The sequence below is a fragment of the Pseudomonas sp. Irchel s3b2 genome (genome assembly GCF_900187445.1).
Taxonomy (GTDB): Bacteria; Pseudomonadota; Gammaproteobacteria; order Pseudomonadales; family Pseudomonadaceae; genus Aquipseudomonas.
In genome coordinates this window covers 1-56,521 of sequence record NZ_FYEB01000017.1, presented here as the reverse complement: position 1 = coordinate 56,521, position 56,521 = coordinate 1, and the positions used below count along the sequence as shown (strand labels likewise).

Annotated in this window: 57 protein-coding genes and 1 pseudogene (1 of these 58 cut by a window edge); 10 read left to right on the top strand and 48 right to left on the bottom strand. The window is 59.5% G+C overall.

Translation table 11 applies throughout. The features are described from left to right. From CKW20_RS25355 to CKW20_RS25335, 5 genes are all read right to left on the bottom strand, one after another. On the bottom strand, positions 1–297 hold the 5' end (the start) of the coding sequence (locus tag CKW20_RS25355) for an MFS transporter (RefSeq protein WP_095055329.1). The gene continues 1,014 nt to the left of window position 1, outside the view; only the first 297 of its 1,311 coding nucleotides appear in the window; it begins with the start codon at positions 295–297; its stop codon lies off the left edge, out of view. Between the two features lie 167 nt (positions 298–464). Continuing rightward, positions 465–1,613, bottom strand: coding sequence for a galactonate dehydratase (gene dgoD, locus CKW20_RS25350; protein ID WP_007903915.1), 1,149 nt, complete (start codon positions 1,611–1,613; stop codon positions 465–467). A gap of 47 nt (positions 1,614–1,660) precedes the next feature. Next, on the bottom strand, positions 1,661–2,281 hold the full coding sequence (locus CKW20_RS25345) for a 2-dehydro-3-deoxy-6-phosphogalactonate aldolase (protein WP_018926189.1): 621 nt from the start codon (positions 2,279–2,281) through the stop codon (positions 1,661–1,663). Positions 2,282–2,300: 19 nt separating this feature from the next. Continuing rightward, positions 2,301–3,293, bottom strand: a complete 993-nt coding sequence (locus tag CKW20_RS25340; RefSeq protein WP_095055328.1) for a 2-dehydro-3-deoxygalactonokinase — start codon at positions 3,291–3,293, stop codon at positions 2,301–2,303. A 216-nt stretch (positions 3,294–3,509) separates the two neighbouring features. Next, entirely contained in the window at positions 3,510–3,992 is a 483-nt protein-coding gene (locus tag CKW20_RS25335; RefSeq protein ID WP_095055327.1) for a GNAT family N-acetyltransferase, read from the bottom strand. Between the two features lie 230 nt (positions 3,993–4,222). Between CKW20_RS25335 and CKW20_RS25330 the strand changes: the two genes are divergently transcribed. The 5 genes and pseudogenes from CKW20_RS25330 to CKW20_RS25305 all read left to right on the top strand — a co-directional run bounded on the left by CKW20_RS25330 (position 4,223) and on the right by CKW20_RS25305 (position 7,413). Continuing rightward, positions 4,223–4,900 carry an HD domain-containing protein gene (locus CKW20_RS25330; protein ID WP_095055326.1) on the top strand — a complete coding sequence of 226 codons (678 nt, stop codon included), beginning with the start codon at positions 4,223–4,225 and terminating at the stop codon, positions 4,898–4,900. Between the two features lie 88 nt (positions 4,901–4,988). Then, positions 4,989–6,001 (top strand): annotated as a pseudogene (locus CKW20_RS25325) (MFS transporter). Positions 6,002–6,350: 349 nt separating this feature from the next. After that, positions 6,351–6,662, top strand: a complete 312-nt coding sequence (locus CKW20_RS25315) for a hypothetical protein (RefSeq protein ID WP_095055370.1) — start codon at positions 6,351–6,353, stop codon at positions 6,660–6,662. A 58-nt stretch (positions 6,663–6,720) separates the two neighbouring features. Next, positions 6,721–6,975 carry a hypothetical protein gene (locus CKW20_RS25310; RefSeq protein ID WP_095055325.1) on the top strand — a complete coding sequence of 85 codons (255 nt, stop codon included), beginning with the start codon at positions 6,721–6,723 and terminating at the stop codon, positions 6,973–6,975. A 57-nt stretch (positions 6,976–7,032) separates the two neighbouring features. Further along, positions 7,033–7,413 (top strand): Rho termination factor N-terminal domain-containing protein, encoded by a 381-nt coding sequence (locus tag CKW20_RS25305; RefSeq protein ID WP_095055324.1) that lies wholly within the window; start codon positions 7,033–7,035, stop codon positions 7,411–7,413. A 149-nt stretch (positions 7,414–7,562) separates the two neighbouring features. Here the strand turns inward: CKW20_RS25305 and CKW20_RS25300 are convergent, their stop codons facing one another. From CKW20_RS25300 to CKW20_RS25255, 10 genes are all read right to left on the bottom strand, one after another. After that, positions 7,563–8,492 (bottom strand): PfkB family carbohydrate kinase, encoded by a 930-nt coding sequence (locus tag CKW20_RS25300; RefSeq protein ID WP_095055323.1) that lies wholly within the window; start codon positions 8,490–8,492, stop codon positions 7,563–7,565. Beyond that, on the bottom strand, positions 8,485–9,951 hold the full coding sequence (locus CKW20_RS25295) for a cytosine permease (protein WP_095055369.1): 1,467 nt from the start codon (positions 9,949–9,951) through the stop codon (positions 8,485–8,487). The genes CKW20_RS25300 and CKW20_RS25295 overlap by 8 nt, the downstream gene beginning before the upstream one ends. Positions 9,952–10,203: 252 nt before the next feature. Continuing rightward, positions 10,204–11,220 carry an ADP-ribosylglycohydrolase family protein gene (locus tag CKW20_RS25290; protein WP_095055322.1) on the bottom strand — a complete coding sequence of 339 codons (1,017 nt, stop codon included), beginning with the start codon at positions 11,218–11,220 and terminating at the stop codon, positions 10,204–10,206. Beyond that, positions 11,217–11,933 (bottom strand): GntR family transcriptional regulator, encoded by a 717-nt coding sequence (locus CKW20_RS25285; RefSeq protein WP_095055321.1) that lies wholly within the window; start codon positions 11,931–11,933, stop codon positions 11,217–11,219. The genes CKW20_RS25290 and CKW20_RS25285 overlap by 4 nt, the downstream gene beginning before the upstream one ends. Positions 11,934–12,153: 220 nt before the next feature. Continuing rightward, a complete protein-coding gene (araH, locus tag CKW20_RS25280; protein WP_095055320.1) occupies positions 12,154–13,122 on the bottom strand; it encodes an L-arabinose ABC transporter permease AraH in 969 nt (322 codons plus the stop codon). Positions 13,123–13,131: 9 nt separating this feature from the next. Beyond that, entirely contained in the window at positions 13,132–14,676 is a 1,545-nt protein-coding gene (gene araG, locus CKW20_RS25275; protein ID WP_095055319.1) for an L-arabinose ABC transporter ATP-binding protein AraG, read from the bottom strand. A gap of 66 nt (positions 14,677–14,742) precedes the next feature. Next, positions 14,743–15,747, bottom strand: coding sequence for a substrate-binding domain-containing protein (locus tag CKW20_RS25270; RefSeq protein ID WP_095055318.1), 1,005 nt, complete (start codon positions 15,745–15,747; stop codon positions 14,743–14,745). 121 nt (positions 15,748–15,868) lie between these two features. Beyond that, complete coding sequence (locus CKW20_RS25265) at positions 15,869–16,687, bottom strand: SDR family oxidoreductase (RefSeq protein WP_095055317.1); 819 nt, start codon at positions 16,685–16,687, stop codon at positions 15,869–15,871. 273 nt (positions 16,688–16,960) lie between these two features. Next, positions 16,961–17,836 (bottom strand): SMP-30/gluconolactonase/LRE family protein, encoded by an 876-nt coding sequence (locus CKW20_RS25260; RefSeq protein ID WP_095055316.1) that lies wholly within the window; start codon positions 17,834–17,836, stop codon positions 16,961–16,963. Between the two features lie 135 nt (positions 17,837–17,971). Beyond that, positions 17,972–18,688 (bottom strand): FadR/GntR family transcriptional regulator, encoded by a 717-nt coding sequence (locus CKW20_RS25255; RefSeq protein WP_095055315.1) that lies wholly within the window; start codon positions 18,686–18,688, stop codon positions 17,972–17,974. 250 nt (positions 18,689–18,938) lie between these two features. Between CKW20_RS25255 and CKW20_RS25250 the strand changes: the two genes are divergently transcribed. Further along, complete coding sequence (locus tag CKW20_RS25250; RefSeq protein WP_095055368.1) at positions 18,939–19,811, top strand: triacylglycerol lipase; 873 nt, start codon at positions 18,939–18,941, stop codon at positions 19,809–19,811. Between the two features lie 57 nt (positions 19,812–19,868). On the opposite strand, the gene CKW20_RS25245 is transcribed toward CKW20_RS25250, so the two are convergent. From CKW20_RS25245 to CKW20_RS25165, 17 genes are all read right to left on the bottom strand, one after another. Continuing rightward, a complete protein-coding gene (locus tag CKW20_RS25245) occupies positions 19,869–20,429 on the bottom strand; it encodes a DUF1285 domain-containing protein (protein WP_095055314.1) in 561 nt (186 codons plus the stop codon). A 16-nt stretch (positions 20,430–20,445) separates the two neighbouring features. Further along, the gene (locus CKW20_RS25240; protein ID WP_095055313.1) at positions 20,446–21,051 is read right to left on the bottom strand and encodes a DUF4823 domain-containing protein; all 606 of its coding nucleotides are present in this window, start codon (positions 21,049–21,051) and stop codon (positions 20,446–20,448) included. 191 nt (positions 21,052–21,242) lie between these two features. Further along, on the bottom strand, positions 21,243–22,211 hold the full coding sequence (locus CKW20_RS25235; protein ID WP_095055312.1) for a GTP 3',8-cyclase MoaA: 969 nt from the start codon (positions 22,209–22,211) through the stop codon (positions 21,243–21,245). Between the two features lie 138 nt (positions 22,212–22,349). Then, positions 22,350–22,988 carry a TetR/AcrR family transcriptional regulator gene (locus CKW20_RS25230; RefSeq protein WP_007903981.1) on the bottom strand — a complete coding sequence of 213 codons (639 nt, stop codon included), beginning with the start codon at positions 22,986–22,988 and terminating at the stop codon, positions 22,350–22,352. Between the two features lie 383 nt (positions 22,989–23,371). Then, a complete protein-coding gene (locus CKW20_RS25225; protein ID WP_095055311.1) occupies positions 23,372–24,163 on the bottom strand; it encodes a TatD family hydrolase in 792 nt (263 codons plus the stop codon). 14 nt (positions 24,164–24,177) lie between these two features. Then, on the bottom strand, positions 24,178–24,534 hold the full coding sequence (locus CKW20_RS25220; protein ID WP_008014345.1) for a PilZ domain-containing protein: 357 nt from the start codon (positions 24,532–24,534) through the stop codon (positions 24,178–24,180). A gap of 43 nt (positions 24,535–24,577) precedes the next feature. Next, the gene (locus CKW20_RS25215; protein WP_095055310.1) at positions 24,578–25,564 is read right to left on the bottom strand and encodes a DNA polymerase III subunit delta'; all 987 of its coding nucleotides are present in this window, start codon (positions 25,562–25,564) and stop codon (positions 24,578–24,580) included. Then, positions 25,557–26,189 carry a dTMP kinase gene (tmk, locus tag CKW20_RS25210; protein WP_095055309.1) on the bottom strand — a complete coding sequence of 211 codons (633 nt, stop codon included), beginning with the start codon at positions 26,187–26,189 and terminating at the stop codon, positions 25,557–25,559. The genes CKW20_RS25215 and tmk overlap by 8 nt, the downstream gene beginning before the upstream one ends. Positions 26,190–26,208: 19 nt before the next feature. Then, positions 26,209–27,429: an endolytic transglycosylase MltG gene (mltG, locus tag CKW20_RS25205; protein ID WP_095055308.1), complete on the bottom strand. Its 1,221-nt coding sequence runs from the start codon at positions 27,427–27,429 to the stop codon at positions 26,209–26,211. A 3-nt stretch (positions 27,430–27,432) separates the two neighbouring features. Next, the gene (gene pabC, locus CKW20_RS25200) at positions 27,433–28,248 is read right to left on the bottom strand and encodes an aminodeoxychorismate lyase (RefSeq protein ID WP_095055307.1); all 816 of its coding nucleotides are present in this window, start codon (positions 28,246–28,248) and stop codon (positions 27,433–27,435) included. Continuing rightward, positions 28,248–29,492 (bottom strand): beta-ketoacyl-ACP synthase II, encoded by a 1,245-nt coding sequence (gene fabF, locus CKW20_RS25195; protein ID WP_052964851.1) that lies wholly within the window; start codon positions 29,490–29,492, stop codon positions 28,248–28,250. Before fabF ends, pabC begins: the two co-directional genes overlap by 1 nt. 108 nt (positions 29,493–29,600) lie before the next feature. After that, complete coding sequence (gene acpP / locus CKW20_RS25190; RefSeq protein ID WP_003175607.1) at positions 29,601–29,837, bottom strand: acyl carrier protein; 237 nt, start codon at positions 29,835–29,837, stop codon at positions 29,601–29,603. 191 nt (positions 29,838–30,028) lie between these two features. After that, on the bottom strand, positions 30,029–30,772 hold the full coding sequence (fabG, locus tag CKW20_RS25185) for a 3-oxoacyl-ACP reductase FabG (protein ID WP_007942004.1): 744 nt from the start codon (positions 30,770–30,772) through the stop codon (positions 30,029–30,031). A gap of 16 nt (positions 30,773–30,788) precedes the next feature. After that, complete coding sequence (gene fabD / locus CKW20_RS25180) at positions 30,789–31,727, bottom strand: ACP S-malonyltransferase (protein ID WP_095055306.1); 939 nt, start codon at positions 31,725–31,727, stop codon at positions 30,789–30,791. A gap of 125 nt (positions 31,728–31,852) precedes the next feature. Beyond that, positions 31,853–32,863 carry a phosphate acyltransferase PlsX gene (plsX, locus tag CKW20_RS25175; protein ID WP_095055305.1) on the bottom strand — a complete coding sequence of 337 codons (1,011 nt, stop codon included), beginning with the start codon at positions 32,861–32,863 and terminating at the stop codon, positions 31,853–31,855. 3 nt (positions 32,864–32,866) lie between these two features. Then, positions 32,867–33,049, bottom strand: a complete 183-nt coding sequence (gene rpmF / locus CKW20_RS25170; RefSeq protein ID WP_003179396.1) for a 50S ribosomal protein L32 — start codon at positions 33,047–33,049, stop codon at positions 32,867–32,869. A gap of 13 nt (positions 33,050–33,062) precedes the next feature. Next, entirely contained in the window at positions 33,063–33,590 is a 528-nt protein-coding gene (locus CKW20_RS25165) for a YceD family protein (protein WP_004371317.1), read from the bottom strand. A 104-nt stretch (positions 33,591–33,694) separates the two neighbouring features. Between CKW20_RS25165 and CKW20_RS25160 the strand changes: the two genes are divergently transcribed. Then, positions 33,695–34,273, top strand: a complete 579-nt coding sequence (locus CKW20_RS25160) for a nucleoside triphosphate pyrophosphatase (RefSeq protein ID WP_095055304.1) — start codon at positions 33,695–33,697, stop codon at positions 34,271–34,273. A gap of 138 nt (positions 34,274–34,411) precedes the next feature. Here the strand turns inward: CKW20_RS25160 and sppA are convergent, their stop codons facing one another. The 3 genes from sppA to rluC are packed head-to-tail and all read right to left on the bottom strand — an operon-like array spanning position 34,412 to position 37,037. Continuing rightward, positions 34,412–35,401, bottom strand: a complete 990-nt coding sequence (sppA, locus tag CKW20_RS25155) for a signal peptide peptidase SppA (RefSeq protein WP_095055303.1) — start codon at positions 35,399–35,401, stop codon at positions 34,412–34,414. 24 nt (positions 35,402–35,425) lie between these two features. Beyond that, positions 35,426–36,088 carry an HAD-IA family hydrolase gene (locus tag CKW20_RS25150; RefSeq protein ID WP_095055302.1) on the bottom strand — a complete coding sequence of 221 codons (663 nt, stop codon included), beginning with the start codon at positions 36,086–36,088 and terminating at the stop codon, positions 35,426–35,428. After that, a complete protein-coding gene (gene rluC, locus CKW20_RS25145) occupies positions 36,075–37,037 on the bottom strand; it encodes a 23S rRNA pseudouridine(955/2504/2580) synthase RluC (RefSeq protein WP_095055301.1) in 963 nt (320 codons plus the stop codon). Before rluC ends, CKW20_RS25150 begins: the two co-directional genes overlap by 14 nt. Before the next feature lie 701 nt (positions 37,038–37,738). Here rluC and rne point away from each other — a divergent pair. Both rne and CKW20_RS25135 read left to right on the top strand, forming a co-directional pair. Further along, positions 37,739–40,945, top strand: coding sequence for a ribonuclease E (gene rne / locus CKW20_RS25140; RefSeq protein WP_095055300.1), 3,207 nt, complete (start codon positions 37,739–37,741; stop codon positions 40,943–40,945). 74 nt (positions 40,946–41,019) lie between these two features. Continuing rightward, positions 41,020–42,093, top strand: coding sequence for a LysR family transcriptional regulator (locus CKW20_RS25135; protein WP_256585135.1), 1,074 nt, complete (start codon positions 41,020–41,022; stop codon positions 42,091–42,093). 149 nt (positions 42,094–42,242) lie between these two features. Here the strand turns inward: CKW20_RS25135 and CKW20_RS25125 are convergent, their stop codons facing one another. From CKW20_RS25125 to CKW20_RS25065, 13 genes are all read right to left on the bottom strand, one after another. Continuing rightward, positions 42,243–43,160 (bottom strand): DMT family transporter, encoded by a 918-nt coding sequence (locus CKW20_RS25125; RefSeq protein ID WP_095055297.1) that lies wholly within the window; start codon positions 43,158–43,160, stop codon positions 42,243–42,245. Positions 43,161–43,609: 449 nt separating this feature from the next. Continuing rightward, entirely contained in the window at positions 43,610–44,203 is a 594-nt protein-coding gene (locus tag CKW20_RS25120; RefSeq protein ID WP_095055296.1) for an NTP transferase domain-containing protein, read from the bottom strand. Continuing rightward, complete coding sequence (locus tag CKW20_RS25115) at positions 44,200–45,183, bottom strand: XdhC family protein (protein WP_095055295.1); 984 nt, start codon at positions 45,181–45,183, stop codon at positions 44,200–44,202. The genes CKW20_RS25120 and CKW20_RS25115 overlap by 4 nt, the downstream gene beginning before the upstream one ends. Continuing rightward, entirely contained in the window at positions 45,183–47,513 is a 2,331-nt protein-coding gene (locus CKW20_RS25110) for a xanthine dehydrogenase family protein molybdopterin-binding subunit (protein ID WP_095055294.1), read from the bottom strand. Before CKW20_RS25110 ends, CKW20_RS25115 begins: the two co-directional genes overlap by 1 nt. Beyond that, positions 47,510–47,980, bottom strand: coding sequence for a (2Fe-2S)-binding protein (locus CKW20_RS25105; RefSeq protein WP_095055293.1), 471 nt, complete (start codon positions 47,978–47,980; stop codon positions 47,510–47,512). Before CKW20_RS25105 ends, CKW20_RS25110 begins: the two co-directional genes overlap by 4 nt. A gap of 235 nt (positions 47,981–48,215) precedes the next feature. Beyond that, positions 48,216–49,235, bottom strand: a complete 1,020-nt coding sequence (gene murB, locus CKW20_RS25100) for a UDP-N-acetylmuramate dehydrogenase (RefSeq protein WP_095055292.1) — start codon at positions 49,233–49,235, stop codon at positions 48,216–48,218. Beyond that, on the bottom strand, positions 49,232–49,696 hold the full coding sequence (locus CKW20_RS25095) for a low molecular weight protein-tyrosine-phosphatase (RefSeq protein WP_095055291.1): 465 nt from the start codon (positions 49,694–49,696) through the stop codon (positions 49,232–49,234). The genes murB and CKW20_RS25095 overlap by 4 nt, the downstream gene beginning before the upstream one ends. After that, on the bottom strand, positions 49,696–50,460 hold the full coding sequence (gene kdsB, locus CKW20_RS25090) for a 3-deoxy-manno-octulosonate cytidylyltransferase (RefSeq protein ID WP_095055290.1): 765 nt from the start codon (positions 50,458–50,460) through the stop codon (positions 49,696–49,698). Before kdsB ends, CKW20_RS25095 begins: the two co-directional genes overlap by 1 nt. Then, positions 50,457–50,642 carry a Trm112 family protein gene (locus CKW20_RS25085; RefSeq protein WP_003179363.1) on the bottom strand — a complete coding sequence of 62 codons (186 nt, stop codon included), beginning with the start codon at positions 50,640–50,642 and terminating at the stop codon, positions 50,457–50,459. The genes kdsB and CKW20_RS25085 overlap by 4 nt, the downstream gene beginning before the upstream one ends. A 25-nt stretch (positions 50,643–50,667) precedes the next feature. Beyond that, on the bottom strand, positions 50,668–51,678 hold the full coding sequence (gene lpxK / locus CKW20_RS25080) for a tetraacyldisaccharide 4'-kinase (RefSeq protein ID WP_095055289.1): 1,011 nt from the start codon (positions 51,676–51,678) through the stop codon (positions 50,668–50,670). Then, positions 51,678–52,106 carry a biopolymer transporter ExbD gene (locus CKW20_RS25075; RefSeq protein ID WP_007904055.1) on the bottom strand — a complete coding sequence of 143 codons (429 nt, stop codon included), beginning with the start codon at positions 52,104–52,106 and terminating at the stop codon, positions 51,678–51,680. The genes lpxK and CKW20_RS25075 overlap by 1 nt, the downstream gene beginning before the upstream one ends. Then, positions 52,103–52,738, bottom strand: a complete 636-nt coding sequence (locus CKW20_RS25070) for a MotA/TolQ/ExbB proton channel family protein (RefSeq protein ID WP_008067747.1) — start codon at positions 52,736–52,738, stop codon at positions 52,103–52,105. The genes CKW20_RS25075 and CKW20_RS25070 overlap by 4 nt, the downstream gene beginning before the upstream one ends. A 96-nt stretch (positions 52,739–52,834) precedes the next feature. Continuing rightward, on the bottom strand, positions 52,835–55,069 hold the full coding sequence (locus tag CKW20_RS25065) for a DNA internalization-related competence protein ComEC/Rec2 (RefSeq protein WP_095055288.1): 2,235 nt from the start codon (positions 55,067–55,069) through the stop codon (positions 52,835–52,837). A gap of 135 nt (positions 55,070–55,204) precedes the next feature. On the opposite strand from CKW20_RS25065, the gene CKW20_RS25060 reads away from it, so the two are divergent. Then, positions 55,205–55,720 (top strand): DUF2062 domain-containing protein, encoded by a 516-nt coding sequence (locus CKW20_RS25060; RefSeq protein ID WP_095055287.1) that lies wholly within the window; start codon positions 55,205–55,207, stop codon positions 55,718–55,720. The last annotated feature ends 801 nt before the right edge of the window (positions 55,721–56,521 follow it).

Genomic DNA, 56,521 nt, shown 5'->3' with positions numbered 1-56,521 from the left:
GGCCACCGACCACAGCAGCAATGCGACGCTATAGAGGATGCGCGGCGGCACCCGGTCCACCAGCCAGCCGCCAGGGATCTGCATGGCGGCGTAGGTCCAGCCGAAGGCTGAGAAGATCAGCCCGACATGGATCGGATCGATACCCAGATCGCTGGTCAGCGCCGGGGCGGCAATCGACAGGTTGCTGCGGTCCAGATAGTTGATCACCACGGTGATGAACAACAGGACCATGATGAAAAAACGCTTGCGACTGGGCGTCACCAACGACGCCTGCCCGGTAAGGGTTTGCGGTTGCATGGGGGGTGCCTCTTCTTATGTTTATTGAGGTCAATGGACGAAACGCAACAAAATCTGTAGGAGCGAGGCTTGCCCGCGAAGGCGTCAGTGGGAACGCCGATGAGAATCAGGCAGACCGAGGCGTGACCTTCGCGGGCAAGCCTCGCTCCTACAAGGACGGTGTCAAATCACCACTCGGCAAAGCTGCCATCGGCATGGCGCCAGATCGGATTGCGCCAGCGGTGGCCGACGGCGGCGCGCTCGATCACGTATTCCTCGTTGATCTCGATGCCCAGGCCCGGGCCGTTGGGGATTTTCACGAAGCCTTTGTCGTAGTCGAATACCCGCGGATCTTTCACATAATCGAGCAGGTCATTGCTCTCGTTGTAATGGATGCCCAGGCTCTGCTCCTGGATGAACGCGTTGTAGCAAACCGCGTCCAGTTGCAGGCACGCCGCCAGGGCAATCGGGCCCAACGGGCAATGCAGCGCCAGCGCCACATCGTAGGCTTCGGCCATGTTGGCGATCTTGCGGGTTTCGGTGATGCCGCCCGCGTGGGAGGCATCCGGCTGGATGATGTCGACGTAGCCTTCGCTGAGCACCCGTTTGAAATCCCAGCGCGAGAACAACCGCTCGCCGAGGGCAATCGGTGTACTGGTCAGCGGCGCCAGTTCTTTCAGCGCTTCGTAGTTTTCGCTGAGCACCGGCTCTTCGATGAACATCAGTTTGTATGGGTCGAGTTCCTTCATCAGCACCTTGGCCATAGGCTTGTGCACCCGGCCATGGAAGTCCACGCCGATGCCGACATTCGGGCCGACCGCATCGCGCACGGCGGCGACGTTGGCCAGCGCCAAGTCGACCTTCTCGAAGGAGTCAAGGAATTGCAGCTCTTCGGTGCCGTTCATTTTCACCGCGGTGAAACCACGGCTGACCGCTTCTTTCGCGGCACGCGCGGTGTCCGCCGGGCGATCACCCCCGATCCACGAATAAACGCGAATCTTGTCCCGCACCTGACCACCCAACAGATCGCTGACCGACACACCCAGAGCCTTGCCCTTGATGTCCCACAACGCCTGGTCAATGCCGGCCAGGGCGCTCATGTGGATCGCGCCGCCTCGGTAGAAGCCACCGCGGTAGAGCACGGTCCAGATGTCTTCGATGTTGCGTGGGTCTTTGCCGATCAGGTAGTCGGACAATTCCTCAACAGCAGCGGCCACGGTGTGCGCGCGGCCTTCGACCACGGGCTCACCCCAACCGGTCACGCCTTCGTCGGTTTCGACTTTGAGGAAGCACCAGCGCGGCGGAACGATGAAGGTCGTGAGTTTGGTGATTTTCATCTTTTGTCTCTCTTATTAAGATGCAGCGCTCACAGCGCCAAAAAGTCTTAACGCAAAGCATTCCAGGCAGCGACATACGCCTTGGCGCGCACTGCTACTTCATCAGCCGTCATGCCCGGTTTGAACAACCCGGACCCGAGGCCGAAACCTTTGACGCCGGCCTCGACAAACACCTGCATGTTGTCCGGCGTAATCCCGCCCACCGGCACCAGCACCGTCCCTGCCGGCAACACCGCCAACCAGGCTTTCACAACGGCGGGACCCATTTGTTCGGCCGGGAACATCTTCAGCACATCCGCCCCTTCGGCCAATGCGGCAAAGGCTTCGGTCGGGGTCGCGACACCCGGCGACAGGAACAGCCCCGCTGCCTTCGCCGCACGCAACACCTTGGCATCGCTATGAGGCATGACGATCACCTGGCCGCCCGCCGCTTTCACTTGCTCGACCTGTTCCGGCGTCAACACCGTGCCCGCACCGATCAGGCAATCGGCGGGTAAGGTACTGCGCAGGATGCGGATACTTTCGTACGGTTCGGGGGAATTAAGCGGCACTTCGATGACGCGAAATCCAGCCGAGTACAGGACTTCGCCAACAGCTGCCGCTTCTTGCGGACGCAGGCCACGCAGGATCGCGATCAGACCGTTTTGTGCCAGAGCTTGCTTGAGCATGTCAGACCTCCAGTCAGGTTTAACGTGATGAGGGTGTCGTGATCAGCCCGGCGGCGACCGCCAACTGCCACAACCCGCGTTCGGTGGCCTGCTCGGCCATGGTCACCCGGGCAAAACCGCAGGCGTCGAGCGCCCGGCTGTAGCGGGCGCAGAGTTGCGCATTGCCGATGAGGATGATCGAAGGCAGATGCACGCTGTTGCGTCGGCGCCGCTGAACGTTGGCCAGGGCCGACAGTTCATGGCCGATCAACAGGCCGGACAGATAGTCCGGTTGCGCGCTGGCGCTTAGTTCGCCGGTCAGCCCCAGACTGCGGGCACTGAACAATGTCGACAGCGGCCCGATCTCGCCGTCCGCCGACAGAGCCACTCGCACGCCACGATCGAACGCTTCGCCATCGAAAGACGCGCCGCGTTGCTGAGTCCGCCCGAGAATGCTGTGTTCGCTGAGCACGGCGAAGACTTCGCCGGTCATGAAAGTATCGAAATGCACGATGCAGCCGTCGGCCACTTCCACCCATTTCGAATGGCTGCCCGGCAGGCCGATCAACAGATCGTTGCCCGCCCCGCTCGGCAGTTTCTGCAACACGCCGAGAACTTGGGTTTCCTCGCCGCGCATCACGTTCGGCAAGCGCGAACGCTGAATCACCCCCGGCACGATGTGCACATCGACACCGCGAAGACTGCGAACGGTTTGTAGGGAAGTTCCGAGATTGGCGACGTTCGCCGGCGTGTCGCAGTAGGCCACTTCGCACCAGCCCTGAGCACTGCCGACCATGCCACACGCAATCACCGGCAAATCGGGCTGCGCATCGAGCCAGTCACCACAGGCCTCATCGAAGGCCAGTTCAAAGCCGTCGGCGCATGCCTGGCCGGCGATGATTCGCGGCGTCTTGGGCAGCTGCATGATCCCGGATGACAGCGAGCGCTGTTCCTGCACCTGGCCACCGAAACCGAGTTTGTAAGCACGTAATGAGGTCGTCCCCCAATCGAGCGCGATCAATTGCGCCAGCATCGCTTCACCTGTTTTGTTTTTTGGCAGTGAGTGAGCTGGACTATAAACCTGGATGAAGGCAAATCTCAATATATAAATATCAATCCCATATATTGGGAGTAGGCACAAAAAAGATCGCAGCCCTCGGCAGTCCCTACAGATTCGATGTACGACGCAATAGCGCGGTCGAACACAATCCCGTGTAGAAGCTGCCGAGGGCTGCGATCTTTTAGGGGGTCAATTGCCCGCGGCAAAATCCCTCAACACCGCCCCATCCATCCGATACCGTACCCACTCTTCCTGCGGTTGTGCACCGAGGGATTTGTAGAATTCGATCGCCGGTTTGTTCCAGTCCAGCACGCTCCATTCGAAACGGCCGCAGTCATTGGCGCAGGCGATTTTCGCCAGGTGGCGCAGCAAGGTTTTACCAGCGCCGCCACCCCGTTGTTCGGGAGTGATGTAGAGGTCTTCGAGGTACAGGCAGTTGCTACCCAACCAGGTGGAATAGCTGAAGAAGAACACCGCAAAGCCGATCGGCGAGCCGTCGCGCAGGCAGATCAGGCCATGGGCGGTGGCGCCTTCGCTGAACAGGCTACGCTCGATGTCAGCGACGCTGGCGATGACTTCGTGACGGGCACGTTCGAAGTCGGCCAGTTCAGTGATGAACGCGAGGATTTGCGGAGCATCGCTGGGGGTTGCCGGGCGGATTTCGATCGTCATGGACGTGCCTTGTCAAAAGTTGAAAACGCCATACTAAGTCCGCGCGCGGCGCTCGTCACATTTGAAAGCAATGTGGCGAGGGAGCTTGCTCCCGGTCGGCTGCAAAGCAGTCGCAAAGCTGGCGATGCTGATCTAACTGAAATATCGTGCCATCCGGGATTGGGACTGCTGCGCAGCCCAGCGGGAGCAAGCTCCCTCGCCACAGAAGCGTTTCCCACAAAAGGACTTTTATGACCACTGCCGCTTTCGCACCGCTGCACAATCTGGCTTCTGAACTGCTTCCTCATGCACTGGAACCTGGCGAGGATGGTGCCCATGATCTGTCGCACTTACAGCGGGTGTGGCACAACGTGCGCACGCTTCATGCCCAAGAAGGCGGCGATCTAGCGGTGCTGCTGGCAGCCGTGCTGTTGCACGATTGCGTGGCGGTGGAGAAAAACTCGCCGTTGCGCTCACAGGCATCACGACTGGCGGCGCAGAAAGCTTCGACTGTACTGATAGCCATGGATTGGCCTGACGCAAAAATCACTGCGGTCGCCCACGCCATCGAAGCCCACAGCTTCAGCACCAACATCACGCCCACCACCCTCGAAGCGAAAATCATCCAGGACGCCGACCGCCTGGACTCCCTTGGCATGCTTGGCGTGGCGCGTACCTTCTACATTGCCGGGCGCATGGGCAGTGCGTTGTACGACCCGTTGGACCCAGAGGCAAAAGAACGGGACTACGACGACAAGCGCTTTTGCCTCGATCATTTCCAGACCAAGCTGCTGCACCTGGCGGACGGTTTCCAAACGACTACCGGTCAACGTCTGGCACAGATTCGCCACGAACGCCTGAAGGGTTTCATGGAGCTGTTCAAGGAAGAAATCGGCGTCTGCCCAGAGCATTACTCCGGCCTCCACTAACCCTGAAATCGGTAACCACAGACCTATCATCGGTACCTTGCGTGATAGATAGATGACATTCGCTTCTATCGGGTCAAGGAACCGCCTCATGTCCACCGCCGCCCCACCCGTCTCAAGCAGGTTGTTCAGCCTGTTCTGCCTCGCCAGCTATTTGTTGTCGCTGTCCTATGGCTCGACTTTTTTACTGTCGCTGCTGATCGGCTCTCGCGGCGGTAATGAACACGATGCCGGCAACGTGATTTCGGCGGCGATGCTCAGCACCTTTGCGGCAGTCTGGTGACGCCTGCGCAACGGGCGAAATACTTTGCGCTGCTGTCGGGCAGCATGATGACCGGGATCGGCAGCGGTCCATTGTTGGGCCGTGCTGCCAGTGCTCTCGGGTATCCGGTGACGGCAGCGTTTTACCTCGCGGCGCTGGCCAGCCTGATCGGTGCTTTGCTGTTCTGGCGGCTGGATGTCCAGCTCAAAAAAACGCCCTCGGCTTCAGCGTCAGCGGCACGAATATCCTGGCGCGCAGTGGCTCGGGTGTTGTCCTCCAGAGCCGTGTTCCCGATCATCATGGTCGGCCTCGGCGGGTGTGTATTCGGTGGCCTGTCGAGTTTTCAAACCAGTTACGCGGCGTCCCGTTCACTTGATTATTCACTGTTCTTTTTCGGCTTCATGGGCGCGGCGATCAGCAGCCGAATGTTGATTGCCGGGTTCGTGGTCAAACGCGATCCATTGCGTGCCTCCTGCCTGTTGTCGGGCCTGATGATGGTTTCGATCCTGATGTTCGGTTTTGTCGTCGACGACGGGTTCAGCTATGTGCTGGCGGCAATGGTGCTCGGGGTGGGCTATGGGCTGACGTATTCGGTGATCAATGGTTTGGCGGCGAATGAAGCGCCGTCCGGCACCACCTCGCAGTCCTTGCTGTTGTTCAGCCTGTCCTACTTCGTCGGCGTGTTTGGCTTTCCGTTGCTGGCCGGGAGAATCATCGTCGAACACGGGATGGTGACACTGTTGCTCACGGTAGTGGCGGTGGCCCTGCTGAACTGGCTGATTACCGTAGGTCGGTTGATCTGGCGTCACGTGAGCGGGATCAAAACGTTGCAGCAGGCCTAGGGGGCGTTCTCAATGAGTTTCCCCGCCGCGCCGGGTCTGCTGTTGTGCAGGGCAAGGCGCGAGAAGCGTGGTTTGGTCATTCCAAATAAGCTTCGAGCAAGGCAGCCCTGCACAACAGCAGGCCCGGCCCTTCGGGTTGTGCCTTAAAGCGGGCCAGCTGCGTTGCAGGCCTTGGAAAGGGAACAACCATTCCTAGCGGCCTGCGCCTTGCCTGGCCCGCTTTAAGGCGACAACGCGGCGGGGAAACTCATTGAGAACGCCCCCTGGACCACTCGTCGTTCATCAGGCACCAATCCAGCTCGGGAAGGATCAATATCGGGTAAGGACTCTAATCAATGGAGACGACACCATGATCACGTCCCGACTGACCACCCTCGCTCTCACCACTTTGCTCACTTCTGTCGCATTCGCCGCGACCAGCTCTTCCGGGACCGACCCGACCGATCCAGTCGCAAGGCCCGAATCTGCGGCCACCCAAGACATCGACAGCGGCCGTTCGCCTTCTCCGACGGCCACAGACCCACGGGTTTATCACGACGACGCGAGTCGTCAGGGCGGGATGAATACACCTGGTATCCAAACTCCTGATAACGCCGGAACCGGCGTCGGCTCGAAAACCACCACCGGTGGCTCGGGCTCCGAAGGCCGTAGCGTCAATTAATAAGTTCGCCGGTGCGAGTGAACATGCAATACCTACCCATCCTGACGAAGAGGTAACCATGAACGTCGATAAAAACCTGGAAAAAGAAGTCCTGACCCGCCTGCTGCACGCCCACCCAAATGGCTTGGGCAAGGAGGTTCTGGACAATTACCGGGGGGAGAGAGTCGTGGCAAGTACCCTCGCGACTCTACAAGAGCGGGGGTTGATTCAGCACGGTCATGTGATCTGTAACGAGGCAGGCGAGCACTCGTTGAACCTGCCAATCAAACTCAGCGCAGCAGGGGTTGAAGCAGCGCGCAAGCTGGATAACTAACCCTATTGGAGCTCCCTATTGGAGCTGGCGAAAGCTCCTACAGCCAGGAGAAATCCCATGCCTCGTGGAAGCAAAGACAAATACACCGCCGAGCAAAAACGCAAGGCTGAACACATTGAAGAAAGCTATGAGCACAAAGGCGTGTCGAAAGATGAAGCCGAAGCTCGTGCCTGGGCCACGGTGAACAAGCAGTCGGGTGGCGGTGAACGCTCCGGCGGCTCCGGGCGCAAGAAACCGGCCAGCGCCAAGTCTGCAGATCGTAAGGAATCAGCCCGACGTGCGGTGGCCACCCGTGAAGGCAAGCCGCGCAATAGCAAGGCTTCGCGCGATACGCAGACGGTGGACAGCCTGATGAAAGAAGCCCGGGCGAAGAAGATTCCGGGGCGCTCGAGCATGCGCAAGCAGGAGTTGATCGAGGCGTTGCGCAAGGCGGGTTGAAGATCTGAATTGATGGAGAGTTTGAGGGCCTCTTCGCGAGCAAGCCCGCTCCCACACTGGATCTATGTTGATGGTTGAATATGTGAACGACACAGATCAAATGTGGGAGCGGCGGTGCGACGATTCGACTTGCTCGCGAAAGCGGTGGATCAGGCGCCGAAAGTCTCGCGGATCAACGCATCCACCTCAGCCGCCCCCGGCGAGGTCGCCGGCCCCCAGCGAGTGACCGCCATTGCCGCAGCCGCATTCGCCCGCCACGCCGCTTCGACGGCCGATAACCCGTGCGCCAACCCGGCGACAAAAACGCCTGCGTGAGCATCCCCCGCGCCATTGCTGTCCACCGCCACGACCTTGAATCCCGGTACATGCCGGTGATCCCCATGCTGGCTGATCCAGCACCCCTGCGGCCCATCGCGAACCACCATCAAGGTGTTCGCCGATAAATGATCCGCCAGTCCATTCAACGCCTCGGCAATGTCCGTCGTCCCGGTAAACCGCAGCGCCTCGACACGGTTACCGGTCCACAGATCGATGCGCGGAAACAAGGCCTTCATCAGCGGCGCGTCCGGCGAATCCACCAACGGCCCGGGATCGAATACCACCTTGATCCCGCCCGGCAAATCCAGCACCCAATCCACCAGCGCCTGAGCCTTGCCGCCATACAGCAGGCTATAGCCACTGACATAGACAAAGTCGCCCGCCTCCACCGCCACGCTCGCCAGGTCTTCACCAGTCAATTCGCTCTCGGCACCGATGCAGGAAATGAACGTGCGCTCGGCCGAGGCTTCGGTCAGCGCGACGCACAACCCGGTGTCGCGCTCGGTGCTCTGTTCGATGCCTAGCCGAATGCCTTCAGCCGTCATCGCCTCTCGGGCCAGGTCACCGAAATGGCCGTTGCCATGGCGCCCGAGGTAAACCACCGGCAAGCCGTTTCGCTGGGCCGCAGCCATCACATTGAAGCCACCGCCGGCCTCGAAACGGGCGGATTGCGCCAGCACATCACCGCCCGAATGAGGCAATTTATCCACGGCCATGACCAGATCGATCATGACCTGGCCGGTGTGCAACAGCTTAGGCATGAGCGCTCTCGAGCAACGCGGCGCGGCGATCCTTGGCACCGCCGAGCATCCAGTAAATGCCACCGGCCACCAGGAACGTCACGATCCAGCCGAGGCCGTTGTGGCCCAGCCAGGAGTCGGACAAAAAGCCGCGGAACCAGACGTCTTGTTCAGTAGTGCCAATGGTGGTGAAACTGAAACCCAACACGATCGCCACTGCCCATGCACCGAAGGCGCGCCACTCGACGCCGCCGCGATACCAGTAGGCGCTGCTCGGGCTGACGTCCAGCAGGTCTTTGGGGCTGTAGTAATGCCGGTGAATCAGGTCGACCACAAAGATCCCGACCCACGCCGTGATCGGCACGGCCAGCAAGGAAATGAAGGTGATGAACGGGCCGTAAAAGCTCTCGGCGATCAGCATGAAGTAGATCGAACCGGCGAAGATCGCAATGATATCGAGCACCACCGCATACACGCGCTTGACCTTCAGGCCGAGGGTCAGGGTGGTCAAACCGGCGGAGTACACCGACAGGTTGTTCGACAGCAGCAACCCGCCGAACGCGGTGATCAGGTACGGCACGGCCATCCAGGTCGGCAGCATGTCGCGGATCGCGACAATCGGATCCGTCGCCGAGGCCAGATCATTGTTACCCACGGATAGCAGACCGCCGAGGGTGATCAGCAGCACCAGCGGAATCCCCGCACCGAACGCCGCTGACGCCACCAGGCGCACGGCTTTGACACTGCGGTGCTGGTAGCGTGACATGTCGGCACCGGCGTTGGCCCAACCGATCCCCGTGCCGGCGGCCATGGTGCCGATGCCGATGATCATTGCGCTCAGGGGCGCGGGCGTGGCGTTGAATACGGCGCTCCAGTCGATGGTTGCGCAGAGGAAACCGCCGACCAGCACGTTCAACGCACCGAACACGTATGTCGCCCATTTCTGGATCACCAGCAACGTGGCATGACCGAGACCGGACACCGACAACGTCAGCAGCACAAATATCGCGATGAACACCAGGGTCAGTAGCGGCGCGCTTTTGGCTTCCACCGGCGAGCCGAACAACATCGAGCACAGCGACAACAAGACGAATGCGGCGGTGGTGGTGTTGACGGTTTCCCAACCCAGACGCGACATCAGCGAGACCAGCGTTGGGCCGATATTGCCGCGCACCCCGAAGATTGCTCGCGACAGCGTCAGGCTCGGTGCGCGACCGCGACGACCGGCAATGGAGATGATCCCGACCACCGCGAAAGAGCCGGCGGCACCGAGGATCGCGACGATGATCGCCTGCCAGATCGCCAGGCCACGAAAAGCCACCAGCGTGGCGCCCAATGGCAAGCCGAGGATGGAAATATTCGCCGCGAACCAGACCCAGAACAGTTGCTGTGGATGACCGTTGCACTCTCCTTCCGGCACCGGCTCGATGCCACGGGTTTCCAATTGCCCGGCACTTTGCCCGGTGTTCGATGAAGTCATGAAAATGCTCCTGTTGCCATTGTTGTAGTTATGGGCAATTTCGGAAGTCGACATAACATTCTGGCGATCCTGTCCATATCAGTGCGCTCCATTGCGGGTGAAAAATTCAAATATGCGGCGCGTCCATCGCGGGCAAGCCCTTATGCCAGTCAGTTAAGCGCAACCCTGTAGGGAGCGAGCTTGCTCGCGAAAGCGGTATATCAAGCGACATCAATGTTGACGGTACCGCCGTCTTCGCGAGCAAGCTCGCTCCTACAGGGATTTCGCTTGACGACGCAAAGCCAGCAGTCCTTGCACCAATGATTCCAACTCCAACGAATTAACGGCTTTGACCTTTTCGATCATCGCCACCGGCCAACTCTCAAGCCCCAGACAAGCCCCAAGCATGGCGCCGAGAATCGCCGCGATGGTGTCGGTATCACCGCCCAGGCTGGCAGCCATGCACAACGCTTCGAAAGCGCTCATTTCTGCGATAGCCACTTGCTGAGCCAGCGCAAACGACACCACCACCGATTCCTGCGAGGCGACCGAAGTGCCGATCACGTCGTACAGCACGTCCGCCAGCAACGCCTTGTCGCTGTCGATGCTGATGCTCCACGCCCAACTGATGCGCGAGGCGATACGCCCGCCAGCGACCCAGTGGCCATGGCTTTCGGCTTGCTGAGCGATCTGCTGGCCCAGGTTCAACGCCTCGCCCAACTCCATGCCGTTGATCCCGGCAGAAACCACCGCTGCCACTGCCGCCGCGCTGGCAATTCCCAGCGTGGTGTTGTGGGTCACCTGACAGGCTTGCACCACGGCGCGGATGAAATGCTCGGGATCGGCAACATCGGCCGCAATCCCCACCGGCGTGATGCGCATTGCCGCGCCATTGGTGGTGCCGTAGCGACCGGCCTCTTCCAGCGAGTGGCCGGCGAGGATCATCTCGATCGCGCGCTTGGTCGAGGGGCCGAGCAAATCCTGCGAGCCCTTGGCCTGCATCCCGGCTTCCCATTCGATCAAGCGTTGGGCCAGCACTGCCGGTTCGATCCGGCCTTCGCCCTCAATCAACAACTGACTGACCAGGATCGCCTGTTCGGTATCGTCAGTGATCGAACCTTTGGACATATTCGCCGCAATCGGTTGATCCGGGCCAGCGTCTTGCAGATCGGTGATTTCGCCAAAGCGCGCCTTGATCTCGGCACGGCTCAAGGATTGGGTCGGCATGCCCAACGCATCGCCCAGGGCCAGTCCGTAGAACGCGCCGAGGGCACGGTTGAGCGCGGTCATTTTTTTGCAGCGCCAGTTTGCAGGTGCAGGCGAAAGTGCACCGGATCGAGCAGGCTTTCGACTTGTTCCATGAATCGGTCTTGGCGGTCGTAAGTGGTGCGCAAGGCTTTGAGAAATACTGTGCCGACCGGACGCCCGAGCAGTTCAGCGTCTTCGGCGTTCAAGGGTTCGGCGCCGATCCACTGATCCCCGCGCTCGCCGATGTAGCCGTAGGCGGCCAGAGTGATGGTCAGGGAATCGTCGATCAGACCGACTCGCGGCAGGCCTTCCAGGCCTCCGGTGGCGGGCATCAATGAGCGCTCGAGAGACACCAGCGTGCCATCTGTGCCGCGACGGCGACGGTCGAGGGTAATGAACTGATCGATACCGAAACGCGACAGCAGGTCCGGACGGGTCACCGCTTCCAGTCGCAGCACTTCGGTATTGATCAGCGCCCCGCTGTCGGCCAGCGCCTTAGCCCAGCCGTTGCGCTGATCGAGCACCACACCATCGTAAGTGACGATAGAGCCCACCGCGCCTTGCGTAGCGATGGTATGGCGTCGTTTCAGTTCGGCCAGGGCTTCACGCAGCGTGCCGAGGCTGACCTGGAATTCCTGAGCCAATCGATGTTCGCCCGGCAATAGAATGCCGTCCTCCATGAGGCCGTTTTCAATGCGCCGGATGAGCTCGTCGCCCACCTGTTGTTTCTTGTCAATTCGTACCGGTCTAATCATGCACACCTCGGGTGTACCGTCATAGCTGAAACGGGTTGGGGCGAGCAAGGAATATTTTGTGAAAGTGGGTGAAGGATCCTCCAAATGATCATTCCCATGCTCCGCATGGGAATGCCTCAATGGACGCTCTGCGTCCGCTGTTGGGACGCGGAGCGTCCCGGGCTGCATTCCCATGCAAAGCGTGGGAATGATCGGTGACAGCCCACTCCCACAGAGAAAATCAGCGTTGTTTCAGTCGGTCGATCACGACAGCCAGTAGCAGGATCGACCCACGAATCACGTACTGATAAAAGGTATCGATATTCTTCAAGTTCATCGCATTCTCGATAATCGCCAGAATCAGCACCCCGGCAATCACATGCCGAATCATCCCGATCCCGCCACTCAACGACACCCCACCGAGCACGCAAGCCGAGATCACTGTCAGCTCGAAACCCTGGCCAATCATCGGCTGACCGGACGTCATGCGCGACGCCAGAATCACCCCGGCCAATGCACCGATCACACCATGCACGGCGAAGATGATGATCTTGGTCCGGTCAACGTTCACCCCGGCCAGCAGCGCTGCTTCCTGGTTGCCGCCGATGGCCATCGTGTTGCGCCCATAGGTGGTGTAATTCAGCAGCCAACCGAAAAACAGGAAGCAGACGATGGTGATCAGAATCGGCACCGGCACGCCGAACAACTGGCCGTTGCCGAAGACAAAGAACTGTTCCTGGGAAACGCCCACCGCTTTGCCGTTGGCAAAAATGTAAGCCAGACCACGAACGATCTGCATCGTCGCCAACGTGGTGATCAACGCATTGACCCGCAGCTTGGCGATCACAATCCCATTGATCAGCCCGACGATCAGCCCCATCACCAGCGCCGCACTGACACCGAGGAACACGCTGTCGGTATCGCGCATAACCACCGCCGCAACCACGCCGGCGCAGGCAATCACTGAGCCCACTGATAAGTCGAAATGCCCGGACGCCAGGCAATACAACATGGTGCACGCGGCAATCCCGGTAGTGGAAATCGCCAGGCCGAGCCCGCGCATATTCAGCGGCGACAGGAAGTTGTCGATCAGCAAGGTGCAGAGCACAAAGATCCCGACGGCCGCCAACAGCATCACCCAGTCATCGAGAAAGCGCCGCAAGTCCAGAGGTTTGCGCGGGGTTGGCAAAGCGTTGTTTTGGACGGTCATAGTCACCTCTCAGTTCGCCACGTCGGCAGCGCGTTGGCGTGGCAAAGCCAGTTGCAGCAGGTTGGATTCATTGGCTTGTTCGCGGGTCAGTTCGCCGCGCATCGCGCCTTCGCAGAGCACCAGGATGCGGTCGGAAATGCCCATGACTTCCATCAGGTCGCTGGACACCACAATCACCGCGATGCCGCTGGCGGCCAGGTTATGGATGATCTGGTAGATCTCGGCTTTTGCCCCGATGTCGATGCCGCGAGTAGGCTCGTCGAGCAACAGGACTTTCATTGGCATCGACAGCCAGCGACCGAGAATCGCCTTCTGCTGATTGCCACCAGACAGGTACATGATTTTCTGCGCCGCGTTGGGCGTCTTCACCTTCAGCGCCTTGATCTGCTTGTCGGCATTGTCCTTTTCCCACAAGCCGCGCAACAGGCAGCCGAAGGTGGAATGAGCACCGCGAGCGCTGATGTTGATGTTCTCGGCGACGCTGGCGAGCGGCAGGATGCCCTCCTTCTTGCGGTCCTCGGGGCACAGCAGAATTCCTGCCGCAATGGCATCGCGTGGCGAATGCAATTTCAGTTCACGACCGCGCAGCTCCAGGCGCCCGGCGGTGTTGCGCGTGAGCCCGCTGAGCATCCGGAACAGTTCGGTGCGCCCGGCCCCGACCAGGCCGAACAGCCCGAGGACTTCACCCTTGTGCGCCTCGAAACTTACCGGCTCGCGCAAGCCCGGCCCAAGTAACCCGTCGACCTTGAGCGCCACTGCGCCGCGGGGACGACTGCGGTAATCGTAGATGTCCTGAATGTCACGACCGACCATGCACGTCACCAACTGGTCATGGCTCAGCGTGCTCATGTCCTCGAAGGTGCGCACGAAGCGACCGTCCTTGAACACCGTCACTGCGTTGCAGATACGGAACACTTCTTCCATACGATGGGAGACGTAAAGCACCACTTTGCCTTCATCGCGCAGGCGCCCGATGATCGCCATCAAGCGATCGATCTCCCGCGCCGACAGGCTGCTGGTGGGTTCGTCGAACGCAATCACATGCGCACCACGGGACAACGCCTTGGCGATTTCCACCAGTTGCCGTTGGCCGAGTGACAAGCGCCCGACTTTCTCTTGCGGGTCGATTTCATCGGCCAGGCCTTTGAGGCAGGCCAATGCCTGTTGCCGCAAAGCGCCGCGATTGATCAGGCCGAAACTCGCCGGCAGATGGCCGAGAAACAGGTTCTCGGCGACGGTCATTTCCGGCACCAGGTGCAACTCCTGATGGATCACCGCAACCCCGCTGCCAATACTGTCGGCGGTGGACTTGAAGACCCTCGTCTGCTCGCCGATCTGCAGATCGCCGCTGCTCGGCGTGTAAGCGCCACCCAGGATTTTCAGCAGCGTGGATTTACCGGCGCCGTTCTCGCCCATCAAGGCGTGAACCTGCCCCGGATGGGCGACGAAGCTGATGCCGTCCAGCGCCTTCACCCCGGGAAAAGTCTTGCCGATCCCGTTGAAGCGCAGACTGCCACCAATGCTCTGTTGATCTGTCTGTACTTGTGCGTGCATAAACCCACCTCATCACACCGGTCAGGCAGCCCCGTCGCCAGGGCTGCCGATGAAATCAACCGCGCCTCAGTTCCACAGGCCGATCTTTTCCAGTTCCTGCTTGAAGTTGTCACGCGTGATCAGCGTCACGTCGTCCATCGCGGTGTATTTCGGCGGTTCTTTGCCGGTGGTGACCCACTCGTACATCATGCTCGCGGTGTTGTAACCCTCGATGTGCGGGCTCGGCAGCATCGAGCCGAAGAAGCCACTGTTGGGTTTCTTCAGTTCGCCGATGGCATCGGTGCCATTGATGCCGATGCCGATCACGTTGGCGGCGGCAAAACCGGCACTCTCGGTGGCGCGCACGCCGCCCAGCACGGTGTTGTCGTTCATGCCGCCGATGATCAGGTTTTTCGCCGCGCCCGGAAGCTTCACCAAGGCCGAGTTGGTGGCGTCCATGCTGCCCGGTACGTCGAGAGTTTTCAGCGCTGAGAACAGGATCTGATCTTTCGGCATACCGGCGTCCTCCAGCGCTTTGACGGAACCGTCGGTGCGTTTTTTGCCGGTATCGAGTTCGTTGTAGGTGTTGATCACCGCGTAGGTGTCTTTCCAGTCCCAGCCGCGTTTTTTCGCTTCGGCGGCCATGGCGGCGCCCTGCTTCTGACCGACTTCGAAGGCTGCCATGCCGAGGTACGGCACGTCCTCCATGAACTTGCCGCCGGCATCGACGAAACGGTCATCGACGGCGATCACTTTCAAACCGTTGAGCTTGGCCTTGGCCATGATCGCCGGGCCGAGGGAGACGTCCGGCGGGCAGATCACGAAGCCCTTGGCGCCGTTGGCCGCCAGGCTGTCGATGGCCGAGAGGGTTTTCTCGCCGTCAGGCACAGCGATCTTGATGACGGTGAAGCCCTTGTCTTTGCCGGCCTTTTCGGCGAAGGCCCATTCGGTCTGGAACCAGGGCTCTTCCGCTTGCTTGACCAAAAAACCGATCTTCACTTCCTCGGCCGCCAGCAACGTACTGCTCAGGCTGACCGCGGTAACCGCCAAAGCGGCACAGCACAGGGAACGGATCCCACGACGACGTTTCATAACCTGACTCCTTGTTATTTTTTTTGAGCGTTATTTGAAAGCCTTCAAAGCATGCAGCCAATAGTCATATCGTATGATGATTGTATTTCAGGCGTAGTTTCGCGCCTTAAGCCCGAGTTATTCAGTCGTGGTACATCACCGAGCGACCACCATCGATGGTGATGCACGAAGCGTTGATGAACGGTGCTTCATCGCTGGCCAGGAACACGGCAGTCATCGCCACTTCAATCGGTTGACCGATGCGCCGCGGTGGATGCAGGTCGAAGGCCCGCTGACGTTCGGCATGGGGGTCGGCAAACCCGTTCCAGTAATCGACGTTCAGTTGGGTTTCGATGTAACCCGGCGCGATGGCGTTGACGCGAATACCTTTGGGTGCGTATTCGATGCCCAAGGCGCGGGTCAGCCCGAGCAAGCCATGTTTGGCCACCGGGTACGGGAAGCAGCCGGGAATGATGTGAGTGGAGTGGGTCGAGGCGATGTTGATGATGCTGCCGATGCCCTGCTCGATCATTTGCGGCAACACCGCTTTGCAGCCATACCAGGCGCCGTCCAGGTCGATGGCGAAGCAGCGATGCCAGTCTTCCTCGGTCATTTGCAGCGGGTCGCGGAACACGTTGACCCCGGCGCAGTTGACCAGCACGTCGATCCGACCATGTAGCTCAATCGCCAGTCTGGCCATGGCATGCAGGTCCTGCTGGCGTGACACGTCGGCCTTGATCGCCACGACATCCGCGCCTTGTTCACGCCAGTGCGCCGCGACTTTTTCGACTTTCTCGGCCTGGATATCGCTGATGACCAGTTTGGCCTGCTGGGACGCAAAGGTCGCGACAATCGCTTCGCCGATTCCCTGAGCCGCGCCGGTCAGCAGCACGACCTTGTTTTTCAGGCGCTCACCCTTGGGTGGTTCGGGCACTAGCGGCAAGGACAGAGGTTCAGCCATGGATCAACACTCCTGTTCGAAGGCACGACGAAAACCGGACATCTGTCGATGTCCGGTCAAAAAGCTGTTGGGAATAGGCAGGCAGGCGCGAAAACGCCCGGGCGCCGAGGCGGCCTGAAGCACTGACTCCGTAAGGGAGTGCGGTGGAATATCGCTGCATCACTTCACCTGTTTTGTTTTTTTAAGTGTGAGTGCGTGTAACTGATGGGGCCGACTATAAACCCGACCACCAAATAATCTCAATATATAATTTTACATCCCATATTTAGGGATTTATCCAGCAAATCGCTGACAAGCTTTTCCGGGCACATCCACTCGAATCGATAACAGCGCGCCGTCCAGCGGGTGATTGAGCGGGCTTGCGGCGCTGGTGATGTACAGGGTTTTGAAGTCTTCGCCACCGAATACACAACTGGTGGGACGGCTGACCGGCAGTTCGATCACCCGATCCACATGACCTTCGGGGGTCAGCCTGAGCAGACAACTGCCATCCCAACGGGCATTCCATATATAGCCCTCGGCATCCATCGCCGAGCCATCGGGGCCGCCACGTTCGTGGGGGCCAAGCCAGACATAGGCGGTGTCCAGGTTGCCATCGGTATGGATGAAATGCCGGTACAACGTGCTGTCGAGGCTGTCGGCGAAATACAGGGTTGTTCCGTCGTCGCTCCACAGCAATGTATTGGGAATGCCTAATCCTCGAAGCAGCGGCGTGACTCGAGCCTCGCGATCGATGTGAAACAGGCCACCGGAGCGGCGCACGACGGGCAAATCTTCGCCCTGCTCACCGATGTTGTTTTGCATGGTGCCCAGCCAGAGCCGGCCTTGTGCATCGCAGCGGGCTTCGTTGGGGCGATTGCCGGGTTGCGGATCGGCGACGCAGAACAAGGTCAGCCGAGGTTCCAGGCCTGGAGAATCCAGATCCAGCCGATAAACTCCACTGCTCAATGTCACCAGGGCATCGCCGCTTTCGCAGGGGATGAACGCGGACACGTGCTCCGGCATCTGCCAGATGTCCACATTGGCGCCGATCAGCCTGAGCGCTTGTTTACCGGCGATATCTACCCAATACAGCGCCTGGGTCGGAGCATCCCAGAACGGGCCTTCGCCGAGTCGCGCACGGTGTCCGGTAACCGCAGTCCACGTCATGAAACCTCCTGCATTGTTCTTGTTTTTTATGTGGGAGAGAGCCTGTTCGCGATGACTGAGTTACATCCGGCATAGATGTCATCTGATCCACCGCTATCGCGAGCAGGCTCGCTCCCACAAGGGGTTCTTTATTTGTTAGCTGGCCTTTTTGTCGGCCATGACTTGGGGGTAGAAGCGTTTGATCGCCAGGTCGGCGTTATCGATCAGGGTCATGCAAGCCCATACCCCCCGCGCGGAATCCCGGGCGGCGATGGCGTCGGCCATGTCTTTGTGGATTGGCAGGGTTCGGCGCAGTTCGTCCGGATCGGCGGCAGACACTTCGAAAGACACTGCCAGCAACGCGCCGAGGGCAGGAACCATTTGTTCGATGAATTGATTGTGGCTGGCGGCGAGGATGCACTCGTGGAAGAACTGGTCGGCGCGGTTGTAATCGACGCCGCTGTCCACTGCCCGCTCCAGCGCGTTATAGGCCTGGAGTACGGCTTGCACTTGTTCCACCGTCGCTCGCTCGCAGGCCCAGCGCACCGCCATGGGTTCGATGGTGCGGCGCAGGTCGAGCAAGTCGTCGACGAAATTTTCCGGTAACCCGCTGCGCGACAGCCAGCCGACGACTTGTGGATCGAAGAGATTCCAGCGCCGCACCGGCAATACGCGTGTGCCGACCTTCGGCCCGACTTCGAGCATGCCTTTGGCGACCAACGTTTTGATGACTTCGCGGATGACCGTGCGGCTGACACCGAGTTGCTCGCCCAGATCGGCTTCGACCTTGATGGTTTCGCCGGGTTTTACCTGGCCGGCAGCAATCCAGCACCCCAGCCAGTCGACCGTCGACGCATGAAAACTGCTGGACATGGGCACCTCGTCGACCGGTGATAAAAAAAGAAACGGCGCAAAGCCGTTCGCGATGGGTGTCCACGCTAATCATCATATGATTGGGTGTCAATTGGATTTTCAGCTGCCACGCCAATATGGACATGGCTGTTCGTCCGAATCCTGCTCGAAGCGCTTTGATCCCATCCACTTTGTAAACTACGGTTAGCCGCAACAGATCAGGCAGTCAGCGATCTGCTCCCCTTCAAATCCGCTATTGATAGGTATGAACATGGACATGGATGCGTCTACGAAATACCCCATTGTGTTGGTTCACGGTCTTTTCGGCTTCGATAAAATCGCTGGTTATCCCTACTTCTTCGAAATCGAGGAAGCCCTGGAACGCGCCGGCGCCCAGGTGTTTGCCGTCAATATTCCAACCGTCAACGGTAATGAGGAACGCGGTGAAAAACTGCTTGAACACGTCAACCGCATTTTGCTGGAAACGGGAGCCGCCAAGGTCAATCTGATCGGGCATAGCCAAGGTCCCCTGGCCGCACGCTACGTAGCAGCCTTGCACCCGGAAAAAGTCGCTTCGGTCACCTCGGTCAGTTGCCCCAATCATGGCTCCGAGATTGCCGACCAATTGCATAAGGCGCTGACGCCCGGAGAGTTGCCCGAAGCATTCGTACTGGCCCTGTTGGGCGCGGTCGGCACCTTCATTTCGTTGATCAGCGGCCATCCGGAAAACCCGATTGACCCTGAAGCAGCATTCGAATCGTTGACCAGTGCAGGATTGGCTGCCTTCAATCGCAAGTACCCGCAAGGGGTGCCAAAAGTTTGGGGAGGGGAAGGCAACGAAGTTGAAAACGGCGTGTATTACTACTCCTGGAGCGGGATCGTGCAGAACTTCCAAAGTCTGCAACCACTCGACCCGAGTCATTTGAATTGTATCGTGCTATCGAAGTTGTTTTATAAAGAGGAAAACGCCAACGATGGGCTGGTCGGCCGCTACAGCTCGCACTTGGGCAAAGTGATTCGCTCGGATTACCCGATGGACCACTTTGATGCAGTCAATCAGATAGCCGGAGTCGACAGCTGGAACGTGAGCCCGGTCAGGCTCTACCTGGAACATGCTGAACGACTCAAGAGCAAGGGGTTGTAAGTCCCAAAAAAACGGCCTGTTGAAGTAAACGGGCCGTTTCGTTTCAAGCTCAGCCCGTTACGGCTCAAGCCCGATAGGGAAGAATTCGCCACCGCTCCACACGCCCAACCAACGCTGCCCGTCGATTTCGCGACTCACCGCCAGCTCCACCAGTTGGTAGAACACATTGCGGTGAATCAGCGCTTCAAGGTTGGTGCGTACATGCACGTACGGCGCGGGCTCCTGAGTTACCGGGTCGATCACTACACGCATAGGGTGCTCGGCGCCGGCATCGGCCGTTTCATCGACGTTGGTGGTAAAGCGCAAGACCTGGTCTTCACCCTCGCCTTCGACCTCTACGGCAATCGCCACGAACGGCGCGTCGTCGACCTTGATGCCAACCTTTTCGACCGGAGTAATCAGAAAGTAATCATCGCCGTCGCGGCGAATGATGGTGGAGAACAGTTTGACCATCGGCTTGCGCCCGATCGGCGTGCCCAGGTAATACCAGGTGCCATCGCGGGCGATGCGCATGTCGATGTCACCGCAGAAGTCGGGGTTCCACAAGTGGACCGGCGGCAAGCCTTTGGTTTTGGGGATTTGCCCCAACAGATCGTTGGCTTTTTGCGGGCCACTCATGGCGTTCTCCTTTGAATTACTGGTCGCTGAGCCCCAGCAGGCTACGAGCGTATTGCTCCAGCGGCGGGCCCAGCAAGTCTTCTGGCTTGTTGTCGTGGAACGTCAGTAAACCGCCACGACTCTTGATACGTGCAGTATCAATCAAATACTGGGTGCTGGTCTCGATCAACATGATCTGAATCACGCCATTGTCGATGCCGAGGCGATCCACCTGTTCCTGGTCGAGCCATTCGTCCGAGTTGCCGATGCGGTCGTCAGCCTTGGCGAAACGCGTGTAGAGCAGGTAATGAGCGCCGGCTGCACGGGCTTCACCCATGGCAGCGTCGAGACCTGCCGGGGCGCGAGCGCGGCGGACCATCGGGAAATATTCGATAAAGCCGTTGAAGGCCTCTTCGGCCACCACATTAGGTCGCGGGTAGGCACTGCCCGGCGGTGCGAAGGCGCCTTGGGCGATGTAGATGAACGAGTCCGGTTGAATGCGCAAGTTATTCACGCGACGGCTGTCGCTGTGGTCCAGCAGCCCCGCATCGCTCATGTGGTAGCGGGTTCCTTCAGCCATATCGCTGACATTCATGCAGCCACCAAGCGCCAAAACGGCCAGCAGCAAAACCAGGCTACGCATCCTACCCTCCAGAGGCCGGTGACGGAAAACCGGCGAATGGCCATGGGATGCAGCTTTTGCGCCAGCTCGATGTGACAAGGCGTGTCAGGTGATTTTTGGGGGACCGGAAGATAGCTTTCGCGGGCAAGCCTCGCTCCTACAGGTCATGTGTATGACCTGTAGGAGCGAGGCTTGCCCGCGAAGAGGCCCGATCAGCCGCCGATGATTTTCATGATGGTCGCGCCACCGGAGAACGCCACTTCCTGCTTGTCCCCCAAGGCTTTGACCAGCAGTCGCTGCAACGCAGGCAGTGCCTGGTGACGAGGTTTGTCCAGCAAGTCGCCGACATAGTGGCGATTGCTCGACGACAGGCAGCCATGCAGCCAACCCGTGGACGACAAGCGTAGACGCGAACAGGTGCGGCAAAACGGAACGCTTTCGTTGGCGATCACGCCGAAGTGGCCCAGCCCCGGAATCTGGTAACGCACCGCCGTGGCATCGACCGGCGCATCGGCCTGAAGATACTCATAGCGCTCGCCGATCAGGCTCAGTAACTGCTGGAGGCTGACAAATTGCTGCAGGAAGGCATTGGAGTCGCTGGCCAGGTGGCCCATGCGCATCAACTCGATGAAGCGCAACTCGTAGCCGCGTTCCAGGCAGTAGTCGAGCAGTGGCATTACCTGATCGAGGTTCTGCCCACGCAGCGGCACCATATTGACCTTGATCTTCATGCCAGCCGCTGCGGCCTGACCCATGCCATCGAGTACGGTCGCCAGATCACCGCCGCGCGCAATGCTGCGAAAAGCACTGGCATCCAGCGTATCGAGGGAAACGTTGATGCGCCGAATGCCGGCATCCACCAGCAGTGGCAGCTTCTTCGCCAGCAACTGACCATTGGTGGTCAGGCTGATATCCGCCAGGCCCATCTGCCCGACGGCGGTCATGAAGGCTTCGAGTTTGGGACTGACCAGTGGCTCGCCACCGGTAATGCGCAAACGCTCGATGCCCGCCGCCTCGATCAGATAGGCCACGCCGCGTGCCATAGCCTCCGCCGACAACTCATCCTGCGCAGCCACCAGCCGCTTGCCGTTGGGCACGCAATAGGTACAAGCGTAGTTGCAGGCTGAGGTCAGACTGATCCGCAAATTGCGAAAACGCCTGCCTTGACGGTCAACGATCATGATCACTCCGGCGAAAGAAGATTCGAACGCGCAAAACTTGACTCACAAATCAAGTTTTAGCAAGCCCTATGCCTGAGTATATTCCTGCGGTACTGCGCCATGTAGCTAAATCATGGCGCAACAAGGCAACTGACGGATTCAGTTGCTCGGCGTGTCGGTATCGCGCTTGCGCTTGTTGCCCATGCGCACGCCGATGTCCATCAAGAACTGGAAGAAACCTTCCTGATCTTCCAGCACGTTGCTCCAGAACGGCGAGTGATACAGCGCCACGGCGCCGTGTACCAGCGCCCAAGCCGCGCAGTAATGGAAGTATGGCGGCACGTCTTCGAGCTTGCCTTCGCTGATCCGGCCCTTGATCAGCAGGGTCAGGCGTTCGAAATTCGAGGCACGGATCTTGTGCAGCTCCTCGACCATCTCCGGCACTTGGTTGCCCTTGACCACCTTTTCTTCCAGGCGATCGAACAACCGATAGCGTTGCGGATCGCGCATGCGGAATTCGAAGTAGGCCCGGGACAGGGCTTCCTTGTCCTTATCGACATCGGCCGAATGCAACAGCTCGTTCAAATCGCGCTCGTAATCGAGCATCAGACGCAGATAGATCTCCGCCTTGGATTTGAAGTGCTTGTAGATCGTGCCTTTGCCGATACCGACGGCATCAGCAATCATCTCGACGGTGACACTGTCTTCACCTTGTTCGAGGAACAGCTTGAGCGCGGTATCGAGAATTTCTTGCTCGCGGCGACGAAACTCACGGACCTTACGAGGTTCTTTATGCATAAGAAAAGGTCTGTAGGGGTCAAAATTCGAAGCCGCGTATTATGCCTAACTTACGCCAAAATGCACGGATCATCCGACCATATATATGTTTCTTGATGAATTCGCACCACCTCGCAGGTGAATGAGAACTCAACCGAAGCGCACGTATTCCAAATTTGTTTAAAAACCCGACCAGCTAAACTGGACTCGGCGCAATACTGATCAATACTTCAACTGTCGGCGAGGCATCTCCCCCAAGTGTCGCGCCGATGAAGGTGCCAAAGGACTGCGTACCTTTGTTTTACTCCTAATGGTCTTAACCCGGATTCACCCCCCAGAACCCGGGTTTTTTTTGCCTGCGATTCAGCGGCCAAAAATCCCATAGGCTGCGATCTTTTCTAACGTTACACCGATGTCCTGACGTGCGCCAACGGGAACAAACGCTTGAAATTCTCGGTGGTCTGCTCGGCAAATCGCTCGTAGGACTCGCCTCGCAACATTGCCAGAAATTCCGCTACCTCACGCACGTACTGCGGCAGGTTCGGTTTGCCGCGATAAGGGATCGGCGCCAGGTACGGCGAGTCGGTTTCCACCAGCAACCGCTCAGCCGGTACCTTGCTGGCCACATCCCGCAGGGCATCGGCATTGCGAAAAGTGACAATACCTGACAAGGAAATGTAATACCCCATGTCCAGCGCAGCCTTGGCCATCTCCCAGTCTTCGGTGAAGCAATGCAGCACACCCGCCTGAGGCAGCGCCGCTTCGCGCAGCAGCTCAAGGGTATCGGCCCGCGCGCCACGGGTATGGATGATCACCGGTTTGCCGGTCTGCCCCGCCGCTTGCAGGTGCAGACGGAACGATTCCTGCTGCAACGCTGCCGCTTCCGGCTCGTAATGGTAATCCAGGCCGGTTTCACCAATCGCCACCACCCGCGGATGATTGAGTTCGCGCAACAGCCAATCCAGCGCCGGAGCGGCACCCGGCTGCACATCGAGTGGATGCACGCCGACCGAACAATCGACATCGTCGTAACGTTCGGCCAGGGCTTTGACGTCGGCGGCGTTATCGGCGCTGACGCCAATACACAGAAAGTGCCCTACCCCGCGCGCACGGGCCGCATCGAGCGCGGCATCCAGGGAGCCGTCATGGGCGGTGAGGTCGAGGCGATCAAGGTGACAATGGGAATCTACGAGCATAAAAGGGCTGCAACTTACATCGTATGAGTGGGACGGTCGGACTTCAGCGCTCCGGCCAGATGGGTTTCGATTCGACTGCGCGCAGTGTTGTCGCCTTCGTTGAATTGCACGCCAACCCCGGCGGCGCGATTGCCTTGGGCACCTTTGGGGGTAATCCAGGTGACCTTGCCGGCGACCGGAATCTTTTCCGGTTCATCCATCAGGTGCAGCAGCATGAAGACCTCATCGCCCAACTTGTAGCTTTTGTTGGTCGGAATGAACAGGCCACCGTTCTTGATGAACGGCATGTAGGCCGCGTAAAGCACGGCCCTGTCCTTGATGGTCAAGGACAAAATGCCATTGCGTGGCCCCGGACTGATGGGTTCGTTCATGCTGACCTCCACTGTCTGATGATCAGAGTCTAGGCCTAGAGAGTCACTTCTGGGTAGGCAAGGATACCCATTGCACCAACAGCGCCTCCAGCAACAACGCCGGATTAAGGTTGGCTTTGCTCATCACTTTCTGGCGCTGGGCGAGAATCCAGTCCTGGATATTCAGGACTTTGTCCTGTGCCGATTTCTGCGCCAGGTATTGAATCACCTTACGCATGTCTGCCAGCCCCAGCCCCGCTTCATCCTGAGTCAATTGATAACGCAGGATCAGGCTCGACCAGTCGCAGAACCAGTCGAATAGCAGCAACATGGGAATGGTTTTCCACTCCTCGGCCAGTTGCGTCGGCGACTGCTGCTGCTTGAGCAGCTTCTTCACGCCTTCAACCACCAGCGCCCGCTGTTCACGCACGCCCTGAGCCTGCAATTTGACCGCGGCCAATGGCGAACCGGCGGCAAGGGTCAGCAGTTCAATGCGCTCTTCTTCCGAGCAGTCCGGCAAGGCGCTGGCCAGCCAGGCCAGACTCATGGCCTCACTCGGCAACGGACAGGCCTGCTGCACGCAGCGACTCTTGATGGTTGGCAGCAACCGGCTGGTCTGGTGGCTGACCAGCAGCAAAACGGTATCGCCGGACGGCTCTTCAAGGCTTTTGAGCAAGGCGTTGGCGGCGTTGATGTTCATCGATTCGACCGGCTCGATCAGCACTACTTTGCGACCGCCCATCTGCGCGGTCTGAACCACGAAGCTGACCAGATCACGAACCTGATCTACCTTGATCGCCTTGTCCGCCTCTTCCGGCTCCAGGATGTAGTTATCGGGGTGACTGCCGGCCTTCAGCAGCAAGCAGGATTTGCACTCACCGCAGGCGCCCTCGACGGTCGGGCGCTGGCACAACAAACGGGCCATCAGACGCTCGGCCAGCGCACGCTTGCCGATGCCAGCCGGGCCATGTAGCAAGTAGGCGTGAGCGTGCTGAGCACGCCCGGCCAATTGCTGCCAGAGACTGTCCTGCCACGGATAGGCTTCAGCCACGACTCAACTCCAGCAGACGTGGCAATAAGGTATCCAGAGACTGCTGAACCTGTGCCAGCGGCTGAGCGGCATCCACCAGGACATAACGCGCAGGATCCGCTTTGGCACGCTTGAGGAAGGCAGTGCGCACTGCATCGAAAAACGCTCGACCTTCAAGCTCGAAGCGGTCCAGCCGACCGCGAGCACTGGCGCGAGCCAGGCCCACTTCCACCGGCAGATCGAAGATCAACGTCAAGTCGGGGCGCAGATCGCCCTGGACGAACGTTTCGAGAGTCGCGATGCGCTCCAGCGACAAACCGCGACCACCGCCCTGGTAGGCATAGGTCGAATCGGTAAAACGATCACACAGGACCACCGCGCCACGGGCCAGTGCCGGGCGGATCACCTCGGCCAGATGCTGGGCTCGCGCGGCGAACACCAACAGCAACTCGGTGTCGGGGTTCATGACCTCATCGACCGGCGCCAACAGCACGTCGCGAATCCGCTCAGCCAGGGGCGTGCCGCCGGGCTCCCGGGTCAACACCACCTCGATCCCGGCAGCGCGCAGACGCTCGGCCAGGTATTCGCGATTGGTGCTCTTGCCGGCACCTTCCGGGCCTTCCAGGGTAATAAACAAGCCAGTCACAGGCAGTCCTTAGTCAGAGTCATTGCGGGCTTTGCGGCGCGGGCGCATCCGCTTCGGGTGCTGGCGCAGGTTCTTGTGCCGGTTCTTGCTCTTGTACAGAGTCTTGCCCGGAATCTTGCGGCGCTACTGGCGGCATTTCTTCGATCGCCGTGTCGGGCGAAGCTGCCGGGATCGGGGCCTGGGTATCCTCCGTCGACGGCGTAACAGTCGGCGCAGGGCTGGACCGGTAATCGGCACGTCGATTGATCTGGAACTCCCGCACCGCATTGTTGTGGGCATCCAGATCATCGGAGAACACATGGCTGCCATCACCGCGCGCGACAAAATACAGGCTGTTGCCGTCCGCCGGGTTCAGCGCCGCATGGATCGCTTCGCGCCCCACCATCGCAATCGGCGTCGGCGGCAGGCCAGCAATCATGTAAGTGTTATACGGTGTCGGCTCCCTGAGATGAGCGCGGGTCAACTTGCCGTTGTAACGATCACCCAGACCATAAATCACGGTCGGATCAGTCTGCAACAACATGCCCATCTCCATGCGCCGCACGAACACGCCGGCGATCTGCCGACGCTCCTGCGGCACACCGGTTTCCTTTTCCACCAGCGAGGCCATGATCAGCGCCTGATAGGGCTCGGTGTAGGGTACGTCGGCAGCGCGTTGGTTCCATTCCTTGGCGAGAACCTCATCGAGGCGGTCGTAAGCTTTCTTGAGCAGATCGACATCGGTCATGCCGCGCACGAAACGATACGTGTCAGGGAAGAATCGTCCTTCGGGAAAAATCCCGCTGTGCCCGAGCTTGTCCATCACTTGACTGTCGCTCAGACCGTTGAGGGTCTGCTCGAGCTTTTCATCCTTGGCCAAGGCTGCGCGGACCTGATGGAAATTCCAGCCTTCGACCAGCGTCAGGCTGTATTGCACCATTTCCCCGCGCTTCCACAGTTCGATCAGCCCGTTGACTGTCATACCGGGCACCATGCGGTACTCGCCGCTGTGCAGTGGTTGCCTCGCCAGATTGAAGCGCCAATACACGCGCAGCCAGAAAGCGTCTTTGATGACGCCATCGGCTTCGAGTCGAAGGAAGGTGCGGTTTGGCGTCGTGCCTTTGGGCACCTCCAACAGCTCTTCCTGGGCGATGTTCAGCGGCTGTTCCAGCGCCGAATCGATTTTCCAGGCGCAAGCGCCCGCGAACAGCCCCGCCAGAACCAATCCGGTTTCCAGCAGCAGCAAGAATTTACGTCTCACGAATCAAGCATCCAGTAGCGCACGAGCAATGGTTTGGAGTTTACGGGTGAGCGGCCCAACCGGCCAGCTCAGTGCGGCATAGGCGCGCACCGGCCAAACGCCATACACGCTGTTGCAGACAAAGACCTCGTCAGCCCATTGCAGCTGCTCGAGGGTGATATCGGTGATTTGCGTGGGAATCCCCAATGACTCGGCTTGAAACAATAATTCGGCACGCATCACGCCCGCCACGCCACAGCGTTTGAGATCAGCCGTAACCAGCACACCATCGCGTACCAGGAACAGATTGCTGAACACACCTTCGATAACCCGTCCGACCTGATCCAGCATCAAGCCTTCGGCATGCTCGGTGTCCTGCCATTCGGAACGGGCGATGACCTGCTCCAGACGATTCAGATGCTTGAGACCGGCGAGCAATGGTTGTTTGGAAAGCCGTGTTGCACAAGGAAACAGGCGAACACCTTGCTTCGCATGAACAGCCGGATAAACAGCAGGAGGATTGCCTTGCAGAATGCGTCGAGCCTGAACCGAGGGATCGGCAGCATAACCGCGCTGGCCGTCGCCACGGGTGAGGATGAGTTTGAGCACGCCCTCGCCCAACGCGGCGGCATAGGCCAGCAATTCCGCGCGGATCAATTCATGATCAGTGGCAATCGCCAGGCGCGAACATCCGTCGGCCAGACGCGACAGATGCCGGTCCAGCAACAGTGGCTGCCCGCCCTTGACTGCGATGGTCTCGAACAGACCATCACCGTAAGCCAGGCCGCGATCCTTCAGCGACAAAGCGTCAGCCGGTTGACCGTCGACCCAGCTGTCCATCAGTCAGCGAACCGGCGGAACACCAGCGAGCCATTGGTACCGCCAAATCCGAAGGAGTTGGACAGTACCACGTCGATATCCATGCCACGCGCGGTGTGGGGTACGAAATCGAGGTCGCAACCTTCGTCCGGCTCATCAAGGTTGATGGTCGGTGGTGCTACCTGGCTGTTGATTGCCAGCACACTGAAAATCGCCTCGACCGCACCTGCCGCACCCAACAGGTGACCGGTCATGGACTTGGTCGAACTGACCGCCAGCTTGTAGGCGTGATCGCCGAACACGGATTTGATCGCACAGGCTTCGGCGAGGTCGCCAGCCGAGGTCGAAGTGCCGTGGGCGTTGATGTACTGAACCTGATCGCCATTGATCTTCGCATCGCGCAAGGCATTGGTGATACAACGCGCAGCACCCGCGCCATCGGCCGGGGGCGAGGTCATGTGATAAGCATCGCCACTGGTGCCGAAACCGATCAGCTCGGCGTAGATGGTCGCACCACGGGCCTTGGCGTGTTCCAGTTCTTCGAGAACCAGTGCGCCGGCGCCGTCGGACAGCACGAAGCCATCACGGCCCTTGTCCCATGGACGGCTGGCGCGGGTAGGCTCGTCGTTGCGAGTCGACAGTGCGCGGGAGGCACCGAAGCCGCCCATGCCCAGACCACACGCGGCCATCTCGGCACCACCGGCGATCATGACGTCGGCTTCGTCGTACATGATGTTGCGTGCCGCCATGCCGATGCAGTGCGTACCGGTGGTACACGCCGTGGCGATGGCGTAGTTAGGTCCCTGTGCCCCCAGATGGATGGACAGGAAACCAGAAATCATATTGATGATCGAGCCAGGCACGAAAAACGGAGAAATCCGTCGTGGGCCGGAATCATGCAGCGTGCGGCTGGTTTCTTCGATATTGGTCAGACCGCCAATACCCGAGCCCATGGCCACGCCAATCCGCTCGCGGTTAGCGTCGGTGACCTCAAGACCTGCGTTACGCACGGCTTGAAAACCTGCAGCCAGACCGTATTGAATGAACAGGTCGAGTTTGCGAGCTTCCTTGACCGACAGGTATTCCTCGACATTGAAGCCCTTTACCGAGCCGCCAAAACGGGTGGAATAGGCAGAAAGGTCGGTGTGTTCGATCAGACCAATGCCACTGCGGCCAGCCAGAATGCCCTGCCAGCTGCTCGGCACATCCGTGCCCAGTGGCGACAACATACCCATACCGGTGACTACGACGCGTCTACGCGACACAGCACTCTCCTTTTTCAAATGACGACTTTGCATCAGGCCTAAAGAAAAAACCGCACGCCATGATGGCAGTGCGGTTTTTCCATGACAGCGAGCGACGACTAAAAACTATTACGCCTGATGGCTGGTAACGTAGTCGATTGCTGCTTGTACAGTAGTGATCTTCTCAGCTTCTTCGTCAGGGATTTCGGTCTCGAATTCCTCTTCCAGAGCCATCACCAGCTCAACGGTGTCAAGGGAGTCGGCACCCAAGTCTTCAACGAAGGAAGCAGTGTTGACCACTTCTTCTTCTTTAACGCCCAGTTGCTCGGCAACGATTTTCTTGACGCGCTCTTCGATGGTGCTCATACCTTGTTTTCACTCCTAATGGACAAATTCAGGCAGCTGGCCGGTGGGTAAGTGTATAGAAAGACTTTTCAGTTTTTCAACTGAAAGCTTCACTCCTCAAACCCAGCGACCCTCTGTCTATAAATAGATTGCAGCTTTATAACGGATTTTAGACAGCTCGTATGACATTTTTTTGAAGCAATCCGTCACATTTAACTCATGTACATCCCGCCGTTCACCGGGATTGTAGCCCCAGTAACGTAAGCCGCACCGTCGGATGCAAGAAAAGCGACCACAGACGCGATCTCTTGAGCTTGCCCCAGACGACCCAGCGGAATCTGCGTCTGCAAGGCTTCACGCTGCGCCTCGGGCAGTTCACGGGTCATATCGGTGTCAATGAACCCAGGGGCCACCGAGTTTACCGTAATCGAACGCGAACCGACTTCACGCGCCAGTGCACGGCTGAAACCTTCCAGACCGGCCTTGGCGGCTGCGTAGTTTACTTGGCCTGCGTTGCCCATGGCACCCACAACCGAGCCAATACTGATAATTCGTCCCCAACGGGCTTTGGTCATGCCACGCAAAACGCCTTTGGACAGGCGGAACAGACTGTTCAGATTGGTATCGACGACGTCATGCCACTCGTCATCTTTCATGCGCATCATCAGGTTATCGCGGGTGATACCGGCATTATTGACCAGGATCGCCGGCGCACCGAATTGCTCCTGAATGCTCGCCAGCACGGCGGCTACGGACTCGTCGCTGGTGACATTGAGTTCCAGACCAGTGCCCTGAATACCATTTTCTTTCAGGGTAGCAGCGATACGCTCGGCCCCCGAAGCGGAAGTCGCAGTGCCAACGACAATGGCACCCTGACGACCCAATTCCAGAGCGATAGCCTGGCCGATACCACGACTGGCACCGGTGACCAGTGCAACTTTACCTTGCAGACTCATGCAAGCTTCTCCTTGTTCAGGCCAACGCTGCACGGGCGGCAGCGAAAGCGTCTGGGGTATTGAGGTTAGAGGTGGACACGCCTTCGGCGCAACGCTTGTTCAAACCGGCAAGTACTTTGCCAGGGCCGCATTCGACCAGTTCGGTCGCGCCCTTGGCAGCCAGCGCCTGGACCGACTCGACCCAGCGTACAGGCTTGTAGAGCTGTTCAAGCAGATCGCGCTTGAGGGTTTCCAGATCGGCCGGCACGCTAGCGCTGACGTTCTGTACCACAGGGATCTGCGGTGCCTGCCAGTCGATCGCGGCGATCGACTCGGCGAACCGTTCGGCGGCCGGACGCATCAATTCGCAGTGGGACGGCACGCTGACCGGCAATGGCATGGCGCGCTTGGCACCACGCGCCTTGCAGCCTTCGATGGCGCGCTCGACCGCCGCTTTGGCGCCAGCGATAACCACCTGACCCGGGGAGTTGAAGTTGACCGCACTGACCACTTCGCCTTGCGCCGCTTCGGCACAGGCTGCCAGTACGTCAGCATCGTCCAGACCGAGAATGGCAGCCATGCCGCCCTGCCCGGCTGGAACGGCTTCCTGCATCAACTGACCGCGACGCTCTACCAGTTTCACCGCGTCGCCCAGGCTCAGACTACCCGCAGCCACCAGGGCGCTGTATTCACCCAGGCTGTGACCGGCCACATAAGCCGGACGCGCACCGCCTTCAGCCAGCCACAAACGCCACAAGGCGATCGAGGCGGTCAGAATGGCCGGCTGGGTTTTATCGGTTTGATTGAGTTGCTCTTCCGGACCTTGTTGGGTCAGTGCCCACAGGTCGTAACCCAGAGCATCGGAAGCTTCTTTGAATGTTTCGAGGATCACCGGATGTTGCGCGCCCAAATCGGCCAGCATGCCGAGGGACTGCGAACCCTGTCCTGGAAAGACGAATGCGAGGGAAGCAGACATGTAACAAGCCCCTAATGATCTTGTCGTCGGAGATTTGACGTCCCGTTTGTGGAACGCAAGAAACTCACAGTTGGATGGCCCATTGAACTGAGCGGTCACATTTAAGCATTGTCCGACGAAAACACCTAAGGCAACAAATCTTCCAGGCGCCCATGAAGCCGTTCCGGCAGGTTTTCCTGGATCTCGATCAACGCGCGCTGAATCGCACTCTGAAAACCCTGCACCCCCGCCGAACCGTGGCTTTTCACGACAATTCCCTGCAAACCGAGGAAACTTGCGCCGTTATGTCGTGCCGGCGACAGTTCGGCCTGCAAGCGTTTCATCAGCGGTAGCGCTAGAGCGCCCACCACTTTTGACGCGAAATTTTTCCTGAATAACGCCTCAATGCGCCCGGCAATCATGGTCGCCAGGCCTTCGCTGGACTTGAGCAGGATATTGCCGACAAAGCCGTCACACACCACCACATCCGCCTCGCCGCGGTATAAACCGTCACCTTCGACAAACCCGATGTAGTTCAGGCCACGTGCGTTTTGCAGCAGAGTCGCCGCCAGCTTGACCTGTTGATTACCCTTGATGTCTTCAGTACCGATATTCAGCAACGCCACCCGGGGGCGAACGATACCCAGGGTTTGCGCAGCCACCGAGCCCATCACCGCAAACTGCAACAGATGTTCGGCGCTGCAATCGACGTTGGCACCCAGGTCGAGCAACTGGCAGTAGCCCTTCTGCGTCGGAATAGCCGCGATCATTGCGGGCCGATCGATGCCCGGCAAGGTCTTGAGCACAAACCGTGACAACGCCATCAGCGCACCGGTGTTACCAGCACTGACGCAGGCCTGGACCTTGCCATCGCGCAGCAACTCCAGCGCCACGCGCATCGACGAATCAGGCTTGCCACGCAAGGCCTGGGCAGGCTTTTCGTCCATGCCGATGACTTCGGACGCCGGCGTAATCGACAGACGCGCGCGATCCACAGCCGAATGGCTGGCAATCAATTCTTCAAGAAGGGAGGGTTGACCGACGAGGGTCAGGTGCAGCGAAGGTGTAGCAGACAGACAAGCAAGGCTGGCCTGAACAATGCTGCGGGGACCGAAGTCCCCGCCCATTGCGTCAATCGCGATGACTTGAGCGGACAAGGATTACTCGTCAGCGCCCTTGTCGATCACTTTACGACCACGGTATACGCCTTCTGGCGATACGTGGTGACGCAGGTGAACTTCACCGGTGGTTTTTTCTACAGACAGGGTGCTAGCCTCGAGAGCGTCGTGCGAACGACGCATGTCACGGGCAGAGCGGGATTTTTTGTTCTGCTGAACAGCCATAATTGATTAACTCCTAAACGTTTGGGTCACGCTTTAACTGCGCCAATACACTGAACGGGTTGGACCGCGTTACCTCGTCCTCGCTCGGTTCGGGCTCATCGAGACCCGCCGGCTGCTGGCATTCTTCCGGATGATGAGCAGGCACAATGGGCAAGGCGAGCAGAAGCTCCTCCTCGATCAGTGACTGCAGATCCAAAGGATCTTCGCCCAGTTCCAGCACGTCATAACCTTTCGGCAACGACTGGGTATTCGCACCCTCCTTCACCACAGCATAACTGCATTCGCTATGGATCGGCAGGGTGACCAGCTCAAGACAACGCTGGCAAACCATTTTGACTTCGGTGTCGATAAAGCTGTGAATCACCACAGATTTACGTTCATCTCGTTCAAAAACGAATTTAGCCTGCACCGTACCGACAGTATCGGAAAGCGGGTCGCAGAGTCTCTCCAAATCGGCCAGCAGCAGTTCACCTTGAAGGGTGGTGCCACGGTCAGCCAATTTGCGCGGGTCAACGTGAGGTGGAATCGGGTCATTCAACATAGGCGCAGCATTATAGGGATGCCCCCGGCCATGTCAAAGGAAATTCAGCCCTGTCCGTCACTTGAGCCTGCGCTAGAATTCGCCCCTGCCCTTTGGAGATGCGCATGCTGCCTTTATTACTTGCTTCAAGCTCGGCCTATCGCCGGGAATTGCTGGCCCGCTTGCAGCTGCCGTTCACGTGCAGTTCGCCGGATATCGACGAAAGCCATCGACCTGACGAGTCAGCCGCCGAACTGGTAAAGCGCCTCGCCGAAGAAAAAGCCCGCGCACTTGCAGGCAGTCATCCTGCCCATCTGATCATCGGTTCGGATCAAGTCGCGGTACTCGGCGAGCGGATTATCGGCAAGCCTCACACCTTCGAAAAGGCCCGCGAACAACTGCTGGCATCCAGCGGTGCGAGCGTGACCTTCCTGACCGGCCTGGCGCTGCTCAATAGTCAGACCGGCCACTGCCAGGTCGACTGCGTACCCTTTACCGTACACATGCGCACACTCGAGGCAGCGCGCATCGAACGCTACCTGCGCGCCGAACAGCCCTACGATTGCGCTGGCAGCTTCAAGGCCGAAGGGTTGGGGGTGAGTCTATTTCAAAGCACCGAAGGCCCTGACGCTACCAGCCTGATCGGCCTGCCGTTGATTCGCCTGATCGATATGCTGCTGGCTGAAAACGTAAAAATCCCTTGAACCGTACCTATGTAGCAGCTGGCGAAGCCTGCGTTCGAGTGCGTAGCGCTCGAACGCAGGCTTCGCCAGCTGCTACATAGACCGCACTCGCACAAAAAAACCGGCCACACAGGCCGGTTTCTTTATGCGCCCAGGCGATTAGCGTAGCGAAGGCCCTTGAAAGCCCATCCACATCGCCAAATGCTCAGCCACGCTGGCGCCGAGCTTTTTCGAGAAGCGATCGAATGGCGATTCCTCAACCGTGAAATCCACCAGCTCTTTCTCGCCGATCACATCACGCGCAACCGAACTGGCATTGCCCAGTCCATCGATCAAGCCCAGCGACAGCGCCTGCTCACCCGACCAGACCAGCCCGGAGAACAGCTCCGGATGCTCTTTATCCTTCAGGCGATCACCACGCCCTTTCTTGACACTGCTGATGAACTGCTGATGAGTGGTATCGAGCACGCTCTGCCAGAACTGGGTTTCCGCGGGTTTCTGTGGCTGGAACGGATCGAGGAACGATTTGTGCTCGCCAGAGGTGTAGGTACGACGCTCCACACCCAACTTCTCCATGGTCCCGACAAAACCGTAACCGGCCGCTGTCACACCGATGGAACCCACCAGGCTCGCCTTGTCGGCGTAGATCTGATCCGCGGCGCTAGCAATGTAATAGGCACCGGAAGCACCCAGATCCGAGATTACCGCGTAAACCTTGGTATCCGGATGCAGGCCGCGCAAACGACGGATCTCGTCGTAGACATAACCCGACTGTACCGGACTGCCGCCCGGGCTGTTGATCCGCAGAATAACACCCTTGACCTTCTTGTCCTCAAAGGCTGCGCGCAGACCGCCGACGATATTGTCGGCACTGGCCGGCTCTTTGTCGGCAATCATGCCCGTTATATCAATCAGCGCCGTGTAGCCGGAACCGAGGGTAGCGCTTTTCTCCATATCCATCAGGGGCGATAACAAAATCAACGCGCCGAACAGGTACAAAAAGGTCAGCGATTTGAAGAAGATCCCCCAGCGACGGGACCGGCGCTGCTCCTGCACGCCCGCCAGCAGGGTCTTTTCCAGCAGCTTCCAGCTTTTTTCGTCACTGCTCTCTGCGCCAGCCTTGGCGGGAGCCTTCCATTCGTCGGTCATGACATTTACCCCAGCAAAAACCCGTTAAGCCCGCTGACTCAGCCAGGCATGCAATTCTGAAAAACGATCGATGGCCAGTCGCGGCTCGAACAATTTCAATGCGTCAATCGATTGAGCGCCGTAGCTGACCGCCACCGAATCCATGCCCGCATTGCGCGCCATTTGCAGGTCGAACGACGAATCGCCAACCATCAGCGCCTGCTCCGGACGCACCTCGCAATGGGAGAGAATCTGCTCAAGCATCAGCGGATGGGGTTTGCTGGCGGTTTCGTCAGCAGCACGGGTGATATCGAAATAATCTTCCCAGCCGTGAGACTTCAGCACCCGATCCAGCCCACGACGAGCCTTGCCGGTCGCTACTGCCAGATGATACCCCTCGACACGAAATGCTTCGAGGGACTCGACAACCCCCTCAAACAGCGGGGAAGGCACGGCCTCCGACGCAATGTAGTGATCCGCATAGTGCTGACGGAACGCTATCAGCTCGGCGTCGCCAATCTCGGGATACAGCGTGCGAATCGCTTCCGGCAAGCCCAGACCGATAATGCCTTTGACGGCAAAATCATCACGCAACTGAAAACCGGACCGCTCGGATGCAACATGCATCGCCTCGACAATTCGCCCAATGGAATCAGCGAGCGTGCCATCCCAATCGAAAATCAGCAGTTTGTAATCAGATGGGCGCACTCAATCGCTCCACGGTTTTGGTCCACATCTCGTCGACCGGTGCTTGCAACTTTAGCTCACCACCATCAGGCAGGGGCACGGTCAGCATGTAGGCATGCAGAAACAGGCGCTTGCCGCCCAGATCACGAATCTCTTTGCTGAAACCCTCATCGCCATACTTGGTATCACCAGCGATGCAATGCCCCGCATGCAGAGTATGGACGCGAATCTGGTGAGTCCGGCCGGTGATCGGCTTGGCTTCGATCAGGGTAGCGAAGTCGCCAAAACGACGCAGGACCTTGAACACGGTCACAGACTCCTTACCCTCCTCCTCGTCCACCTCGACCATGCGCTCGCCGGAGCGCAGATTGCTCTTGCCCAGCGGCGCACGGACTTGCTTGATCGAGGCCGCCCAGTTGCCGCGCACCAAGGCCATATAGCGCTTATCGACGCCATCGCCGCGCAATGCCGTGTGCAAGTGGCGCAACATGCTGCGCTTTTTGGCAATCATCAGCAGGCCGGAGGTATCACGATCGAGACGATGAACCAGTTCGAGCTCCTTGCAATCCGGACGCAACTGACGAAAGGCTTCAATCACACCGTAGGTCAAGCCACTGCCACCATGAACCGCAATGCCGCAAGGCTTGTTGACCACAATCAGCGCCTTGTCTTCATAGACAATCGAGGCCTCGAGCCGTTGCAGCAGACCTTGGGCCAGCGGCACGGGCTCGTCGCGCTCAGGCACGCGAACCGGCGGCACGCGCACGATATCGCCCGCCTGCAGCTTGTATTCGGGCTTGATCCGCCCCTTGTTCACTCGCACTTCGCCTTTGCGCAAAATGCGGTAAATCAAGGTCTTGGGCACGCCTTTGAGCCGAGCGAGAAGGAAGTTATCAATACGTTGGCCGGCATATTCCGGCGAGACCTCAAGCAGTTGTACGCCTGGGGTCGAAGGGGCAGTAGTCGTCATGGCGCGGATGATAACAATTTTTTATGGAATTGAAGCACTTAATCATTGCTGCTATAGTCGCGAACGCCGCCAAAAGCGGCCTGGACAGCGGACCAACGGTCAAAAACCGGCCCTGACCAACGCAATTCACCAGGACGCGAGGCCGTCCTACGGGGCTTTCGCTACGTAACGGTGGAGTTTGCAGGTGTAACGAGCGCAGGTGACATGAGGCCTGAATCATGCGGCAAAGCAGAGTTTTCACTCGCCTTGCGAGCAAATATTCACGGCCAGTTCACAAAGTGCAGTCAGCTACGAACGACCCCGAGCGAACGCTTCGGAAACAACGCCTAAATTAGCCATGATGCGTGACCTCCCCCTTCGGAGCTCACGGTAAATGCCAACCCGCTGCGGATTCTGCGCGCGGCAGCACCCGAATTATCAGGGATACGTGTAGGGTGGAGATGCACAACCGCTGGACTGTGTAGCAATAGGCTTTATCAAGACGCTTCATCTCGTCCACAGCCGCCGGTTGATTCCTCCTCCTGACTGAGTGCTTAAGTAGCCACAGCAAGCAGGACGCGTACGTCGCGATGAAGGCCCGCATTGGCCGGACTTCGCTGGACACGGGAATGGCCAACCATTCCCGACGCACCTGACACCGACCATGAGAAGTCGTGTGTGCCGAACGCCGTTTCCGGCAGCCCGGAAACCGACGGTACTACATGAAAAGAATGCTGATTAACGCAACTCAACCCGAAGAGTTGCGTGTTGCACTGGTAGATGGCCAGCGCCTCTACGATCTGGATATCGAATCCGGTGCACGCGAGCAGAAGAAGGCCAACATCTATAAAGGCCGGATTACTCGCATCGAACCAAGCCTTGAGGCTGCCTTTGTCGATTTCGGCTCTGAGCGCCACGGCTTCCTGCCCCTCAAAGAAATCTCCCGCGAATACTTCAAGAAAGCCCCCGAAGGCCGCGTCAACATCAAGGACGTCCTGAGCGAAGGCCAGGAAGTCATCGTTCAGGTCGAAAAAGAAGAACGTGGCAACAAGGGCGCAGCCCTGACCACCTTCATCAGCCTGGCCGGTCGTTACCTGGTTCTGATGCCGAACAACCCACGTGCCGGCGGTATTTCCCGTCGCATCGAAGGTGAAGAGCGCAACGAACTGCGTGAAGCCCTGAACGGCCTGGTTGCCCCAGCCGACATGGGTCTGATCGTTCGCACTGCCGGCCTGGGCCGCAGCAGCGAAGAAATGCAGTGGGACCTCGACTACCTGCTGCAACTGTGGACCGCAATCAAAGAAGCCTCGCTGGATCGCTCCGCGCCGTTCCTGATCTACCAGGAAAGCAACGTGATCATCCGCGCCATCCGCGATTACCTGCGCCAGGACATCGGCGAAGTGCTGATCGACAGCGTTGAAGCCCAGGACGAAGCCCTGACCTTCATCCGCCAGGTAATGCCGCAGTACGCCAGCAAGATCAAGCTGTACGAAGACAGCGTTCCGCTGTTCAACCGTTTCCAGATCGAAAGCCAGATCGAAACCGCCTTCCAGCGCGTCGTCGAACTGCCTTCCGGCGGCTCCATCGTTATCGATCCGACCGAAGCCCTGGTGTCCATCGACATCAACTCGGCGCGCGCCACCAAAGGCAGCGACATCGAAGAAACCGCACTGCAGACCAACCTTGAAGCCGCCGAAGAAATCGCCCGTCAGTTACGCCTGCGTGACATCGGCGGCCTGATCGTCATCGACTTCATCGACATGACCCCTGCCAAGAACCAGCGCGCCGTGGAAGAAAAAGTCCGCGAATGCCTGGAAGCCGACCGCGCTCGCGTGCAAGTCGGTCGCATCTCGCGCTTCGGCCTGCTGGAAATGTCCCGTCAGCGCCTGCGTCCATCGCTGGGCGAAAGCAGCGGCATCGTCTGCCCGCGTTGCAACGGCACCGGCATTATCCGTGACGTTGAATCGCTGTCGCTGGCGATCCTGCGCCTGATCGAAGAAGAAGCCCTGAAAGACCGCACCGCCGAAGTTCGCGCCCAAGTGCCGATTCCAGTGGCTGCGTTCCTGCTCAACGAAAAACGCAATTCGATCACCAAGATCGAACTGCGCACCCGTGCCCGCATCGTCATTCTGCCGAACGATCACCTCGAAACGCCGCACTTCGAAGTTCAGCGTCTGCGCGATGACAGCCCGGAAGCCAGCATCAACCAGTCCAGCTACGAAATCGCGGCTGCCGCTGCCGAAGTCGAAGAAGTCCAGCCAGCCGCCGCGACCCGCACCCTGGTTCGCCAGGAAGCAGCGGTCAAGACTGCTCCGGCCCGCGCCAACGCTCCGGTTCCGACCGAAGTTGTCGCTGCCGCACCTGTTGCTGTACCGGTCGCCGCGCCTGAGCCAAGCCTGTTCAAAGGTCTGGTGAAGTCGCTGGTCAGCCTGTTCGCGACCAAGGAAGAGCCTGCTGCGCCGGTGGTGGTTGAAAAGCCAGTCACCGAACGCCCTGCCCGCAACGAAGAGCGCCGCAACGGCCGCCAGCAGAGCCGCAACCGTAACGGTCGCCGCGATGAAGAGCGCAAGCCTCGTGAGGAACGTGCACCGCGTGAAGAACGCGCACCACGTGAGCCACGCGAAGAGCGTCAACCACGCGAAGCCCGCGAAGAAGCCCCAGCAGTCGCCCGTGAAGAACGCGCTCCGCGTGAAGAGCGCGCACCACGCGCCCCTCGCGAAGAACGTGCACCGCGCGCCCCGCGTGAAGATCGCAAGCCACGTGGCGAGCGTGAAGAACGCCCGGTTCGTGAACTGCGCGAGCCTCTGGATGCCGCTCCTGCCGCCGCTGCCAACGCTGAAGAGCGTCCAGCCCGTCAGCCACGTGAAGAACGCGCTCCACGTCCACCGCGTGAAGAACGTCAGCCACGTACCGAGCAAGCCACTGCTGCCGTTGCCGAAGAAGAGCTGCCAGCCAACGAAGAGCAACTGCAGGAAGACGGTCAGGAAGGCGCCGAAGGCGATCGTCCACGCCGCCGCTCCCGTGGCCAGCGTCGTCGCAGCAACCGTCGTGAGCGTCAACGCGATGCCAATGGCAACGTGATCGAAGGTTCGGAAGAGTCTGAATCGACTGAAAACGCCGAAGCGCCAAGCGCTGCCGATCTGGCCGCCGGCCTGGCTGTTACCGCAGCCGTTGCCAGCTCCGTGATCAGCGCGCCTGCCGAAGCACAAGCCAACGAGCAAGCTGAACGCGCCACTGCCGCCACGCTGGAAACTGCTCCGGTTGAAGCGCCAGTCGTTGAAGCGACCACGCCAGTAGAAGTCAGCGCTGCTCCGGAAATCGAAGTGGCACCGGTTCGTGAAGCACAGCCTGAAGTTGAAGCTGCCGCTGAGCCTACCGTTGCTGTCGAGCCTGCTGCATCCGCTGAGCCTGTAGTTGAAGCGCCGGCTGAACCAGTACGTGAAGTTCGCGAAGAACAAACCGCGTTCAACTGGGTTGCCGAGCCACCTGTAGCAGTCGAAGCTCCAGCGCCAGTCGCTGAAGAAGCCATGGTTTCCGAGCCAGTGGTGGCTGCTGCCGAGCCTGCTCCAGCGGTGGTTGAAGCGCCGGTTGTTGCCGAAGAGGCTGCACCGGTGGCCGAAGCCGCCCCTGTCAGCGCTCTGACCCCAAGTGGCCGCGCACCGAACGACCCGCGTGAAGTACGTCGTCGCAAGCGTGAAGAAGAGCGTCTGCAGAAGGAAGCCGAACTGGCTGCCGCTGCTGCTCCGGCTGCTGCCGAGCCAGCACCGGTTGCTGCTGAAGTTGTCGAGGCAGCCCCTGCCCCAGCCGCTGAAGCCGCTGCCGAACCGGTTGAATCCGTGATCGACGAAGCACCGCGCTCCGTTCAGGAAGCGGTAGAGCAACACGAGCAAGCCCAGGAAAAAGAGCACGAGCCTAAACCCCTCGTCTGATTCCATCGGCCACTAAAAAGCCCCGCCTGGTGATCCAGGCGGGGCTTTTTTTTGCTAATAGAAACTGAAGCCTGTTGCTGCCTGGCAACGGTTTATTGTCGAGGCGATTGCGTTCCTCGCTAAACACCCGCTTAAATATTTGTAAGCAAGTATTACGAAAGAGCTGTGCAACGTGCAGAATAGAGCGGTGCAGGGTTCAAAGTAGGTCCTGCCACGGCCCGAAAGCCTTCGGCCCGTTATGGAGCAAAGAGTGCGTGATTATGGAAATTGCTGAACTGGACGCTTTCAAAGCGATTGTTGACTACGGCAGCGTCACACAAGCAGCGATCAGGTTAAACCGCGCTCAATCCAGTATTTCCTTCCGCATCAAGACACTCGAATCACGGCTCGATACCAAGCTGTTTGAACGCTCCGGTCGCGGTATCACGATGACGGCGCCAGGCAAGGAGCTCTATGCCTATGCCTCACAAATCCTCGAACTGGTTGCTCGCGCTCAAGCCAGCCTGAGCCAGACAAAAACCGAAACTCGGGTGCGTTTGGGTGTCATCGAAAACCTCACTATTACTCGCCAGAACCTGTTGCAAAGCATCGTTGCCAATCCCGACGGGCTGGCAGTGGATGTCAGCATTGGAAATACACAGTCGCTGCTCAAGGAGTTCGAGGCCGGCAAACTCGACGCAGTGATTGTCGGCGCAGGCTTTGCACCTTCGCATTATCGCCGGGTAACGCTGTTCAACGAGCCGCTGGCCTTGATCTACAGCGCAGCACACCCCACCATCCAGGACCTGAAAGCGTTCAGTGGCCAAGTGTTCCTGGTCAACAGCCGGCGCAGCGCTTCGCAACGTAATCTCGACGAACTATTCATGATGGGCAATATCACCCCGGAAAAAATCATCGAGTGTGGCTCTTATCCGCTGTTGTTTTCTAATGTGATCAACGGCGTGGGCGTTGCTCTGGTACCGTTGTCACTGGTCGATTCGTGCTGTCGCAGTGAACAGGTGCAAACATATTTCCTGAGTGGTTCATATGCCTCGCTGACCACCGAATTCGTGTTTTTCGATCACCCTGGCAAACCAGCCCCCAGAGCGCTGGCGCAATGGGTGCTCGACTTCGAAAAACCGGCCCGCTTACCGCTGACGGAAGGGTAACGGGCCGGGCACCCGTCAGCAGTTACAGATTGCCGCACCACCTCACCCTCGAAGAGGTTGGACAGTTGCAGTCCATCCTCCTGGCTGCTCGCCCGAATGACGTCACCCTGGAACAGCAGGGCTTCGAGTTCACGTTTGGGAAACATCAATCAAGCCGCCTCCGCGCGCAGTGCCACCGGTGCCCGCCTCTTAATGGAACAGAGGATCACCCCAAACACGATCAGCACCAGACTGACCAGGTGATAGGCGTGCAGTTGCACGTCGAGGAACACGATGCTGAACAGCCCACCGGACAGTGGTACCAAGTGAGTGAAGATCTCACCACGGGTGGCACCGATTTCACCGATGCCTTTGCTCCAGAACAAGTACGACAGCCAGGACGGGAAAATCACCAGATACGCCAGGCCCAGCCACGGTGCAGCGCCCTGCCCCAGGTTGAACGTCAGATCAGGGTGCAACGCCCAAATACCCAAGCTGAACGGAATCAGGCATAACGCCCCCACCACTGCGCAATACGTCACGAACGCATTGCCGGCGATGGTTTTGGGCTTTGTCCGCAAAAAGGAGCAATAGACAGCCCAACTGGCAGCCGAGGCCATGGTCCAGAAATCGCCTTTGTTGAAGCCTTCCAGGAAGCTCAAATCGGACAGATGCCCCATCGTCACCAGCCAGAACACACCCACCGTACTGATGACCACCCCAAGCATGTTCGACCTAGAGATGAAATCACCGAAAACGAAACGGTTGAGGGCCAGTACCAGACAGGGCGTGGCCGACAGATAAATCGCCGCATTCAACGAACTGGTGTATTGCAAACCGATATATAAGGTCAGCGGAAATATAACTTGGCCACAGATCGCCAACATAACCAGGGTCAACCATGACTTACGTACGGCCGGCAAACTGGCGATCACGGCTTTATAGTTAATCAGCAGTAGTAAAGCGCTGGTAATCAGCCATCGAAGTTGTGACAGCAGCACTGGATCAACATCCACCACCATCAACTTTCCGACCACATAGTTACCGCCCCAGAACACCGCAGCGAGTGAAAGTAATAAGTACGGCATTGACGCCTCCGTTAGATCTTCTTCATTGACATGAAAGAGGCACCGTCGAACTCGGCTTCCCCTTGCAGATGGAACAAGTCTTGATACACAGACAGTTGCGCCTGCAACACATCCGTAATGGGCACCAACAACAGTGCCTGCGTCGCCAGCACCCGGGCCAGTTCATTGACATAGACTCGGCAAGGCTCGGCCTCGACAGGCGAACTGTTGGCGACAATCAGTGAGTCACCCCATCGACGGCGATAGTAAAATCGCCGGCCGCGATGAATGCAGTGAGTACTGACCGGACGTTCACCCCAACTGTGAACATCACACGCCACATGATCGTATGTGGGATAGAACCCGCTGAATAACGAGTTTTATATCTGGCACCCATCGATAAATACGAATGGGCGAAAGGAAGAGCCTATTATTCCGGGGAAGTGCGAATGCGATCCCGCTGACAACCGTTATTGAAAAACCAGCGCCTCAGGCACATCCACATCCCACAACACCCCGGGATCCTCAACCTTCACCTCGACCACCCTCGCCTGTGCAAACAGCGACTTGGCGCCGTGATCACCGGTCAACGCCATCAATCCCGGACCGAAGCTTCGCCCGAACCCCACCGGGTGCCCATATTGCCCTTCATACACCGGCACGCTGATGGCATCCTGCGCAATATTCGCAACAACCTGTTCAATGCTGGACGGCAGGATAAACGGCATATCCCCCAGCATGATCAGCCAGCCGCCGAGTTGTGAGCATGCCGCCACACCCGCCGCAATGCTGTCGCCCAGGCCGGTCGACTCGATCCGCACAATCTCGCAACCATAGGCCTGAGCCATACGAATGACTTGCGGGCGACCCGCCGTGGTCACCAGCACGCGCTTCTCAAGCGCGGCCGGCAGATTCACCAGCACCTGCTCGATCATCGAATGCACGGTGACGCCGTCACGACCGGTACAGTCCATCAGCAGCTTGTCCTTCTCGGCACCCGCTACCTGTCGAAACCGGCTGCCCTGCCCCGCGGCCACTACGATAACGCCGATGGGGTCGCTCATATGCCCTCCTGCAACGGCCTCTTCTGTTTCAATTCCACGCCGTTTTTGATCGCCACAATTTCGGCCAGCAGCGACAAGGCGATTTCCGCCGGCGTATGGCTGCCGATGTGCAAACCGATCGGCCCGTGCAAGCGCTCAATGGCCTGTTGTGACAAGCCTAGCTGAGCCAGGTTGTCCCGGCGCTTCTGGCTGTTGACCCGCGAACCCAGCGCTCCGACATAAAACGCCTTGGAGTCCAGCGCGGTAAGTAGCGCCATGTCATCCAGGCGTGGATCGTGGGTCAGGGCGACAATGGCCGTGCGCTCGTCGGTCTGGATGGTCAGCACCGCTTCGTCGGGCATGCCCGGGACGAAGCGACCGTGTTGCTCTTCCCAGCCATAGACGAACTCGGTGCGCGGATCGCAGATCAGCACTTCGAAATCCAGCAGCCGCGCCATTTCGGCAACGTAGCGCGACAGTTGGCCGGCGCCGATCAGCAACAGCCGCCAGCGCGGACCATAGATGGCGCGCAAGGTCTGCCCGTCAAACACCAGCGCATCAGTCTTGCTCGCTGGCCGCAAAACCACGTCACCGGTCGCCAGATTCAGCTCACGCGCAACGATTTCATGCGCCTCACAACGTGTCAGCAATTCGGCGACCCACGCCGGATCGCCGACGCGCTCCTCGGTCAGGCGCAAAGTGCCGCCGCATGGCAAACCAAACCGCGCGGCCTCCTCACGGGTGACGCCATAGGTAATCAATTGCACCGGCGGCCCCTCAGCCGGGATACGGCCATCGTGCAGCCGGGCAATCAGGTCATCCTCGACACAGCCACCGGACACCGAGCCAATCACCACGCCGTCTTCACGCAACGCCAGCATGGCGCCAGGTGCCCGAGGCGCGGTGCCCCAGGTCTGGACCACGCTGTACAACATCACCCGCTGACCGGCGCGACGCCATTGCAGCACGCTGCGCAGGACGTTCAGATCGACGCTGTCCATCAGGCTTGCGCCTTCTGCCAGCCTTGCAGTTGATAACGCACTGGCAGATTACGGATGCGCTTGCCGGTGGCAGCGAAGATCGCGTTGCACAGCGCTGGCGCAATCGGCGGCACGCCCGGTTCACCGACCCCGCCCAACGGCACATTGCCCGGTGGCGTAACCAGGTGCACCGCGACTTCTTTCGGTGCCAGAGACATGCGCGCTACCTCGTACATGTGGAAATTGTCCTGCTGAACCTTACCGTCCTTGAAGCTGATTTCCCCCAGCACCGCGTTGCCCAGGCCCATCACGCAGGCACCTTCAAACTGCGAGCGAATCCGCTCAGGGTTGATCTGCGGGCCGCAATCCACGGCGATGTCGGCCTTGTGCACGATCAACGTGCCATCGTCTTTGACTTCAACCTCGATCACCGCCGCCACATAAGTGACAAAACTATAGTGCACCGCCAGGCCCAAACCTCGGCCCTTGGGCAACTCACGCCCCCAACCGGCCGCTTTGGCGGCGGTTTCCAGCACAGTGCGCATCCGTGCAGTGTCGATTGGATAACGCTCGGGAGATTCGCCGTAGTTCCACTCTTCACTCAAGGTGCGCGGATCGATCGATCTGTCCGGGCCGAGCAGTTTGATCTGGTACTTGAGCGGATCCTGACCGGCCTTGTGGGCCAGTTCATCGACAAAGCTCTGAATCGCAAAGCCGTGGGGAATGTTCGATACCGAGCGATACCAGCCGACCCGGGTATGGACCGTCGCTTCAGGGTTTTCCAGACGCACGTTGGGGATCGCGTAAGCCATGTTGGTAAAGCCCATGCCCAGCTCGAAAGCCGCTTCATGGTTCATCCCCGGCGCGAACAGCGCGGTGATGCTCGGCGCCACCGTGCGGTGCAGCCAGCCGGACGGCAGGCCGTCCTTGTTCAGGCTGGCCTTCAGGTATTCGGCCGACACGGTGTGGAAATAGGAGTTGTGGATGTCGTCTTCACGGGTCCATTGCACCCGCACCGCCTTGCCCGGAAACTCTTTGGCCAGGATCGCCGCTTCAACGACGAAGTCCGGTTTGGATTTGCGACCGAAACCGCCGCCGAGCAAGGTGACGTGGAACGTGACGTGATCGAATGGAATCCCGAGGCGCTCACCGATCCGTTCACGGGTGACTTGCGGTGCCTGGCTTGGCGCCCAGGCTTCGCACACGCCGTCCTTGAAACGGGCGATGGCGACCATCGGTTCCATTGGCGATTGCGCCAGGTGCGGCAGGTAGTAAGAGGCTTCGAGGGTGCTGTCGGCGCTGCTCATGGCCTGGTCGATGCTGCCGGTATTGCGCACCACTTTGCCGGGTTTGAGAGACGCGGCTTCGAGTTCCTTGCGGTAGGCGATCGAGTCATAACTGGCGTTGGGGCCGTCATCCCACTCGATTTTCAGTGCTTCACGGCCCTTGATCGCCGCCCAGGTATTGCTGGCCACCACGGCCACACCGCCCAGAGGCTGAAACTCGGACGGCAATGGACGGCTTTCGATTTGCAGGACCTTGATCACACCCGGGACTTTCATCGCGGCGCTGGCATCGAAGGACTTGACCTTGCCGCCGTAGACTGCTGGACGCGCGATGGTGGCGAAAAGCATGCCGTCGAAATGCACATCGGCGCCGTAGACCGCACGACCATTGACGATGTCCGCACCGTCAATGGCCTTGGTACCTTCCTTGCCGATATAACGGAATTCCGACGGTTGCTTGAGCCGCAGACTGTCGCGGGCAGGCACCGCCAGTGCACTGGCATCAGCGGCTAACGCGCCGTAGCCCAGTTCACGACCGGTCGGTTGGTGAATGACTTTATGCAGTTGCGCACGGCACTCGCCGACCGGCACTCTCCACTGCGCGGCAGCGGCTTGCTCAAGCATGGTCCGCGCGGCAGCACCGCAACGGCGCATCGGCTCATACCAGTGACGCATGCTCCGCGAACCATCGGTGTCCTGGTTGCCGAAACGCACTTCGTCGCCCGGCGCCTGTTGCACTTTGACCAGCGCCCAGTCGGCGTCCAGCTCATCGGCTACTACCATGGTCAGGCTGGTGCGCACGCCCTGACCCATTTCCGAGCGGTTGCAAACCACGGTCACACTGCCATCGGCCGCGATGCTGACATACACCTTAGGATCATCGATCCAGCCGTTGGGCATGCCATCGGCGCCGAACTTCTTGTCTTTTTCGGCAGCGAGGGCGTCCTGCCAGCCCCAACTGGCTGCCAGCACCAGCGCACTGGTAGCGCCCACACCCTTGAGGAAACCGCGGCGACTGAGGTTGCTCAGATTGCTCAACGCAAAATCATTCGGTAGCCGACTCATGCCTTGACCTCCTTCAGGTGAGTGGACGCCTGGCGGATGGCGGTCTTGATCCGATTGTAGGTGCCACAACGGCAAATGTTGCCGACCATCGCCTCTTCGATCTGCTCGTCGCTGGGGTTCGGGTTGGTTTTCAGCAACGCCGTGGCCGACATGATTTGTCCGCCCTGGCAATAACCGCACTGCGCCACGGCGCTGTCGAGCCAGGCTTGCTGGACGACTTTGCCAACCGGATCGGCGTGCAGGTTGTCGATGGTGGTGATGTTCTGACCGACCACCGAGCCGATCGGCGTGATGCAACTGCGCGCAGGCGCGCCGTCGATATGAATGGTGCAGGCGCCACACAGGCCCATGCCGCAGCCGAACTTGGTGCCGTTGTAACCGGCCACGTCACGGATCGCCCAGAGCAGCGGCATGTCCTCGGTGACATCGAGTTGATGATCTTGTCCATTGAGTTTCAGGGTAATCATGGGCACGCCCGCATAGTTATAGAGGTTATGGGGTCGAGCAATCTGCCGCGTGGGTTCCTTCACGCAGATCGACTCAGGCTAATGGGCTCTCTTATGCGGACACAACGTCTGCACCGGGCCTTTGGTGGAGCAAATGCTTGCATCGTTAGGTCGCTAAGTTAACCCAGCATTAACAAAAAAGCCCTGCACATCTGAAGATGTGCAGGGCTTTGAAATCAGCCGTGAAAGCGTAGCCTCAATACCGATTGGGCTCCATTTCCAGGTCGACATGGAAACGCTCTGAAATGTCTTTCTGAATACGCTGCGCCAGGTTCAGCAATTGCAGGCCCGTTGCGGTGCCGTAGTTGACCAGCACCAGCGCTTGTAATTTGTGCACACCGGCATCACCGTCGCGAAAGCCTTTCCAGCCGGCCCGTTCGATCAGCCAGCCCGCCGCCAGTTTCATTTGCCCATCGGGTTGCGCATACGCCACCAGATCCGGGTATTCACCCTTGAGTTGTGCCACGAGTGCGGCTGGTACCAACGGATTCTTGAAGAAGCTGCCGGCATTGCCGAGCACTGCCGGGTCGGGGAGTTTTTCGTTGCGAATGCTGCAAATGGCCTGACTGACATCGGTTGGCGTCGGGTGATCGATACCTAGCGACGTCAGGCGCTGGCGAACCGGGCCGTATTCCAGGTGCAGGTGCGCGGTGCGCGTGAGGGTGAAACGCACCCGCAGGATCAACCAACGCCCCGGCTCCTGTTTGAACAGGCTGTCACGGTAGGCGAAGTTGCACTCGGCCAGCGTGAAGTCTCGCAACTCGCCGGTCTGGCGATCGAGGGCTGTCAAGCCGGCAAAAACGTCTTTTATCTCGACGCCGTAAGCGCCGATGTTCTGCATCGGTGCCGCGCCCACGGTGCCGGGAATCAGGCTGAGGTTTTCAAGCCCCGACAACCCTTGCGCCAGGGAGTGTTGCACAAACGGATGCCACGGCTCGCCCGCCTCGGCTTCGATCACCACCTGGTTGCCGTCATCGCTCAGTACACGAATCCCGCGTGTGGCCATGCGCAGTACCAGCGCCTGGACATCAGCGGTCAGCAGCAAATTGCTGCCGCCACCAATCACCAGCACGGGCACATCATGTTCCACCCCATAGGCCAGGGCTTCGCGCACGTCGGCATCGCTATGCGCCTCGGCAAATAGCCGGGCCTGAACATCCACGCCAAAGCTGTTGAACGGCTTGAGCGAAACCTCGGATTGCACCTGCAAACTCATAACCGGCCCTTCAATTCGATCACCAGCAAATCGCTGGCGCGCTCGATCAGGTCCAGTACCGTTTCGAACCCTTGGTCGCTGTCGTGATAAGGATCCGGCACTTCATCGATTTCCGACTGGTAGCGACGCAGGAACAGGTCCAGCTCGGCCTTGCCCTTGGCTGGTTGCAAGGCCTTGAGGTGGCGCAGGTTGCTGTTGTCCATCGCCAGAATCAGGTCGTAGGTGGCGAAATCGGCACGGCTGACTTGCTGCGCACGCTGGGCCGACAGGTCATAGCCGCGCAGTTTCGCCGCGGCCTGACTGCGCTTGTCCGGGGCCTTGCCGACGTGCCAGTCACCGGTGCCAGCGGAAGCCACCTCGACTTGATCGGCCAACCCTGCCTCACGCAGTTTGTGCCGCAACACGCCTTCGGCCGTGGGGGAACGGCAGATATTGCCCAGGCAGACGAACAGAACCCGCATCAGGCCTCCAGCAAGCGACGAACGCGCTCGAGGTCTTCAAGGGTATCGACGCCGGTGGGCGGCGCGATCAATGCATCAGCGACATGGATTCGCACGCCATGCCAGAGCGCCCGCAGTTGTTCCAGAGACTCGGTGTTCTCCAGCCAGCATGGGCCCCAGGAGACGAAGTCCTGCAGGAAACCGGCGCGATAAGCATAAATGCCGATGTGACGGCGATACGGCACGCCTTCCGGCAATTGGTCGCGGCTTTTGGCAAACGCGTCGCGAGCCCACGGCAAGGAGGCACGACTGAACGTCAGCGCCAGGCCATTGAGGTCGCTGACCACTTTGACCACGTTGGGATTGAACAGGGTTTCCACATCTTCGATCGGCTCGGCCAGGGTGGCCATGCGCGCCTCGGTATGGGCCGCCAGGTTGGCGGCAACCTGATCGATTACGCTCGGCGGGATCAATGGCTCGTCGCCCTGAACGTTGACCACGATGGCGTCCGGGGCCAGGCCCAGTTTCGCGGCGACTTCGGCCAGACGATCTGTGCCGGAATTATGATCTTCGCGAGTCAGCACCACTTCGGCACCAAAACCTTTGCAGGCCTCGATGATGCGCGCATCGTCAGTGGCCACAACGATTCGTTGGGCGCTGCTTTTGCTCGCCTGTTCCCAGACGTGCTGAATCATCGGCTTGCCGGCGATCAGCAGCAGGGGTTTGCCCGGCAGACGGGTGGAGGCAAAACGCGAGGGAATGACAACGGTAAAAGGTGTAGTCATTTGTCCAGACGCTCGTCGGTGGTCAGGGTGCGCGCTTCGCTTTCGAGCATCACCGGGATGCCGTCGCGAATCGGATACGCGAGGCCGGCGCCCTTGCTGATCAGCTCGGTTTTGTCGGCGCTGAGCTTGAGCGGACCTTTGCAGACCGGGCAAGCGAGGATGTCGAGCAATTTGGTGTCCATGTACATTCCCTGGATAGAAACGGAGTTAAGGCAAAAGACGAGCCGGCACCAGGCGCATCAACTGTGTATCGAACCAGGCCACGAAGGCCGGCGATGGCGCAGCATCGACCGCCAGGTACCACCAATCGGCGGCGGCGAAGGCACGGCACTTCACCGCGTCCTTTTCCGTCATCACCACTGGCAATGACGGGGTGAAATTCAACGCCTGCACGCTGTACTCGGCGTGGTCGGCAAACGCATGGGGCACTGGCCGCCAGTGTAGCGTTTCGAGGGTCGTGAAGAAACGTTGGGGATTGCCGATCCCCGCCACGGCATGCAGCGCCTGACCTGCGGGAAAGTGTTCGAGAGACCGGCGTTCACCGCTATGCAGATTGACCAGCGCCGTGGGTTGCAGCTGGAAGGCAAAACCGTCAATGCGGTCGGCCGTGGCGCCGTTGTAAAGCACCGCATCGACGCTTTGCAGACGCTCGATCGGTTCGCGCAATGGCCCGGCCGGCAGGCAACGCTGGTTGCCCAGCCCTCGGGCGGCATCGATCAGCACCAGTTCCAGGTTCCGGGCCAGCCGGTAATGCTGCATGCCGTCGTCGGAGAGGATCAGGTCCAGCGGCTCACTCGCCAGCAAGGCTTTGACCGCGCGGCTGCGGTCCGGGTCGATCATCAGCGGCACGCCGGTGCGCTGAACGATCAACAACGGCTCATCGCCCGCCACGTCCGCGCCTTGATCCGCCTCGACTCGCCACGGCAATTGTGAAGGTTTTGCACCGTAACCACGGCTGACCACGCCGACCCGTAAACCTCTGCGCTGACAATGCTCGATCATCCACAGGATCAACGGCGTCTTGCCGGTACCGCCCACCGTGATATTGCCGACCACGATCAGCGGCACCGGCGGTTGGTAGATCTCGCCCTCGCCCGCCAAAAAGCGCTTGCGCTTGCCGGTGACCACAAGCCGATACAGCCATTCCAGAGGCTGCAACAGCTTCAATGCCGGATGGCCTTCGTACCATGCAGCGAGCAATCGATCGGACATGGCCATCAGGATGCTGGCGCCGCCTCGACAGTGGTCATACGCAAGTGACTGAAACCGAGCTTGCCGGCAGCGTCCATCGCAGTGATGACGGACTGATGAGGGGTCTTGCCATCGGCGCTGATGGACAGCGGCAGGTTGGTGTCGCCGTTGGATTCTTTCTGTAGCGCTTCCATCAGGCTGGTCAGGTCATTCTTGGGCAACAACTGGTTGTTCACGGAGAACACACCTTCGGCGCTGATGGCGATGTCCAATTGTTTGGCCTGCTGGTCTTCGGCCGGGGAACCGCTGACCGCTTCCGGCAAGTCGACGCGCAACTGGGTTTCACGGGTGAAGGTGGTGGTCACAACGAAAAACAGCAGCAGGATAAACACCACGTCGATCAACGACGCGAGGTTGATGTCTATCGTTTCCCGTGGTTTACGACGGAATTTCACGCTTTGCCCTCAGCCAGATCCACGTCGCGGTCACCCTGCACTACCTCGACCAGCTTGATCGCTTCCTGCTCCATGCCCACCACCAGCTCATCTATGCGGCGTTGCAGGAAACGGTGGAAGAACACGGCCGGGATGCCGACCATCAGGCCAGCGGCGGTGGTGATCAGCGCTTTGGAAATACCACCGGCCAGCACGGAGGCGTTGGTGCCCATGCCCGTGCCCATGAACGCACTGAAAATATCGATCATGCCCAGCACCGTACCCAGCAACCCCAACAACGGGGCCATGGCGGCGATGGTGCCGAGGGCATTGATGTAGCGTTCGAGCTCGTGAATCACCCGCGCTGCGGCTTCTTCGATGCACTCTTTCATGATCTCGCGACCATGCCTGGAGTTCGCCAGACCGGCGGCCAGGATCTCGCCCAACGGAGAGTTGGCGCGCAGTTCCTTGAGTTTTTCTTTATTGAGTTGTTTGTCCTTGATCCAGACCCAGACCTGCCCGAGCAAGTGCTCCGGGGTCACGCGGCTGGCACGCAGGGTCCAGAGACGCTCGGCAACGATCGCCATGGCGGCGATGGAACTCAGAATGATCGGCAGCATCATCCAGCCGCCGGATTTGACCAATTCCCACACAGTGACAGTCCCCTCGAAAAGTGCGCCACTCTAACATAGGGGGTGGACGCACCGAAGACCGCGATGTCGCATCCGGTCGGGCTTCGATAGTTCGGGTTACTGGCTGGATGGTGGCGGATCGCGCCAGAAGCGCCGTTCTTGAAGCATCGTCCACGGCGGCTCGAAGCGTCCCAGTTGCAGACGAATGGCACCTTGCTCGACGCTGTCGTAGATCGCCATACCGCGCTTTTGATACCTCGCCACGACCGTGGGATGGGGATGGCCGAAAGAATTGCCGTTGCCACGGGAGATCAGCACCGCTTTGGGCTGCAAGGTGCTGAGCAACACCATTGAAGACGAACTGCGACTGCCATGGTGCGGGGCCTGCAACCAATCCGTCGGCACCGCCAATGGACTGTCGAGCAACGCCCGTTCGGCGGCGGCATCGATGTCGCCGGTCAGCAGCAACCGCTCGTCATTGGCTTCAATCTGCAACACGCAGGATTTCTGATTGCTGTCGCTGGCCGATGACCACTGCCAGAGTTGAAACTTCACGCCGTCCCAGACCCATTGCTGACCGCTCTCGCAACCCTCGGCGTGCAATTCGTCTGGCAGGGCCAGGTGATCGCCACTCAGTACTTGCTTCACCGGTATTGCACTGGCAATTGCTCGCGCACCGCCGGCGTGATCGGCATCGGCATGGCTGATCAGCATCAGATCAATGCCGTTCACACTCAGTTTGCGCAATGATGGCAGCACCACCCGCTCCCCCAGGTCGATATCGCCGAACCGTGGCCCGGCGTCATACAGCAAGGTGTGATGACGGGTACGCACCAGGATTGCCAAACCCTGACCGACATCCAACTGCCAGACCTCGGCCATGCCTTCAGGCAATGTGTGCCGGGGCGCAAAAACCAGTACCAGCAACATCGGCCAGCCCAACGGGCGCAATGGCACGCCTCGCGGCAATAACAGCACAAAGGCTCCCAACATGCCGAGCGCCCATACCCACAACGGGACCGCCACCGGCACCCACGCGGGCAATTGCCCGGCGATCAACGCCAACCCCTTGAACAAAAGATCGATCAGACCGCCGGCCAACCACAGCAATCCTTCGCCCACATAAGGAACGGGCAACAACATCGTCCCAAGCAGAGCCGGCGGCAGGACCACCAGGCTGACCCAAGGTACCGCCAGCAAATTGGCCAGCGGCCCGCTGAGACTGATCGGCAACCCCAGCACCAACAGCAGCGGACACAAGCCGATCGCGATCAGCCATTGAGCGCGAGTCCAGGTTTGCCACCAGCGCCACGCACCCAATCGGCCGCCAAAAGTGAAAATCAGCACCGCGACCGCCGCAAAGGACAACCAGAAACCCGGTTGCAGGCTCGCCAGCGGGTCCAGCAGCAAAACACCGTCAAGCGCCAGCAACAGCGGCCACCATGCGCCGAGGTGACGAAACCGTAGTCGCCATAACAGCACCAGACCGATCATCAGGCAGGCCCGCCGCACCGGCACTTCGAAGCCGGCCAGCAGCCCATAACCGAGCGCGGCCGCGAACGCCAGTCCGCACGCCCATGGCAGCCACGGCAAACGCTTGGGCCATAAGCCGTAACGCGCCAACCCGGCAATCAGCAGATACACCACTCCCGCCAGCAAACCGATGTGCTGCCCGGAAATCACCAATAGATGCACGGTGCCGGTGTCTTGCAGCACCTGCCAGTCCTCACGGCTCAATCCGGCGCCATCCCCCAGCACCAACGCTGTCAGCGCACCCGTTCGCCCTTGGGCATCCACGGCCTGCAAACGCTGACGGATGCCGTCACGCCAGGCCCACTGCGCTTCCATCAGTCGCTGGCCATCTTTGACGGTCCCGGTGGCGCCAATGTGCCGGGCCAATAACCAGGCGTCGTAATCGAACGCATGCGGGTTGAGCAACCCGACAGGACGCTTCAATTTGACGGCCAGCCGCCAATGCTCGCCGCTGTTGACGGGCGGCCCGCCATACCAGGCCAGACGCAGGTGCCGAGGCAGTCTGGTGCGACGCGACTGACTGTCCGTCAGTTCGAAACGCACTACGCCCTCGGTCTGCTGCGGCAACCCGGTCACACGACCTTCGACCCAGCGAGTCTCGCCATCAAGATTCAGTGCCAGGCGATCATTCAGCGCCCACTGTGCATTCGCGCCGGCCCAACTGAAACCGAACAGAAAAAATGCCAGGGGAAAAGTGCGAAACGGCAGCAACATCAAACCCGCCACCGGTAACAACAGCCACAACCCTGTCGGCGGTAATGCCGGTAAAAAACGCAAGGCCAGCAGACCCAACGCCAGCGCCATCATCCCTGTGCGCATAAGCCCGTCCTTGAGAGTCCCTTCCTATGCTTAGCCGGTGTACCGCACGTACGTCGTTATCAATTGTCACAAAGTCTGAATGGGCGGTTCGTAGAATCCAGACATACTTGCCGCCTGAACCGACCGAGAAGCCTTATGCCCCGGCGCTTATTCAAACGTTACATGCCAGACCCGACCAGCATCAGGGAACACAAATCCTTACGCTTTCTCGGCACCCTGCTGCATGACCCGAACCTCTGGCACCTCAATCGCCACTCCGTCGCGCGGGCCATGGCGGTCGGTCTGTTCGCCGCATTCCTGCCGATTCCATTGCAGATGCTGGTGGCGGCGTTCCTGGCCATCATCGCGCGCGGCAACATGCCGATTGCCGTCAGCCTGGTCTGGCTGACCAACCCGATCACCATGCCGGCGGTATTCTTCTGCACTTATCAGACTGGTGCCTGGTTGATGGACGTCCCCGCCAGACGCTTGCCGGACGCGCTGACCTGGGAGTGGATCAGCGGCGAACTTTCGAGCCTGTGGCAACCGTTCTTGCTCGGTTCGGTGGTCACGGGGTTGGTGCTGGGTGCCCTCGCCTATTGCCTGGTGATGATGTATTGGCGCTGGTGGGTGAGTCGGCAGTGGAAGCGGCGTAAGAAAAGCCGGATGTGAGAATGAAAAACGGCCTCCGCTTGGGAGGCCGTTTTTCTGAGCGCTGGCTTTTCGGTTGTGTACATATCCGTTTTTGCGGTAACGGCTGCTTAGGGTTCCGCCCTTACGGCGGGTCACTTTCGAAAAGCGCGAAAGTAACCAAAGCGCTTTTTGCCCCACCATTCGGTGCCTCGCTTAGGCTCGGCATGCCCTCACTCCGGCATTGCTCCGGGGGCCCGCCGCCATCGGCCATCCATGGCCGGGGGCGGCTACCGCGGCCTCCTTGCCGCGGTGCCCCCTGCGCAACGCCTGCGTTCGGCCTCTGGGAAAGGGGCGGCAGATCTAAAGCCAAAGCAACGGCAACGGCAAGACCAACCGCTTCGCGAGCAAGCCCGCTCCCACAATAGATCGGCGTACGACAACGCTTTTCAACCACTCAACAGGCCGAGCGTTAGCTCGCCTGCAGCTTTTGATCTTGACGCACCGCCCCCTCGAGAGGCCGAGCGGAGGTTCTGCGCAGTGGGCAACCCGGCATGGATGCCGGGTTAGCCGCGCACGGCCATGGATGGCCGATCGCGGCGGGCCCACGGAGCAGGACCGGAGCGAGGGCATGGCGAGCCTAGGCGAGCCACCGAACGAAAGGGGCAGAAGCGCTTTGGTTACTTTCGCGCTTTTCGAAAGTGACTCGCTGTAAAAGCCAGCCCTTTCAAGGTGTTTTCCCTTTATGGGCCTTAAGCACCCGGTCGGTCGACACATGAGCATTGGCAGCCTTTCCCTCCAGCCATTCCTTGGGCTTGGCAATTTTGGGGCCGCGTATGCTTT

Excerpts from the sequence above, each read along its gene's own strand:
- CKW20_RS25285 (WP_095055321.1), bottom strand. The coding sequence starts at position 11,933 with ATGATTAGACCGGTACGAATTGACAAGAAACAACAGGTGGGCGACGAG.
- CKW20_RS25065 (WP_095055288.1), bottom strand. The coding sequence starts at position 55,069 with ATGCGCACAGGGATGATGGCGCTGGCGTTGGGTCTGCTGGCCTTGCGT.
- CKW20_RS25300 (WP_095055323.1), bottom strand. The coding sequence starts at position 8,492 with ATGCCTAAGCTGTTGCACACCGGCCAGGTCATGATCGATCTGGTCATG.
- pabC (WP_095055307.1), bottom strand. The coding sequence starts at position 28,248 with ATGGACAGCTGGGTCGACGGTCAACCGGCTGACGCTTTGTCGCTGAAG.
- CKW20_RS25310 (WP_095055325.1), top strand. The coding sequence starts at position 6,721 with ATGAACGTCGATAAAAACCTGGAAAAAGAAGTCCTGACCCGCCTGCTG.
- lpxK (WP_095055289.1), bottom strand. The coding sequence starts at position 51,678 with ATGGCCATGTCCGATCGATTGCTCGCTGCATGGTACGAAGGCCATCCG.
- araH (WP_095055320.1), bottom strand. The coding sequence starts at position 13,122 with ATGACCGTCCAAAACAACGCTTTGCCAACCCCGCGCAAACCTCTGGAC.
- fabG (WP_007942004.1), bottom strand. The coding sequence starts at position 30,772 with ATGAGTCTGCAAGGTAAAGTTGCACTGGTCACCGGTGCCAGTCGTGGT.
- CKW20_RS25255 (WP_095055315.1), bottom strand. The coding sequence starts at position 18,688 with ATGTCCAGCAGTTTTCATGCGTCGACGGTCGACTGGCTGGGGTGCTGG.
- CKW20_RS25330 (WP_095055326.1), top strand. The coding sequence starts at position 4,223 with ATGACCACTGCCGCTTTCGCACCGCTGCACAATCTGGCTTCTGAACTG.
- CKW20_RS25105 (WP_095055293.1), bottom strand. The coding sequence starts at position 47,980 with ATGATTACCCTGAAACTCAATGGACAAGATCATCAACTCGATGTCACC.
- CKW20_RS25290 (WP_095055322.1), bottom strand. The coding sequence starts at position 11,220 with ATGACCGCGCTCAACCGTGCCCTCGGCGCGTTCTACGGACTGGCCCTG.
- CKW20_RS25235 (WP_095055312.1), bottom strand. The coding sequence starts at position 22,211 with ATGATCGTTGACCGTCAAGGCAGGCGTTTTCGCAATTTGCGGATCAGT.
- CKW20_RS25335 (WP_095055327.1), bottom strand. The coding sequence starts at position 3,992 with ATGACGATCGAAATCCGCCCGGCAACCCCCAGCGATGCTCCGCAAATC.
- CKW20_RS25245 (WP_095055314.1), bottom strand. The coding sequence starts at position 20,429 with ATGAGTGGCCCGCAAAAAGCCAACGATCTGTTGGGGCAAATCCCCAAA.
- CKW20_RS25225 (WP_095055311.1), bottom strand. The coding sequence starts at position 24,163 with ATGCTCGTAGATTCCCATTGTCACCTTGATCGCCTCGACCTCACCGCC.
- CKW20_RS25110 (WP_095055294.1), bottom strand. The coding sequence starts at position 47,513 with ATGAGTCGGCTACCGAATGATTTTGCGTTGAGCAATCTGAGCAACCTC.
- CKW20_RS25345 (WP_018926189.1), bottom strand. The coding sequence starts at position 2,281 with ATGCTCAAGCAAGCTCTGGCACAAAACGGTCTGATCGCGATCCTGCGT.
- CKW20_RS25230 (WP_007903981.1), bottom strand. The coding sequence starts at position 22,988 with ATGCATAAAGAACCTCGTAAGGTCCGTGAGTTTCGTCGCCGCGAGCAA.
- rluC (WP_095055301.1), bottom strand. The coding sequence starts at position 37,037 with ATGACGACTACTGCCCCTTCGACCCCAGGCGTACAACTGCTTGAGGTC.
- CKW20_RS25220 (WP_008014345.1), bottom strand. The coding sequence starts at position 24,534 with ATGAACGAACCCATCAGTCCGGGGCCACGCAATGGCATTTTGTCCTTG.
- CKW20_RS25260 (WP_095055316.1), bottom strand. The coding sequence starts at position 17,836 with ATGACGTGGACTGCGGTTACCGGACACCGTGCGCGACTCGGCGAAGGC.
- CKW20_RS25315 (WP_095055370.1), top strand. The coding sequence starts at position 6,351 with ATGATCACGTCCCGACTGACCACCCTCGCTCTCACCACTTTGCTCACT.
- CKW20_RS25160 (WP_095055304.1), top strand. The coding sequence starts at position 33,695 with ATGCTGCCTTTATTACTTGCTTCAAGCTCGGCCTATCGCCGGGAATTG.
- CKW20_RS25095 (WP_095055291.1), bottom strand. The coding sequence starts at position 49,696 with ATGCGGGTTCTGTTCGTCTGCCTGGGCAATATCTGCCGTTCCCCCACG.
- CKW20_RS25085 (WP_003179363.1), bottom strand. The coding sequence starts at position 50,642 with ATGGACACCAAATTGCTCGACATCCTCGCTTGCCCGGTCTGCAAAGGT.
- CKW20_RS25060 (WP_095055287.1), top strand. The coding sequence starts at position 55,205 with ATGCCCCGGCGCTTATTCAAACGTTACATGCCAGACCCGACCAGCATC.
- CKW20_RS25295 (WP_095055369.1), bottom strand. The coding sequence starts at position 9,951 with ATGACTTCATCGAACACCGGGCAAAGTGCCGGGCAATTGGAAACCCGT.
- CKW20_RS25250 (WP_095055368.1), top strand. The coding sequence starts at position 18,939 with ATGGACATGGATGCGTCTACGAAATACCCCATTGTGTTGGTTCACGGT.
- sppA (WP_095055303.1), bottom strand. The coding sequence starts at position 35,401 with ATGACCGACGAATGGAAGGCTCCCGCCAAGGCTGGCGCAGAGAGCAGT.
- dgoD (WP_007903915.1), bottom strand. The coding sequence starts at position 1,613 with ATGAAAATCACCAAACTCACGACCTTCATCGTTCCGCCGCGCTGGTGC.
- rne (WP_095055300.1), top strand. The coding sequence starts at position 37,739 with ATGAAAAGAATGCTGATTAACGCAACTCAACCCGAAGAGTTGCGTGTT.
- fabD (WP_095055306.1), bottom strand. The coding sequence starts at position 31,727 with ATGTCTGCTTCCCTCGCATTCGTCTTTCCAGGACAGGGTTCGCAGTCC.
- murB (WP_095055292.1), bottom strand. The coding sequence starts at position 49,235 with ATGAGTTTGCAGGTGCAATCCGAGGTTTCGCTCAAGCCGTTCAACAGC.
- CKW20_RS25340 (WP_095055328.1), bottom strand. The coding sequence starts at position 3,293 with ATGCTGGCGCAATTGATCGCGCTCGATTGGGGGACGACCTCATTACGT.
- CKW20_RS25125 (WP_095055297.1), bottom strand. The coding sequence starts at position 43,160 with ATGCCGTACTTATTACTTTCACTCGCTGCGGTGTTCTGGGGCGGTAAC.
- acpP (WP_003175607.1), bottom strand. The coding sequence starts at position 29,837 with ATGAGCACCATCGAAGAGCGCGTCAAGAAAATCGTTGCCGAGCAACTG.
- CKW20_RS25305 (WP_095055324.1), top strand. The coding sequence starts at position 7,033 with ATGCCTCGTGGAAGCAAAGACAAATACACCGCCGAGCAAAAACGCAAG.
- CKW20_RS25240 (WP_095055313.1), bottom strand. The coding sequence starts at position 21,051 with ATGCGTAGCCTGGTTTTGCTGCTGGCCGTTTTGGCGCTTGGTGGCTGC.
- CKW20_RS25165 (WP_004371317.1), bottom strand. The coding sequence starts at position 33,590 with ATGTTGAATGACCCGATTCCACCTCACGTTGACCCGCGCAAATTGGCT.
- rpmF (WP_003179396.1), bottom strand. The coding sequence starts at position 33,049 with ATGGCTGTTCAGCAGAACAAAAAATCCCGCTCTGCCCGTGACATGCGT.
- CKW20_RS25115 (WP_095055295.1), bottom strand. The coding sequence starts at position 45,183 with ATGGACAGCGTCGATCTGAACGTCCTGCGCAGCGTGCTGCAATGGCGT.
- CKW20_RS25120 (WP_095055296.1), bottom strand. The coding sequence starts at position 44,203 with ATGAGCGACCCCATCGGCGTTATCGTAGTGGCCGCGGGGCAGGGCAGC.
- araG (WP_095055319.1), bottom strand. The coding sequence starts at position 14,676 with ATGCACGCACAAGTACAGACAGATCAACAGAGCATTGGTGGCAGTCTG.
- CKW20_RS25265 (WP_095055317.1), bottom strand. The coding sequence starts at position 16,687 with ATGGCTGAACCTCTGTCCTTGCCGCTAGTGCCCGAACCACCCAAGGGT.
- kdsB (WP_095055290.1), bottom strand. The coding sequence starts at position 50,460 with ATGACTACACCTTTTACCGTTGTCATTCCCTCGCGTTTTGCCTCCACC.
- CKW20_RS25270 (WP_095055318.1), bottom strand. The coding sequence starts at position 15,747 with ATGAAACGTCGTCGTGGGATCCGTTCCCTGTGCTGTGCCGCTTTGGCG.